Annotated in this window: 47 protein-coding genes, 1 other RNA gene and 11 pseudogenes (2 of these 59 only partly in view); 18 read left to right on the forward strand and 41 right to left on the reverse strand. The window is 37.5% G+C overall.

Annotated elements, in window-relative coordinates; genetic code table 11:
• From A3835_05500 to A3835_05515, 4 genes and pseudogenes are all read right to left on the reverse strand, one after another.
• On the reverse strand, positions 1–290 hold the start of the coding sequence (locus A3835_05500; GenBank protein ID ORI07932.1) for a Ni/Fe-hydrogenase, b-type cytochrome subunit. 391 nt of this gene lie to the left of the window's left edge; 290 of the gene's 681 nt are visible here — the first part of the coding sequence; the start codon lies at positions 288–290; the stop codon falls past the left edge of the window.
• 9 nt (positions 291–299) lie between these two features.
• Positions 300–2,017, reverse strand: a pseudogene (locus A3835_05505) (hydrogenase 2 large subunit).
• Between the two features lie 9 nt (positions 2,018–2,026).
• Positions 2,027–3,171: pseudogene (locus A3835_05510) on the reverse strand (Ni/Fe hydrogenase).
• 344 nt (positions 3,172–3,515) lie between these two features.
• Positions 3,516–4,222 (reverse strand): annotated as a pseudogene (locus A3835_05515) (flagellar basal body L-ring protein).
• A 68-nt stretch (positions 4,223–4,290) separates the two neighbouring features.
• Here A3835_05515 and A3835_05520 point away from each other — a divergent pair.
• Positions 4,291–5,658, forward strand: a complete 1,368-nt coding sequence (locus tag A3835_05520; GenBank protein ID ORI07933.1) for a phosphate acetyltransferase — start codon at positions 4,291–4,293, stop codon at positions 5,656–5,658.
• Position 5,659: 1 nt separating this feature from the next.
• Entirely contained in the window at positions 5,660–6,853 is a 1,194-nt protein-coding gene (locus A3835_05525; GenBank protein ORI07934.1) for an acetate kinase, read from the forward strand.
• Positions 6,854–6,926: 73 nt separating this feature from the next.
• Here the strand turns inward: A3835_05525 and A3835_05530 are convergent, their stop codons facing one another.
• The 12 genes and pseudogenes from A3835_05530 to A3835_05585 form a co-directional block, all read right to left on the reverse strand.
• Complete coding sequence (locus A3835_05530; GenBank protein ORI07935.1) at positions 6,927–7,880, reverse strand: UDP-3-O-(3-hydroxymyristoyl)glucosamine N-acyltransferase; 954 nt, start codon at positions 7,878–7,880, stop codon at positions 6,927–6,929.
• The gene (locus tag A3835_05535; protein ORI07936.1) at positions 7,880–8,350 is read right to left on the reverse strand and encodes an acetolactate synthase small subunit; all 471 of its coding nucleotides are present in this window, start codon (positions 8,348–8,350) and stop codon (positions 7,880–7,882) included. Before A3835_05535 ends, A3835_05530 begins: the two co-directional genes overlap by 1 nt.
• Entirely contained in the window at positions 8,347–10,044 is a 1,698-nt protein-coding gene (locus A3835_05540; protein ORI07937.1) for an acetolactate synthase catalytic subunit, read from the reverse strand. Before A3835_05540 ends, A3835_05535 begins: the two co-directional genes overlap by 4 nt.
• Positions 10,045–10,218: 174 nt before the next feature.
• Positions 10,219–11,220 carry a tRNA 2-selenouridine(34) synthase MnmH gene (locus A3835_05545; protein ID ORI07938.1) on the reverse strand — a complete coding sequence of 334 codons (1,002 nt, stop codon included), beginning with the start codon at positions 11,218–11,220 and terminating at the stop codon, positions 10,219–10,221.
• Entirely contained in the window at positions 11,207–11,689 is a 483-nt protein-coding gene (locus A3835_05550; protein ORI07939.1) for an HIT family hydrolase, read from the reverse strand. The genes A3835_05545 and A3835_05550 overlap by 14 nt, the downstream gene beginning before the upstream one ends.
• Positions 11,689–12,474: an indole-3-glycerol phosphate synthase gene (locus A3835_05555; protein ORI07940.1), complete on the reverse strand. Its 786-nt coding sequence runs from the start codon at positions 12,472–12,474 to the stop codon at positions 11,689–11,691. The genes A3835_05550 and A3835_05555 overlap by 1 nt, the downstream gene beginning before the upstream one ends.
• On the reverse strand, positions 12,471–13,736 hold the full coding sequence (locus A3835_05560; protein ID ORI07941.1) for a hypothetical protein: 1,266 nt from the start codon (positions 13,734–13,736) through the stop codon (positions 12,471–12,473). Before A3835_05560 ends, A3835_05555 begins: the two co-directional genes overlap by 4 nt.
• Entirely contained in the window at positions 13,715–14,080 is a 366-nt protein-coding gene (locus A3835_05565) for a hypothetical protein (protein ID ORI07942.1), read from the reverse strand. Before A3835_05565 ends, A3835_05560 begins: the two co-directional genes overlap by 22 nt.
• Positions 14,077–14,783 (reverse strand): annotated as a pseudogene (locus A3835_05570) (methyltransferase). The gene A3835_05565 and the pseudogene A3835_05570 overlap by 4 nt, the downstream one beginning before the upstream one ends.
• Positions 14,780–17,032: a vesicular transport factor Uso1p gene (locus A3835_05575; GenBank protein ID ORI07943.1), complete on the reverse strand. Its 2,253-nt coding sequence runs from the start codon at positions 17,030–17,032 to the stop codon at positions 14,780–14,782. The pseudogene A3835_05570 and the gene A3835_05575 overlap by 4 nt, the downstream one beginning before the upstream one ends.
• 2 nt (positions 17,033–17,034) lie before the next feature.
• Positions 17,035–17,990, reverse strand: a pseudogene (locus A3835_05580) (pyridine nucleotide-disulfide oxidoreductase).
• A gap of 24 nt (positions 17,991–18,014) precedes the next feature.
• A pseudogene (locus tag A3835_05585) lies at positions 18,015–19,354 on the reverse strand (phospho-2-dehydro-3-deoxyheptonate aldolase).
• 144 nt (positions 19,355–19,498) lie between these two features.
• Between A3835_05585 and A3835_05590 the strand changes: the two are divergent.
• From A3835_05590 to A3835_05610, 5 genes are all read left to right on the forward strand, one after another.
• Positions 19,499–20,386 (forward strand): permease, encoded by an 888-nt coding sequence (locus A3835_05590; protein ORI07944.1) that lies wholly within the window; start codon positions 19,499–19,501, stop codon positions 20,384–20,386.
• Positions 20,387–20,426: 40 nt separating this feature from the next.
• Positions 20,427–21,257, forward strand: coding sequence for a permease (locus A3835_05595; GenBank protein ID ORI07945.1), 831 nt, complete (start codon positions 20,427–20,429; stop codon positions 21,255–21,257).
• Positions 21,250–21,702 carry an aryl-sulfate sulfotransferase gene (locus A3835_05600; GenBank protein ORI07946.1) on the forward strand — a complete coding sequence of 151 codons (453 nt, stop codon included), beginning with the start codon at positions 21,250–21,252 and terminating at the stop codon, positions 21,700–21,702. Before A3835_05595 ends, A3835_05600 begins: the two co-directional genes overlap by 8 nt.
• Positions 21,703–21,766: 64 nt before the next feature.
• Positions 21,767–23,926: an ATP/GTP-binding protein gene (locus A3835_05605; protein ID ORI07947.1), complete on the forward strand. Its 2,160-nt coding sequence runs from the start codon at positions 21,767–21,769 to the stop codon at positions 23,924–23,926.
• Complete coding sequence (locus A3835_05610) at positions 23,923–25,116, forward strand: hypothetical protein (protein ID ORI07948.1); 1,194 nt, start codon at positions 23,923–23,925, stop codon at positions 25,114–25,116. The genes A3835_05605 and A3835_05610 overlap by 4 nt, the downstream gene beginning before the upstream one ends.
• An 80-nt stretch (positions 25,117–25,196) precedes the next feature.
• Here A3835_05610 and A3835_05615 read toward each other — a convergent pair whose 3' ends face one another.
• From A3835_05615 to A3835_05680, 14 genes and pseudogenes are all read right to left on the reverse strand, one after another.
• A complete protein-coding gene (locus A3835_05615; protein ORI07949.1) occupies positions 25,197–26,252 on the reverse strand; it encodes a glycosyl hydrolase in 1,056 nt (351 codons plus the stop codon).
• Positions 26,249–27,139: a glycerol-3-phosphate dehydrogenase gene (locus tag A3835_05620; GenBank protein ORI07950.1), complete on the reverse strand. Its 891-nt coding sequence runs from the start codon at positions 27,137–27,139 to the stop codon at positions 26,249–26,251. Before A3835_05620 ends, A3835_05615 begins: the two co-directional genes overlap by 4 nt.
• Positions 27,140–27,150: 11 nt before the next feature.
• A pseudogene (gatB, locus tag A3835_05625) lies at positions 27,151–28,571 on the reverse strand (aspartyl/glutamyl-tRNA amidotransferase subunit B).
• A 164-nt stretch (positions 28,572–28,735) separates the two neighbouring features.
• Entirely contained in the window at positions 28,736–29,419 is a 684-nt protein-coding gene (locus A3835_05630) for a F0F1 ATP synthase subunit A (GenBank protein ID ORI07951.1), read from the reverse strand.
• A 65-nt stretch (positions 29,420–29,484) separates the two neighbouring features.
• Positions 29,485–30,246 carry a hypothetical protein gene (locus A3835_05635; GenBank protein ID ORI07952.1) on the reverse strand — a complete coding sequence of 254 codons (762 nt, stop codon included), beginning with the start codon at positions 30,244–30,246 and terminating at the stop codon, positions 29,485–29,487.
• Between the two features lie 155 nt (positions 30,247–30,401).
• Positions 30,402–30,938 (reverse strand): superoxide dismutase, encoded by a 537-nt coding sequence (locus A3835_05640; protein ORI07953.1) that lies wholly within the window; start codon positions 30,936–30,938, stop codon positions 30,402–30,404.
• Between the two features lie 66 nt (positions 30,939–31,004).
• A complete protein-coding gene (locus tag A3835_05645; protein ID ORI07954.1) occupies positions 31,005–31,772 on the reverse strand; it encodes a TIGR02757 family protein in 768 nt (255 codons plus the stop codon).
• Positions 31,769–33,639, reverse strand: a pseudogene (locus tag A3835_05650) (flagellar biosynthesis protein FlgK). The gene A3835_05645 and the pseudogene A3835_05650 overlap by 4 nt, the downstream one beginning before the upstream one ends.
• A 3-nt stretch (positions 33,640–33,642) precedes the next feature.
• A complete protein-coding gene (locus A3835_05655) occupies positions 33,643–34,074 on the reverse strand; it encodes a flagellar biosynthesis protein FlgN (GenBank protein ID ORI07955.1) in 432 nt (143 codons plus the stop codon).
• 13 nt (positions 34,075–34,087) lie between these two features.
• On the reverse strand, positions 34,088–34,279 hold the full coding sequence (locus A3835_05660) for a hypothetical protein (GenBank protein ID ORI07996.1): 192 nt from the start codon (positions 34,277–34,279) through the stop codon (positions 34,088–34,090).
• Between the two features lie 70 nt (positions 34,280–34,349).
• Entirely contained in the window at positions 34,350–34,649 is a 300-nt protein-coding gene (locus A3835_05665) for a rod-binding protein (protein ID ORI07956.1), read from the reverse strand.
• The gene (locus A3835_05670) at positions 34,649–35,701 is read right to left on the reverse strand and encodes a flagellar biosynthesis protein FlgI (protein ORI07957.1); all 1,053 of its coding nucleotides are present in this window, start codon (positions 35,699–35,701) and stop codon (positions 34,649–34,651) included. Before A3835_05670 ends, A3835_05665 begins: the two co-directional genes overlap by 1 nt.
• Positions 35,702–35,770: 69 nt before the next feature.
• A complete protein-coding gene (locus A3835_05675; protein ID ORI07958.1) occupies positions 35,771–36,337 on the reverse strand; it encodes a 16S rRNA (guanine(966)-N(2))-methyltransferase RsmD in 567 nt (188 codons plus the stop codon).
• Positions 36,334–36,678, reverse strand: a complete 345-nt coding sequence (locus tag A3835_05680; protein ORI07959.1) for an ornithine carbamoyltransferase — start codon at positions 36,676–36,678, stop codon at positions 36,334–36,336. Before A3835_05680 ends, A3835_05675 begins: the two co-directional genes overlap by 4 nt.
• Before the next feature lie 118 nt (positions 36,679–36,796).
• On the opposite strand from A3835_05680, the gene A3835_05685 reads away from it, so the two are divergent.
• The 4 genes and pseudogenes from A3835_05685 to A3835_05700 all read left to right on the forward strand — a co-directional run bounded on the left by A3835_05685 (position 36,797) and on the right by A3835_05700 (position 39,555).
• A complete protein-coding gene (locus A3835_05685) occupies positions 36,797–37,192 on the forward strand; it encodes a flagellar biosynthesis protein FlaG (GenBank protein ORI07960.1) in 396 nt (131 codons plus the stop codon).
• Positions 37,193–37,194: 2 nt separating this feature from the next.
• Positions 37,195–38,955: a flagellar cap protein FliD gene (locus tag A3835_05690; GenBank protein ID ORI07961.1), complete on the forward strand. Its 1,761-nt coding sequence runs from the start codon at positions 37,195–37,197 to the stop codon at positions 38,953–38,955.
• Between the two features lie 9 nt (positions 38,956–38,964).
• A pseudogene (locus A3835_05695) lies at positions 38,965–39,335 on the forward strand (flagellar protein FliS).
• Positions 39,328–39,555 carry a hypothetical protein gene (locus A3835_05700; GenBank protein ORI07962.1) on the forward strand — a complete coding sequence of 76 codons (228 nt, stop codon included), beginning with the start codon at positions 39,328–39,330 and terminating at the stop codon, positions 39,553–39,555. Before A3835_05695 ends, A3835_05700 begins: the two are co-directional and overlap by 8 nt.
• A gap of 14 nt (positions 39,556–39,569) precedes the next feature.
• Here the strand turns inward: A3835_05700 and rnpB are convergent.
• The 4 genes from rnpB to A3835_05720 form a co-directional block, all read right to left on the reverse strand.
• An RNA gene (gene rnpB / locus A3835_05705) (RNase P RNA component class A) lies at positions 39,570–39,894 on the reverse strand.
• A gap of 180 nt (positions 39,895–40,074) precedes the next feature.
• On the reverse strand, positions 40,075–40,692 hold the full coding sequence (locus A3835_05710; protein ID ORI07963.1) for a hypothetical protein: 618 nt from the start codon (positions 40,690–40,692) through the stop codon (positions 40,075–40,077).
• 440 nt (positions 40,693–41,132) lie between these two features.
• On the reverse strand, positions 41,133–42,257 hold the full coding sequence (locus A3835_05715) for a tRNA pseudouridine(13) synthase TruD (protein ORI07964.1): 1,125 nt from the start codon (positions 42,255–42,257) through the stop codon (positions 41,133–41,135).
• Positions 42,235–43,056, reverse strand: a complete 822-nt coding sequence (locus A3835_05720; GenBank protein ID ORI07965.1) for a thiamine-phosphate kinase — start codon at positions 43,054–43,056, stop codon at positions 42,235–42,237. The genes A3835_05715 and A3835_05720 overlap by 23 nt, the downstream gene beginning before the upstream one ends.
• 61 nt (positions 43,057–43,117) lie before the next feature.
• Here A3835_05720 and A3835_05725 point away from each other — a divergent pair, with 61 nt between their 5' ends.
• Entirely contained in the window at positions 43,118–44,131 is a 1,014-nt protein-coding gene (locus tag A3835_05725) for a hypothetical protein (protein ORI07966.1), read from the forward strand.
• A 9-nt stretch (positions 44,132–44,140) separates the two neighbouring features.
• Here A3835_05725 and A3835_05730 read toward each other — a convergent pair whose 3' ends face one another.
• From A3835_05730 to A3835_05760, 7 genes and pseudogenes are all read right to left on the reverse strand, one after another.
• Entirely contained in the window at positions 44,141–44,581 is a 441-nt protein-coding gene (locus tag A3835_05730; protein ORI07967.1) for a hypothetical protein, read from the reverse strand.
• Positions 44,578–46,001: pseudogene (locus A3835_05735) on the reverse strand (UDP-N-acetylmuramoylalanyl-D-glutamyl-2, 6-diaminopimelate--D-alanyl-D-alanine ligase). The gene A3835_05730 and the pseudogene A3835_05735 overlap by 4 nt, the downstream one beginning before the upstream one ends.
• On the reverse strand, positions 45,998–46,783 hold the full coding sequence (locus tag A3835_05740; GenBank protein ID ORI07968.1) for a 2-hydroxy-6-oxohepta-2,4-dienoate hydrolase: 786 nt from the start codon (positions 46,781–46,783) through the stop codon (positions 45,998–46,000). The pseudogene A3835_05735 and the gene A3835_05740 overlap by 4 nt, the downstream one beginning before the upstream one ends.
• On the reverse strand, positions 46,773–47,003 hold the full coding sequence (locus tag A3835_05745; GenBank protein ORI07969.1) for a prevent-host-death protein: 231 nt from the start codon (positions 47,001–47,003) through the stop codon (positions 46,773–46,775). Before A3835_05745 ends, A3835_05740 begins: the two co-directional genes overlap by 11 nt.
• 64 nt (positions 47,004–47,067) lie before the next feature.
• A complete protein-coding gene (locus A3835_05750; GenBank protein ORI07970.1) occupies positions 47,068–48,108 on the reverse strand; it encodes a D-alanine--D-alanine ligase A in 1,041 nt (346 codons plus the stop codon).
• 11 nt (positions 48,109–48,119) lie between these two features.
• The gene (gene ruvA, locus A3835_05755; GenBank protein ID ORI07971.1) at positions 48,120–48,674 is read right to left on the reverse strand and encodes a Holliday junction ATP-dependent DNA helicase RuvA; all 555 of its coding nucleotides are present in this window, start codon (positions 48,672–48,674) and stop codon (positions 48,120–48,122) included.
• Between the two features lie 17 nt (positions 48,675–48,691).
• Positions 48,692–50,605 carry a hypothetical protein gene (locus A3835_05760; GenBank protein ORI07972.1) on the reverse strand — a complete coding sequence of 638 codons (1,914 nt, stop codon included), beginning with the start codon at positions 50,603–50,605 and terminating at the stop codon, positions 48,692–48,694.
• A 123-nt stretch (positions 50,606–50,728) separates the two neighbouring features.
• On the opposite strand from A3835_05760, the gene A3835_05765 reads away from it, so the two are divergent.
• The 6 genes and pseudogenes from A3835_05765 to A3835_05790 all read left to right on the forward strand — a co-directional run.
• Positions 50,729–52,129 (forward strand): lipid II flippase MurJ, encoded by a 1,401-nt coding sequence (locus A3835_05765; protein ID ORI07973.1) that lies wholly within the window; start codon positions 50,729–50,731, stop codon positions 52,127–52,129.
• Positions 52,116–53,510, forward strand: coding sequence for a cysteine--tRNA ligase (locus A3835_05770; protein ID ORI07974.1), 1,395 nt, complete (start codon positions 52,116–52,118; stop codon positions 53,508–53,510). The genes A3835_05765 and A3835_05770 overlap by 14 nt, the downstream gene beginning before the upstream one ends.
• Positions 53,503–55,226, forward strand: a pseudogene (locus A3835_05775) (ABC transporter permease). Before A3835_05770 ends, A3835_05775 begins: the two are co-directional and overlap by 8 nt.
• Before the next feature lie 53 nt (positions 55,227–55,279).
• A complete protein-coding gene (locus A3835_05780; GenBank protein ORI07997.1) occupies positions 55,280–56,353 on the forward strand; it encodes a dihydroorotate dehydrogenase in 1,074 nt (357 codons plus the stop codon).
• 11 nt (positions 56,354–56,364) lie between these two features.
• Positions 56,365–57,606 carry a protease gene (locus A3835_05785; protein ID ORI07975.1) on the forward strand — a complete coding sequence of 414 codons (1,242 nt, stop codon included), beginning with the start codon at positions 56,365–56,367 and terminating at the stop codon, positions 57,604–57,606.
• 26 nt (positions 57,607–57,632) lie between these two features.
• On the forward strand, positions 57,633–57,671 hold the beginning of the coding sequence (locus A3835_05790; GenBank protein ID ORI07998.1) for a 4-hydroxy-tetrahydrodipicolinate synthase. It continues 831 nt past the right edge of the window; only the first 39 of its 870 coding nucleotides appear in the window; it begins with the start codon at positions 57,633–57,635; its stop codon lies beyond the right edge, outside the window.

Consider the following 57,671-nt stretch of genomic DNA (forward strand, 5'->3'; position numbering starts at 1 on the left):
TCAACCACACTCATCCACTCTTTTTTACTATGTTTATCAAAGACAAATAGATAAAATTTAAAGATAAACGCCGCTATTAGCACAAAGCCAGCAATCTGGTGAGCCATACGCCACTTTGCTTGCATAAAATTTGTAGGTTCGCTCGTGATCTCTGGGCTCACAAAAACGTACGAGATATAGTAGCCACTCACAACTAAAAGTGTGATCGCTGCAAATCTAATCCAGTGTGTCAGCCTAACGCCGATGGAGAATTCGTATTCGCTGATCCTGTCAGCATTTTTATGTGACATATTCTCTCCTTACAAATTTGGATTTATCTTATAAGTACTCAAATCATTTCCCTTCGTATCCATAACATGCACGGCACACGCTATGCAAGGGTCGTAAGAGTGAATTTTTCGTATTATCTCGAGTGGTTTTGAAAGATCAGCGATCTTTAAACCAACTAAGCACGCCTCGTAGCTTCCCATTTGATTTTGTGCGTCTTTTGGAGAGGCGTTCCAAGTGCTTGGCACGACTGCTTGCCAGTTTGAGATGACGCCATCTTTTATGCGGCACCAGTGGCTAAGGGCACCTCTTGGAGCGTTGCCTTGAAAATTTCCTTTATATTCTTTTTTGTTATCTATTACATATTTTGTGCAGGTCTCTTGATCTGCCTTTAAATTTTCGATCAAGGCATTAAATGCGTCCATTGTGTGCTCTGCGACCACTTTTGCTTCAAGCATACGAGCAGCGGTTCTGCCTAGAGTTGAAAAGACTGCACTTAGTGGCAAGCCACTCTTTGCTAAAAACTCATCGACTATCTTTTTAACTCTCTCGTTGCCTTTAGCGTAGTTTATGACGATGCTTGCGATCGGTCCTACTTGCATAGCATGCCATCATATCTTGGTGCTTTGATCCAGCTATATTTGCCCTTTGTGTCAAAAAGCTTGCTGTGAGCTAACTTGCCCTCGCCGTCTATGCTCTCGCCATCAACAAGGCCAGTGTAGTTTGCCTCTGTCTCGCCGTCATATGGGTGAAGCGCTTTGTCATTTTTATACCAAGATCTTGTCGCCTCTTCTGTAATTTTGTTTTCGTCGATATCATAAACCTTGTTAATATCACCATTTAAGATAATGCCACCTTTAAATAGATGATCGTTTTTGCCAATCAAAAACTCATCGTAGCAGAATAAATTTGATACGCCAACGTCGTTTAAAACGCTTGGCTCGTTTGCATAAGCCTTAGCTGCCATCAAGATATCTGGGTAGTAAGCTCTATCAACAAATTCTTTTATCTCAGCAAATTTACTCATATATTCGCCCATTCTGGCTGGATCAAGCAGGTCCATCACGCAAGTCACGCCACCAACTGTTAGGCTTTGTGGGTGTGGGTTTTTCGCGCCAAAGATAGCCATCATCTGAGCTGCTGTTCTTTGAATTCTTAGGCACTCTAAGTAGTGAGAGAGGACGATTAAATTTTGCTCAGGAGTAAATTTATATGTGCTATGTCCCCAGTATGCGTTGGCAAATGGTCCAAGGTTGCCCTTTTTAACAAAGGCTTCAACCCTCTCTTTTACCTCTTTTAGCTTGTCAGCTCCCGTGGCAAACGGAAGATCAGTGTATTTAAAAGCCTCTTCGCTAGATTTATGTACGTCTGCACTTAATGCAGAGACCACGTCTGCCCAGTCCATGCCGTGAAGTTGATAGAAATGCACGATGTGATCGTGAAGATATAAAGCTGCGTTCATAAGCGTTCTAGTTAGCTCTGCATTTAATGGAGGCTTGATACCAAGAGCATTTTCAACTGCGATGATGCCTGCTCGGTAGTGTGAGTATGTACAAACACCACAAATTCTTTGCATGAAAAAGCCAGCATCTCTTGGATCTCTACCCTTTACAATCTGCTCTAAACCACGCCAAAGAGTTGAGCCAGAGTAAGCCTCTTTTACGACATTATTTTCATCTACGACAACTTCTATTCTTAAGTGTCCCTCGATACGTGTTATAGGGTCTATTACTATTCTTTTTTCACTCATTTTTTTGCCTTATTCTTTATCTTTACTCATAGAAGCTATAACAGCGTGAGCTGCTATACCAATGCCGGTAAGAGCTAAAATTCCAATGCCAACTTTATCGCTGACATTATCAGCTCCAAGACCCAAAACAGTATCAAAGAGTCTATCTGCCATAGGCTCTTCAAATGGTCCCATCGTATCCCAGAAGTCTGGCTCTGAGCAGCCTATACAGCCGTGACCTGCTTGAACTGGCCATGATGTGTGCTGGTTAAATCTCTCGCGTGAGCAGTTGTTAAATGTATATGGACCTTTGCAGCCTACTTTATATAAGCAGTAGCCATTTTTTGCGCCTTCATCGCCGAAGTTTTGGACAAACTCGCCAGCATCAAAGTGACCACGCCTTTCGCAAAGATCGTGAATTCTTAAACCATAAGCCCATTTTGGTCTATTGTAAACATCAAGCGCTGGAAGTGTGCCAAAAAGTAAGAAGTGAAGGACATTACCAACGATATTTTTCTCACTTGGCGGACAGCCGCAACATTAATAACAGGTTTATCAGTAACTTTTGAAAGTCCCACTGAATTTGATGGATTTGGCCTTGCAGCTTGAATGCCACCAAAGCTAGAACAGGTACCGATCGCAAAGATAGCAGCTGCGTCTTTTGAAGCATTTACAGCATGAGTTTTACCTGTTGTGCCATGAGGTCCAACTGTTAAGAAATTTTCAGTCGCACCAGTTGGGATACCTCCCTCAACTAGCAGGATGTATCTGCCTTTGTATTTTTCGATCGCGCTCTCTAAATTTTCTTCAGCCTGCCAGCCAGAAGCTGCCATGATAGTTTCGTGGTATTCAAGGCTTATGTAGTCAAATATAAGACTATCTATGCTTGGAGCATCGGTTCTTAGTAAGCTCTCGCTACAGCCTGTGCATTCTGCCATGTGAAGCCATATCACAGGAAGCCTATCGCTAAGCTCAGCAGCACGAGCAACCATCGGTGTCATCGCACTTGGTAGAGCCATAAAAGCTGTCATCGCACCAGCCCACTTCATAAAATCGCGCCTCGTAAAGCCCTTCTCTTTTAAAAGCTGCGCAATACTCGAGTCGCTTTTCATCTTAGGCAACGCACTAAGCTCACTTAAGCGTCTATCTATCTTTTGACGCAAGTCATTATTCATATAAGCTCCTTTGCTTGAAAATTTTACTTTTGTTAATAATATCTTTGTTTAAAGAAGTAAAAAATTATTTTATAAAATTAATATTTGTAATTAAATAAATTTTAACTAAAAAATTTAAAATCCATTTTTTTGCGATATATTTTCAAAATATAAAAATAATATTTTGAGAAATTTTATTTTATTTTGATGAATCTTCAATATTTTAAGCATATTATTCTGAAAGTAAATATCAACTATAATTTTTAATAATTTCTAAAAATTTAGCATATTTAAGACGAGAGAAATTTTTGAGATAAAAATTTTTAAAAGCCCAAATGGATGAAATTTAGGCTTTTAAAGTTGCATTAAAATGGCCAGATAGCTTCCATAAGCCTTGTGCCCCAAGGCTTTTTGGTAGATTTGTCTAGCTCGCCCTCGGTTTTGTATAAAATTTTGGCGTCAGCTATGTATTTTGAGTCGATTTCGTTGTTTTGTGAGATGTCGTAAGGCTAATGACTCCACTTACTTGCATAATCTGCTTTTCGCCATTTATCAGTAGCTCGCGGCTACCTTCTATGAAATAGTTGCCGTTATTTAGGATTTTTATAATCCTAGCTGAAATGGTTGCGGTAAATTTCTCGCTTCTGTTGCTAGTACCACTTCCTGTAAATTTATTGCCACCACCTGCTTTAAAGCCGATGTCGCCATATTTGTTTAAATTTTCAGCCACAGTTGAAAGCGGTGCAGCCCCAGCTGTGAAAACACCGCCACCAAGCGAGATGGTGCTATCTTTGTTGGTACTTTTGCTACCAGTTGAAGTTTGGCTTGCATTTTCTGAGATAACGATAGTCACGATATCATTTACATTCATCGCCTTTCTGTCTGAAAATAGCGGATTCTCGCCCTTGCCAAAGAGGCTGCCAGCGTTGCTTTGTCCGGTGCCACTATCTTTTGAAGGGAGTTGCTCGACATAAACTGGGGGTTTCATATTGATATGAGGATCAGCGCTTGGTGTGCAGCCAGTGCAAATAATGCCCGCAGATAAGACGAGCCAAATCGTTTTATGGTTCATAAAAAATGCCTTAAAATAAGTATCTTTGTGCTAAAATTAAGCAATTTAAGTTCCTAAAAAGGTCGCAAATGAAAAGTTGTTACGTTTTTACAGACAAAAATTTAGCACATCTGCAAGAAATTATAGCTACAAAATTCAAAAAAGTTGAGATTTTTAAGATAATCCCGGATGAAAACGATAAAAATAACTTAATAAAATCAAATGAAAAAGAATTTTTTCTAAAATTTATAGATAAATTTGAAGAGCTAAAAGCCAAAAGCGACTTTGTCATAGTTCTTGGCTGTGAGAGTTTTAGTGTCTTTGGTAAAAGTGAGCTAAATTTAAAGCTAGCAAGAAATTTAAACGCTCCAGTCTTTGACGAAAATGCAAGCGAGCTAAGGGCGTTAAATTTAAACTCAAAACTTCTAATCACCGATAAGATCGATGAAATTTTAAACTATAAAGCAGATATCATCACACCATTTAAATTTCAAAGCTTGCTTCTAAAAAGAGCTAAAGCGGCAAACAAGACCGTTATTTTGCCAGAAAGCGATGATGAGAGGATCTTAAAAGCAGCTCACATCGTATTAGAAAAAGAGGCGGTAAATATCATTTTACTAGGACTTGAGAGCGAAATTTCAAAAAAGGCAGCTACTTTGGGGATAAATTTAAACAAAGCCAACGTGATCAACCCAGCGCAAAACGAGCTGACAGATGAATTTGCAAAGAAAATTTATGAGCTAAGAAAGCACAAAGGTGTGGATGAAGTCAAGGCAAATGCGCTTGCAAAAGATAAAATCTACTTTGCCACGATGCTAATTCATGAAGGCTTGGCTGATGCCTTAGTAAGTGGCGCTACGATGAGCACAGCTGATACGATCCGTCCGGCTTTACAGATCATAAAAACAAAGCCAAATGTAAGTGTGGTAAGCGGGGCATTTTTCATGGCACTTGAAGAAGAAATTTTGCTCTTTGCAGACTGTGCTGTCACGCCAAATCCAAGCGCAGATGAGCTAGCTAGCATCACGCTAAGTAGCGCTCAAACAGCAAGTGCATTTGGCCTTAGTCCAAAGATCGCTATGCTGAGCTACTCTACAGCTGAGAGTGGGAGTGGGCCTGATGTGGAATTTATAAAAGAAGCTGCCAAAAAAGCACTTGAGCTTGACGCAAATTTAAAAATTGCAGCACCTATTCAGTTTGATGCAGCTATCGAACCAAGTGTTGCTAGCAAAAAGATGCCAAACTCTGATGTAGCTGGGCATGCAAATGTCTTTATCTTTCCAAATTTAAACTGCGGAAACATCTGCTATAAAGCAGTTCAGCGAAGCGCAAACGCTCTAGCCGTGGGTCCAATACTTCAAGGGCTAAAAAAGCCAGTTAATGACCTAAGTCGCGGTTGCCTTGTCGAAGACGTGGTAAATACTATCCTAATCAGCGCTATACAAGCAGGAGAATAATATGAAAATTTTGGTTTTAAACTCAGGTAGCAGCTCTATAAAATTTCAACTTTTTGCAATGGATACCAAAACTAGTCTAGCAAGCGGCCTAGTCGAGCAAATCGGTAGCAATAGCTCAAGGGCGGTACTAAAAGCAAATGGCGAAATATACGAGATAAACCGCTTTATAAAAGACCACCATGACGGACTTGAGGCGATGAATGAGCTCTTTGTTACCTCACACACTCTGCACGACCTAAGCGAGCTTGATGGCATCGGACACAGGATAGTACATGGCGGAGAGAGCTTTTTTAGCTCGATGATCGTTGATGAGAGCGTTATCAAAAAGATCGAGGAGATAAGCCCACTTGCCCCTCTTCATAACCCGGGGCACCTTGCTGGCATCAAAAATGCGATGAAGGAGAGCAAAAACGTGCCTCATGTTGTCGTTTTTGACACGGTTTTTCACCAAAGCATGCCAGAGTACGCCTACCGCTATGCCCTACCATACGATGTTTGTAAGACTCATCACATAAGAAAATACGGCTTTCACGGCACTTCACATAGATATGTTTGCAAGCAAGCGGCTAAAATGCTTGGCATAGAGTTTGATAAATTTAACGCCATCTCGCTTCATTTAGGTAACGGCGCCTCAGCCTGCGCGGTGCAAAACGGCAAAAGTATCGACACCTCGATGGGACTTAGTCCACTTGAAGGGCTCATAATGGGTACAAGAAGCGGCGATATGGACCCAGCAGTAGTCATCTACTTGCTAAATATCGGTGTTTTAAAATGGAACGAGATCGATAACTTTTTAAACAAAAAAAGCGGACTTTTTGGAATTTGTGGCTCAAGCGACATGAGAGATGTCGTAGCTAAAATGGAAAATGACGAGCGTGCAAGGCTTGCATTTGATATGTTTTGCTACCGAGTAAAAAAATATATTGGTTCGTATTATGCTGTTTTGGGACGCGTAGATGCGCTTATATTTACTGGCGGTATCGGCGAAAATGCACCAAATACAAGACAAAAAATTTGTGACGATCTAAAGCATCTTGGCATACATATAAATCACGATCTAAATTTCTCAAACGAGAGAGGCGAAAGGTGCATAGATGATAAAGATGCCAAAATAAAAACACTCATTATCCCAACAAACGAAGAGCTAGAAATAGCTATAGAAACAGCCAGGGTAATAAAAGAAAGGATACTTTAGATAAATTGCTTTGACGGCTTACTTGTATATTTTAAAAGAGCTTTTGCAGGTAAAATCCTACAAAAGCTTATGATTAATTTTTCTTAAAAAATCTCAAAATTTTTGCTTGCATTTTAAACTGCTCCGAAAGCTCCATTATCGGATAAGCTCCGGCGTATTTTTTACCACCTAGTAAATTTTTACTAACACCACCACGTGCTGCGATCTGCGCGAAGTCACCCACACTCACATGTCCAGTCGAGCCACTTTGCCCGCCCATGACGACGTTTCTGCCTAGTATCGTTGAGCCAGCAAGGCCTGTTTGTGAGACGATAAGGCAGCCGTTTCCAAGTTCGCAATTGTGCCCTATTTGAACAAGGTTGTCTATCTTTGTGTAGTTTGCGATCACAGTACTTTCAAAAACACCACGATCTATCGTCGTACAAGCTCCGATCTCGACAAAATCACCTAGGACAACATTGCCGTTGTGATAAATTTTCACATGCTCGCCAGTTTTTGTGTGTGCATATCCAAAGCCGTCGCTGCCGATGACGCAGTTTGCTAGCAGGTGACACTCATTGCCAACCACACAGTCATTGTAAATGACAACATTTGGATGGATGATACAGTTTTTGCCAATAGTCACATTATCGCCCAAAAATACCCCAGCCATGACTATCGTATTTTCACCAACACTCACGTTTGAGCCGATGTAGACATTTGGCATGATAGTAGCACTTGGAGCTATATTTGATGGCTTTGGCTCGCAAAATAACGGCTTCGCATAGTCCTTGCTAAGCAAGGCAAATGCAAGATGTGGATTGTCGCAGACAAGTGCGATCATGCCAGCTGGTACCTCATGCAAAAGTGCTTTTGTGACCAAGATAGCTCCAGCATTTGAGTTGCTTATAAATTTAGCATTTTTCTCGCCATCGCAGTATGTTAGCTCGGCCTTATTTGCATTTTTTAAAGAATTTAAGGCAAAAATTTCTATATCTTCTCCGCTAAAAGTAGCGTTTACTTTTAAAGCTATTTCACTTAGTTTCATCATATATCCATTATCACAGATCCGCCGCGTACAACGTCAACTGGGTTAAATTTCTTTATAGATTTTAAAAAGCTCTCTATCCTGCTCGCATCGTCAGCCACCATGACAACGATATAATTTTCGTTTGTGTTTGTCACGATGCCGTTGTATGCCTTTAGTATCGCTTCAAGGCCAGAAAAATTTTCACCAAGAGGAATTTTAACAAGCGCCATCTCTTTTTCGACAAATTCGCCACTTTCTATGACTTTATATGTTGGTATGAGCTTATGAAGCTGCTTTACGATCTGCTCTAAGACCCTCTCGTCGCCACTAGTTACGATGCTCAGCCTTGAGAAGTTGCTCTCAGGTATTGGAGCAACTGTAAGCGTGTCGATGTTATAACCCCTACCAGCAAAAAGTCCAGAAATTCTAGCCAAAACGCCATGTTCATTTAAAACTATAACCGATATCGTTCTTCTTATACTGCTCATTTTTCTTCCTTGCTCTTTAATATCATATTATAAATCGCAGCCCCTGCTGGAACCATAGGAAGCACGTCCTCAAAGCGGTCGATCCTAACGTCGATCATCGCTGATTTTTTGCTATCGATCGCTTCTTTTAAAGCCTTTCTAAACTCGTCCTTACTCTTACAAACAAAGCCAACACCACCAAAACCCTCAACGATCTTTGTAAAATCAGGCTGAAGGCTAAGATCGGTCGATGAATAGCGTTTTTCATAGAAAAATGTCTGCCACTGACGAACCATTCCCAAGAAGTTATTGTTTAGGATTATATTGATAACCGGAGCCTTTGTTTCACAGGCAGTCATCAGCTCTTGGATATTCATAAGTATCGAGCCGTCGCCTGTAAAATTTATAACTAGATTATCTGGCATAGCACACTTTGCACCAATCGCTGCAGGGAGGCCATATCCCATTGTACCAAGGCCGCCACTTGTTACAAGCTGCCTTGCTCGGTTAAATGGATAAAACTGCGCTACCCACATTTGGTGCTGACCAACGTCTGTTGAGATGATAGCCTCTGAACCCGCTATTTTTGCAGTCTCTTCAATAACCCATTGTGGTTTAAGTACTGTGTCGCTATCTGTGTAGCTTAGAGGATTTAGCTTTGAGTATCTATCTAAAATTTCTCTCCAAGGTGCGTAGTTTTCAGGCTTCGCATTGACTTCATCATAAAGCTCGGTTAGCACATTTGTAAGATCTCCAACTATTGGAAAATGGGCATTTATGATCTTTGAAATAGAGCTTGGATCAATGTCAACGTGGATGATCTTTGCGTGTTTTGCAAATTCATCCGTTCTACCAGTAATCCTATCGCAAAATCTAGCTCCAAGCGAGATGAGAAGGTCGCACTCGCTTAAAGCCATGTTTGAAGCGTAGCTGCCATGCATGCCAGCCATGCCTAAATTTAGCTTATCTTTTGCGTCAAGCACGCCAAGAGCCATCAGCGTCTCGACTGCTGGAATGCCTGTTTTTTGCATAAATTTACGGATGATATCGCTAGCTCCAGATGCTATCGCGCCACCACCGATGTATAGAAGTGGTCTTTTAGCTTCATTTATCGCAACTGCTGCCTTTTTTATCTGTTTTGAGTTGCCTTTATAGGTCGGCTTGTAACTTGGAATAGAAATTTCTTTTGGATATACAAAATCACCAAGCTTTGATGTGATATTTTTTGGAATGTCGATATGAACTGGTCCTGGGCGGCCTGATCTTGCGATATAAAAGGCTTCTTTTATGATGCGAGGCAACTCCTCAACGCTATTTACTAAAAAATTGTGCTTGACGCATGGGCGTGAAATTCCAACCGCGTCTATCTCTTGAAATGCATCTGTGCCTATCATAAATGTCGGTACCTGACCGCTTATAAGTACGATTGGAATACTATCGCTATAAGCTGTAGCAAGGCCTGTGACTGCATTTGTAAAACCAGGGCCACTCGTCACAAAAGCAACACCCACTTTACCGCTAACCCTTGCGTATCCGTCTGCTGCGTGCACAGCTGCTTGCTCGTGGCGAACTAGGACGTGTTTATAGTAAGTTTGCTTATATGTTTCGTCATAGATATTTAAAGCCGCACCACCAGGATAGCCAAAGACTATATCGACACCCTCTTCGTGCAAGGCTTCACTTATCATCTGTGAACCAGAAATTTGTTTTATCATCACTTTAGCCTTTTGATAAATTTATCGCAAATTATATCCCAAAGCATTTTAAATCCATTTTAACTTTTTAGCGAATTTTAGGTATTGCTTTGATTTTCTTGAAAAATTTTTAACTATTTTAGAAAAATAATACAAAATATTTTACATAAAATTTAGTGTACTATTTTTAGTATTTTAAGCTTTGTCTCTTATCTCGTTTAAGATTTTTATAGCCTTGTCAAAGTCGTCAGAATTTATAAAAACATTAATATTTTCGTTTTTCTTGTAGACTTTGTCGTAGTATTTTGTGAGTAAAATTTCAGCTACTTTGGCAATGTCATTTTCATTAAATTTAGCCACAGCTTCATCTCTAGCTTTTTTATCGATAAATGGTGAAATTTTCTTCATACATTCGTCAAAAAAGGCTTTATCCACACTTTTATAATCGCTTGTGATGCATGAAATTCTATTTTCTAAACTTGCGCTCACTTCAACATTAATGCCACTACGCATCGCCTCATAAAGGCTCTTTGGAAGAGTAAGTGAGCCAATCCTTCTACTCTCGCCCTCGATAAAGCAAATTTCATCTTTTAGCGCGATGAGCTTTTCAAATAACGCATCTTCAAAGCTTTTTTGGCTCGGCTGCGCGCCATTTATCGCCCCAAAGACAGAGCCTAAATGATTTGCCATAGCTTCAAGGTCTATTGACGGGCTTAGAGTCCTTATTAGCTTACTTTTATAGCAGCCAGTATTTCCAAAAAGAGTGATAAATTTTATGCTCAAAGGTCGATTTAGAAATTCTAAAACGTGATTTCTATAAGCTTTATAGCCACCACTAAGCCTAAAAACTCTATATCCTATCATGCTTAGAACATAGCCAATAGAATTTGATCTAAGCCCACCTTTAGCGCAGTAGATACCAATAGCTGAACCAACCTTGACTCTTTTATAAACCTCATCAATGATATTTTGTAAATTTTTACAGATATATTTTGCGCCAAGGCTCTTTGCTAGGGATCTATCGCTTTTATAGAGCGTGCCTACCTCTTTATGTTCTGCATCATTTAAAGCATATAAATTTATGGCATCTTTTATGTGAGAATATAAAAATTCATGTGGCGATCTTGCGTCTATTAAAATTTCAAAAGAGCTTCTTTTCTCTAGCCACTGCTCTACATCAAGCTCAAATAACGGCACTAAACGCCTTTTTTAGTTTCTCAAAAAGTGGATAAAATGGTGTGCCATTGACTCTCACATCAGAGATAGTGGTTATAAAATTTGTATCTCCGCTCCACCTTGGCACAAGGTGATAATGCACATGCTCAGCTATGCCAGCTCCCGCTGCCTTGCCTAAATTCATACCTATATTTACACCATTAGCATAAAGCTCTTTTTTTAAAATTTCAACTCCAAGCCTTACAAATTTACTCATCTCAAACCAAGTCTGATCATCAAGCTCTTCGATCTTGTCGGTATGCTGATTTGGTATTATCATAAAATGCCCTGGAGAATACGGATATAAATTCATAATCCCAAAACAATGTTTAGCTCGAAAAAGCACACCATTTTTATCATCATCATCTGAGTTTATAACATCACAAAAAACACAGCTATCTTTTTTGGCGCTAAAGTATTCGCTTCTCCAAGGGGCACAAAGGTGCTGCATTACTCGCCCTCCTTTATCTTTTTGACGGCATTTTTTATATCATCTTGTCTCATAAAATGCTCTCCTATCAAGAAAGCATCTACGCCTATTTTGCTTAGCTGCCTAAGCTGTTCATGCTGGTAAAGACCGCTTTCAGCGACTATTATCTTGCCATTTGGCAAAAGTGGTATGAGCTTCTCACAAAGGCTCATATCCATCGTAAAATCATCTAAATTTCGGTGATTTATGCCTATTATATTTGCTCCTGCAAAGATAGCCTTTTTCACATCACTCGCGTCGTGAGTTTCAACCAAAACTTCAAGACCTAAATGATGAGCGTAGTCTAAAAGCTCTTTTAGCTCGTTTTGAGTTAATGCTTTTGCGATGAGCAAGATAAAGTCTGCCCCATAAACAAGAGCTTCAAGAATTTGATACTTATCAACGATAAAATCTTTTCTAAGGATCGGCCTTGATGCGTAGCGGCGAACCTGCGTGATATACTCGATGTTGCCTTTAAACCAATGTGGCTCAGTCAAGATACTAAAAGCATTTGCGTATGGCTCGTATTCCTGAGCGATTTTTATAGGTTCAAAGTCTTCTCTTATCACGCCCTTACTTGGGCTTGCTTTTTTGATTTCGGCTATTATTTTTATCGGCCCATTTTGGCTTGCTCTAAGAGCATTTAAAACATCTCTTGGCACATATGGATTGTACGCGAGCGAGCGGCCAAGCCACTCCTCAGGGAAGTCTGCTTTTCTTTTTTCAAGATCATCTTTAGTTTTTTTAATTATCTCATCAAGTATCATTTTTTAAGCCTTTTATTTAGATTTATTATACAGCGCTCTATTAGGTGCAAATGCTCTTTTGCCTCTTTTGAAGTCCTAAAATCAACATCTTTCATCGCATGCTGCATAATGCTTTTTGCTTTTTTGCACTCGCCAAGCTTAAAATATCCCCACGCTAGCGAATCCTCATAATAAGGCGACTCAGGTGAGATAGCAAGCGCCTTTTGCACAAGCTCTATACCCTTTCTAGGGTCAATATCATGATCTATCAGCAAGTAGCCATAATAGTTAAAAAACATATCATTTTCTAGTTTTGGTACACTAGCTTCAAATTTATCTAAAATTTCAGCCATTTTTTGTTCGTTCAAGTTATCTTTATTCATCTCGTATTCGTAAATCGCGGCTTTTGCTAAAAAATTTAAATCCCTGCTATCGTTATAAATTTTAACAGCAAGTATGTATGCGTCACCAAAATTACTAGTCGCCGCATAAAGATCCATAAGAGCCATATCGTTGTAGCTATATTTTTTTAAAATTTCAATTGCTGCTTTGTAGTTTTTATCATAGATAAAAAACTGCACGATCTTATCAATATACGAAGTGTCATGATTTAGCTCATAAAGTTCTTCAAAGAGTTCAATCACTTTTGGGAAATTTCTTTGCTGGGAGTAAATTTCAGCCAAAAGCTCGCAAGTCTTTAGCGTGCAACCTTGTTCATCTTTAAATTTCTCAAGATATTTTGTAGCGTCTTTTATCTTATCCATGCGATTTATCAAAATATCAACAATACGGAGCAAGTTTTCTTCTTCTTGCTTTAGCGAGTATGCCTCTTCAAAGTATTTTAGTGCAGTCGTTGTTTCATTTTGCATCATACAAATAGTGCCAAGCATGAGTAAATTTTGAGCATTTGGCTCTTTTGTAGCAAGCTCTTGCATTAAGCTTTTAGCCTCATTTAGCTTTGAAAGATTTACTAAATTTGCCACCTTTATACGGATAAAATCGCTATCGTCTTTTAAGCTTTTTTCGCCTTCATTTATCAAAGCATCTAAATTTTCATTTTTTGTAGCAAAGGCGAGTTTGATCGCCTCTTTTAAATAAGCTTTTTGATTTGTATCTTTAAAAATATTTGAGTAAGCTTGAATGCTAGCATTCACATCTCCGCTATCTTGAAACAATAAAGCCTGCATTAGACGTAAATTTATACTTTTATTATCGTCAGCCAAAAGTAGCTGCGAGTTAAAAAATACGCTCATAAAAAATACTAAAATTTTACGCCAATACATTCTGCTTTTAGCTCCTTGAAATTTTTTTTAAAATAATTCCAAAATGGAAAAGTCCTACACTGCTGTGGCCTTAGCTCATAAACTGAGCAGTTTTTATTTTTTTCATCAAAAAATACACAAGCAAAGCCATCTTCATAAGGCTTCTCTTTTATGCTACACCTTAGCCCAACTCTTATTAAAAACTGCTTTTCAAACTCATCTTTACTCATATGAAATGCGGTACAAAATTTTGAAATTTCTTCTTCGTTTATCCAAATGTAGCCACTCTCTCCCGTGCAACACTTGCCGCCACAGCTCTCGCAAAAGCTCGCATCAAACTCATAGTTAAAGCCTTGGACTCTCACGCTAGCTCCTGATAATCAACGCTCTTTGTATCAGCTTTTTTAAAAATTTCAATCGCCTCTTTTGTATGCGAGCCATTTTCACTCATCACTAAAGGTGGCAAAATTTTTAGCTTTGAGTTTGAATTATTTCTTACCTCAAATAAGGCTAAATTTGCTGGCTTATCAGCCTTTGTATGAATAAATTTTAGGCTTACTAAATTTAGCTTAAACTCTTTTAGGGATGCTATGATCTGGCTAAGATCATCAGGTGCATAGCAAAAAAACGCCCTTTTGTGAGGCTTTAAATTTATGCTTATACCTCTTATAAAGTCTTTTATACCCAAAGAGCTTGTGTATCTACTAGCCTTTATATGCTCATCTTCGCTTTGTTTCGTACCTTCGTGATAAAATGGCGGATTTGATACGATGAGGTCAAATTTCTCACTATCTTTAAAATCTGCAAAATCAGCATTTATATTTTCTGCCTCCAAGCCGTTCTTACTGGCATTAAATTTAGAAATTTCACCATTTATTTGTAAGATATCAAGCAAGCTTAGACTGGATTTTTTAAAGTCGCGTTTAAGCAAAAGCCCAAGTATCCCACATCCTGCGCCAACGTCTAAAATCCTGCCTGAAAAATTTTCAAACTTGAGCTTATAAAATCATAAAGTACCAGTGTATCGCTGTTGTAGCGATAACCACTTTTTAGCTGAGCCAAGATCATCTATAAACCTTGATGATAAAGCCACGCGTGACATCTTTTACGATCACTTCTGAGCTAAAGCTGATCCTTGCAAAATCGCCAAATTCTTCTTTTATAAGCTCGGCTGCTGCCTTTGCACGCTCTTTACCAACGCCATAATTTACATAGTTATTTAGCCTGCCAAGATCGTCTTTTTTGATGCTTTGAGCCACATTTGATGGGATGACAAAATTTTTCTTATCTACGATCGGAATTATCTCATAAAGGTAGTTTGAGTTAAATCTTTGCAAAAATTCGCTCACTCTATTCTTACACATCACGCTAATCTTATCTTTTGCGTCCATGTCATCACACTCAAGGCTAGAGATCAAAACTAGCTTTGTTGGCGTCTCTGGTTTAGTTGTCGCCTGCAAGATATTTTTTAAATTCACATTTTCGTTTTCAAGTTCATCTTGCCTATTTAAATTTTGCTCGATATCTTTTTGAAGTTCGATGATCTTGGCATTTACTGGACTTCCTTTTACGCTAGATGAGCTAAGTTCATTTATTTTAGAATTTAACCTCTCAATCGTCTTATTACTCTCGTTTAACTTATGTTTTGCGCTTTCAAGCTCATTTTGCAAGCTTAGCAAATTTTTGCCACCACTGTTGTTGCTATCTGCTAAAAGTGTCGAAGTGTCAACTATCTTTTTTTGCAAAATATTTATTTGCTGACGCAAAATTTCATAGTTTTGCATATCGATCTTTAGTGTTCTTTTTTGAGCTTCTAGCTCACTTTGCTTTGCTGCTAGCATTTGGCTTGTTTGAGTGAGATTATTTTCTAGCTCTTTTATCTTTTCATCTTTTAAATTTATCTTTGTACTTAAATTTTTTAACTCGCTGTCATTTAAACCAAGCTTTTGAGTTTGCAAAGAGATAGTTTGATTTTGCTCAAATAAAGTTTTTAAAAATTTATTTGTCTTTGTATCAAGCGTCTTTAGCTCATCTCGTGCATTTTTAAGACTTTCTTCACTTAAATTTAGTTTTTTATTTAGCTCATTTAGACTTGTATTTGCATCTAAATTTTGCTTCTCTAGCTTTTTATTTATCAAATTTAACCGGTCAAGATCTTTTTTAAGCGAGCTTATATTTTCATTTGCGAGTTTATTTTCCTGCTCGCTTTTAAGATTTTTTTCTTTTAGATCATTAAAGCTTTTATGAAGTGCCGCAAGAGAGGCATTTAGCTCTAAATTTTTACCATTGTAGTTTTCAACTGCCAAATCTTTTGAGTTTAAATTTTTCTTTATCTCATCAAGCTCATAAATTCTATCTTTTAAGGCAGTTTGGTTCGACTCAAGTGCTTCCTCAAGATCAATTATCTTATTTGCCTTTTTTGAAAGCTCATCTTCCATAACACTTTTTTGCGTTTCAAAGCCATCAGTTAGTGCATTTATCTCTTTTTCGTAGCTAAATTTTTGTGTCTTAGCGTCACTCTTTGCTCGCTCGATCTCCTCTTTTAAAAGCAAAATTTCTTTTTTTTCGTTTTTATCTTTTTCATTTTGAGTATTTTCATACTCTTTTATTAGAGCGTCTTTTTGAGCCAGTGTCGTATTTAGCTCTATATTTTGCTCTTTTAAAGCTGTGTAATTTGCCTCAGCTGCCTCTTTAAATTTAACAAAATTTGCTTCGATGTCTTTTACCTTACTTTCATCGCCATTTTTTGCCTCATTTATCGCATTTTCAAGGTCTATTATCTTTTTTTCATAGGCTTTTGAGCTCTCAATCATATCAGCTTGAGCTTCATTTAGCCGTTTTGTGAGAGTTTGTATATTTTCAAAGTGTTGTGTTTCAAGCTCGCCAAGCGTCTTTTGATTTTTTTCAACTATCTCATTTTTTTCATTTTCGATATTTTTTTTCATCTCTGAAATTTTGCTTATAAAGTCTAAATTTTTCTCGCTGATATCGACATTATCAGTAGCTAAAATTTTATTTTTTTTACTTAGCTCACGAACTTGTTCTTGAAGTTCATTTACATCATTTGATAAATTTTGATCGCTCGTTTCAGTAAAATTTTGGATATAGCTTTTTGGAGTTATATATCCGCCATATTCATAAAGATCGTCTTTGCTGATGTATTTTTGTCTCTCTTCTTCTGGCAAATTATCAAAATTTATAGAATAGATCGTTTGATTAGTATCTTTTGGTGTCTCATCTTCTTTTGGAGATTTAAAAAACGATAGGCAAAAGCCAACTATCAAACAAAAAATAGCTAGTAAAATTTTATTTATCAAGCTTATGCCTTGCCCTTTAAAATGTCTTTTATGACGTGATGAGCGTGATTTAGAGCAACGACTATTGAGCCGCCATTTTTTAGCACGATGTCACCACCCACATAAAGTCCTGACACGCTACTTTGGTAGTTACTATCAACTATTGGAGTGCCCTTTTCATCGATTTTTATCTGACATTTTTGTAAAAAATCAACCGGACTTGAGCCACCTATTGCATAGACAACTCTGTCATAAACGCGAATTTTGCCATTTTCGTAATGCACTCTAACCTTGCCTGATTCGTTATCTATCTCTTTTATATCGTGATTTAGCCTAACTTTTATCTTGCCGTGCTTTTCTAGCTCCCAAAGTGCACTTAAATTTGTCTCATTTACGCGGCTAAAATTATCTTTTCTATAAGCGATTGTGGTTTTATTGTATTGGCAAAGCTCGATCGCATACTCAACTGCTGAGTTTCCGCCACCTACGACAAGCACCTTTTCGCCGTTGTACAGCTATCGAGGTTAAAATTTACAACCGCGTTTAGTGAAGGCGGGATTTTATAATCAGGCTTATTTGGTCGTCCCATTTTGCCAATTGATATCATTACATTTTTAGCTTCATATACGGCTTTTGATGTAGTTACTTTAAAAATTTCTCCATCTTTTTTCACGCTCTCTACTTCAGAATTAAAAAAAGCTTCAATCTTTTCAGTATCAAGCAGCTTGTCAAAATAATCAAGCGTGCTCTCTTTCGTGCCATCCTCAAATGAAACTACGCCATGTATCGTACTATCTTGCCCTTTATACTCTTTATCTACGCGTTTATTATCTTTATAAAATTTTCTTATCGTTTGGCTGTGATTATCACCTTTTTCAAGAAGCAAAACGTTGTTTAAGCCATTTCTTTTTGCCTCAACTACGCTAGCAATTCCACAAGGTCCGCCACCAACAACAATTAGATCATAAACATTTACCATCTTTTTCTCCAAATTTTATAAATTCTAAGCTTTTTTAACTAGATCAGCCATCAAGAATGCAAGCTCAAGTGCCTGATCAGCATTTAGCCTTGGGTCACATTGTGTTTCATATCTTTGCTCAAGCGAACTTTCAGTGATGTTTAATGCCCCACCCGTGCACTCAGTCACGTCTTGGCCTGTCATCTCAAGATGTACGCCGCCAGCCCTTGTGCCCTCAGCTTTGTGAATTTCAAAAAAGCTTCTAACTTCGCTTATTATCTTGTCAAATTCTCTGGTTTTGTAGTTATTTGAGGTTTTTACGGTGTTGCCATGCATCGGATCGATACTATAAACGATATTTAGCCCTTCTCGCTTTAGCTCTCTTAAAATTTTTGGTAAATTTTCGCCTATCTTATCAGCACCCATTCTGATTATCACGTTTAGTCTGCCAGCTTCATTTTCTGGATTTAGTTTATTTGCAAGAGCGACGACATCTTCAGCCTTTGCACTTGGTCCGATCTTTACACCGATAGGATTTTTCACACCACTTAAAAAATGTACGTGAGCGTCGTTTATACACGTGTTCTTTCGCCTATCCAAAGCATATGAGCCGAGCAGTCGTACCACTCACCGCTAAGACTATCAACTCTAGTTAAAGCCTCCTCATAAGGTAGCAAAAGCGCCTCGTGAGATGTATAAACCGCAGTTTGATTTATGACTGGCGTATTTGCTGAAGTGATGCCACAAGCTGCCATAAATGAAAGCGTCTTTGTTAGCTCATCAGCTAGTTTTGCGTATTTCTCGCCGATCTCTGGCTTTTTAACAAAGCCTAAATTCCACTTATGCACTTGATGAAGGTCGGCCAAACCGCCTCTTGAAAAGGCTCTAAGCAAGTTCATCGTAGATGCACTTTGATAATACGCCTCTATCATGCGTTTTGGATCAGGCACTCTTGCCTTTTCGTCAAATTCAAAGCCATTTATAATATCGCCTCTATAGCTTGGAAGCTTAATGCCATTTGCCTCTTCAAAATCACTACTCCTAGGCTTTGCAAACTGCCCTGCCACGCGGCCCACTTTGACCACTGGATAGCCACCAGCAAAGGTTAAAACTATCGCCATTTGAAGTAAAACCTTAAACATATCTCTGATGTTGTTTGCATTAAAATTTGTAAAGCTCTCAGCGCAGTCGCCACCTTGAAGCAAAAATGCCTCACCATTACAAACTTTTGCAAGTTCTTCTTTTAAGCTTCTAGCCTCGCCAGCAAAGACCAAAGGAGGAAGCGATTTTAATTTTTCTTCGACCTCTTTAAGCTCTTTTAAATCTGGGTAATTTGGTTGTTGCAAGATATTAAATTCTCTCCAGCTATCGCGGTTCCAAGTCATTTATTTTCCTATCTTTTTTGCCTTAAATTAGACGCTGATTATATCACGGCAAACTTAAAAAATAAAAGCCATTAATGGGCTATTAAAGATATTTTGCCTACAATCGCTACTTTAAATTTACCCAAAAAGGAGCAGAATTTTTTCATGATAAAAGGCATATTTTATTCGCTTTTGGCATCTGTTTTGTTTAACTGCATCTACTACATGTCAGTGCTCATGAACCCCATCAGCACGCAAGCTCTTGTTGGATACCGCATGATCTTTGCCATGCCTTTTGTCATCGCAGCCATTTTTTTGTTAAAACAGCAGCGAAATTTCAAATTTTTACTTCTAAAAATAAAGCTAAAACCTAAAATTTTACTAGTTTTACTAGCTACCTCGCTCATTGTCTCATTTCAGATGTGGCTCTATCTCTGGGCTCCAAGCAACGGATCAGCGCTAAAAGTCTCTATCGGCTACCTCATCATGCCAATAGTCATGGTCCTTTTTGGACGGATATTTTTTAAAGAGCACCTCTCTAAAACAAAGCTAGCCTCGATATTTTTTGCAGCCCTTGGCGTCTTTAGCACAGCTATACTAAGCGGCGGCATCTCGTGGGAGAGCGCTGTAGTTTTTTGCCTTTATCCAGTCTATTTTGCCATTAGAAAGTACTACAACCTTGCAAATTTCTCAAGCTTTGTTATAGAGATAATTTTTATGTTTTTATTCTCATTTTATTTTGCGCTCACAGCCGATATGAACTACGTGATGAGCCAAAATCCAAACATCTACTATCTGCTCATCTTGCTTGGTGCTATCAGCGGCATAGCCCTCATCGCCCAGATCCTCTCAAGCACGCTCGTGCCGATAAATGTACTAGGTTTGCTTACATATTTTGAGCCTATAATGATGCTTTTTGTCTCATTTGCTATCGGCGAGAGACTGGAGAAAAGCTCATACTTTTTAATGATCTGCCTAGCCATCTCGGTCACACTTTTGATGATAGATAGTATAAATTCTATAAAAGGCGACAAAAATACCAAGACTAAATGAGAGCCAAAAAGGCGTTATTCTCGCGCTTAGCGCCTTTTTTATGTGGGGGTTTTTGGCGGTTTATTTCAACCTCTTTAGCAAAGATGTCGATGCTTATGAAATTTTAGCTCATAGGGTCATTTGGTCGTTTTTCTTGATGGCTGGCGTGCTTTATTTTAGTGGCAAAATGGGTGAAATTTTTACTTTACTTAAAGATATTCGTTCGCTAAAAATCCTATTTTTGAGTGGCATATTTATCACCACAAACTGGGGCGTTTATGTCTATGCGGTTAGCAATGGAAAAATTTTAGATACAAGCCTGGGCTATTTTATAAATCCCCTAATAAGCATGCTCCTTGGTGTTATCATCTTTAAAGAAAGGCTAAATAAAAGCGGAATTTTAGCCATTTGCATAGTCGTTTTAGCCATTAGCGTACAAATTTATGCCCAAGGCGGATTGCCATTAGTTTCTATCATCTTGCCGCTTTCATTTGGATTTTATGCAGCAGTTAGAAAGATGGCAAAGATTAGCGCATTTAACGGGCTTTTTATAGAGACATTTTTTATGTTCCCATTTGCACTTGCCTACGTTTTTTACATAGCATTTTTAGGCAAAAGCCACTTTGGACTAAACGAGGACTCACTTTTAATGATCGCTTCAAGCATCGTAACTATCGTGCCGCTTGTCGCTTTTAACGCAGCGGCAACAAGGATAAATTTAACAACGATTGGCTACTTGCAATACATCTCGCCGACCATCGCGATCCTTTGTGCGGTCTTCATTTACGGCGAAAATTTAGACGGCTACAAGGTCATCTCGTTTTGTATGATCTGGCTGGCACTTGCGATAATTAGCATAGATAAATTTAGAAAAAGGAGTAAAAATGAATAGCGTTACGATTTATTTGCTGCTTGCGTTTTTTGCAGCGCTTATTTTATATTTTCAGATACAAAAACTAACCAGAAAGCTAGACGAAGAGGGAGCTGTGCCAGCCTACCAAAAAGCTACGCAAGAGGTTTTGGAAAATTTAAGCAATGCTGAAAAATACCCTAAATTTTGCAACGCAATATTTAAAAAAATAAACGCCTTAAGGCAGGATATTTTATTTGAAGATGCGTTAAATAGTGAGTCTGAAAAAGATAAAGCATTAGATGCCTTAGAGCAAATAAGAGAAAAATTAGAAACTTTATCAAAGAAAGAAGATTTAAGCTGGGAGAGCGAACTCTTTGTGATCTTAGACGAGCTTGATGGCTTTGTAAGGGCAAATTTTAAAGACGGCGAAAACAAGGCCGAGAGCTTAAGAGACGAACTAAAAAGAGAATTTGATGAGTTGTAAAAAGATACTTAAAAAGTGTAAGCTATAGAATAATGGGAGTAATCAAAAACTACAGGAGAGAAATATGATAAACGATGATTTAAAAAATAAAATTTTAGATGGGTTTAAGTATTTTACAAATAGATACGCTCAAGATATAACTTATCGCAAAAACGACGAAACAACACGCCGCAAATTAAGTAATTTTTGTGAAAATTTAAAAATTTTTTCTAATAATATATTTAATGGCTTTGAAACCGTAGATCATGGGAAGTGGCAAAATAGCGGAAATATTTCAAAATATATATGGAATAGATATAAGCCCTTTAAAAACGAATCTCATTTAGTTATTTATTTTGCCGTTTTAGCAAAACCAAGTAATTTTTATATATCCATAGGACTAATTGATACAAAACTAAGCGATACAGAAGAAAAACTGAAAGATGAAATATATAACTTTCTAGAGTCAGAATGCAAAAAGATACATGTTGATGGTTTTAAGCTTGATAAATTTGAATTTGAATTTGAAAAAAATATATTTTTTGCTATAGAGAGTGTAGATGCTTTTACAACTCTTGACTACACAAGCTTACTTAATGCGCTAACAAATGTATATCATCTAACGTATGAGAAATTTTATAAAAACACAGAAAATAATCAACAAAACAATAGTGATAGTGAAGGATATAAAATGACCGATGATGACAAAAAGTCAACTAGTCCCCTTAATCAAATTTTATATGGTCCTCCAGGAACTGGAAAGACATACAGTACAGTGACAAAAGCTATCGAGATAATAGAAGAAAGAAAAGTTGATATAAGCGAAAACAGAAATGATCTAAAAAAGAAATTTGATGGATATATACGAAGTGGACAAATAAAATTCGTAACATTTCATCAAAGCTATGGATATGAAGAATTTGTTGAGGGCATAAAGCCTATTTTAGGCAATAGTGAAACCGACAATAACAAGGAAATAAAATACGATATTGAAGATGGTATTTTTAAAACACTTTGCAAAATGGCGCAAAATATTGAAGGTAAAACAAGCAACAAATTTGACTTTAATGATAATATAAATTTTTGGAAGATGTCTTTAGGGGACTCTCAAAAACCAGAAGAAGATTTTGTGTTTGAATATTGCATCAAAAACAATGTTGTCTTACTTGGCTTTGGTGATTGGATTAATTTTAGCGGTTGTGAAAACGCCAAGCAAATTTCAAAACGCATGGAAAAAGAAATGGTAGATTTTTCAGCCACAGCCATCAATAGACTAAAAAACGAGATAAAAAACGGTGATATAATCTTAATTTCACTAGGAAACAAAAAACTAAGAGCGGTAGCTAGAGTGACTGGTGAGTATAAATATTTAGATCGAGATGATCTTGAAAGTTTTGTTCAAGCTAGAAGCGTTGAGTGGATTTTTATACCAGATGAGCCGATTTATTATGAAAAAATTTTATACAAACAATTCTCGCAAATGAGTATTTATAATATAAAAGATAATTTAAAAATAGATGAGTTTAAACAAATTTTTACAAAAGATAGTCAAAAAATTGAAAAAAATTATATCTTAATCATCGACGAGATCAATCGCGGAAATATCTCTAAAATTTTTGGTGAGCTCATAACTCTTATAGAGCCGTCAAAGAGGCTCGGAGCAGATAATGAGATAATGGTGGAGCTGCCATACTCAAAAGAAAAATTTGGAGTGCCGTCAAATTTATACATAATAGGTACGATGAATACAGCAGATCGCAGCATAGCACTTATGGATACGGCTCTTAGAAGAAGGTTTGAATTTGTGGAGATGATGCCACAACCGGAACTTCTAAAAGATATTAAGATCATTAAAAACGGAGATGACACCGACATAAAGCTCAATGAAATGCTTAAAACGATAAACGATCGTATAGAATATCTTTACGACAGAGATCAAACGATAGGACATGCCTATTTTATGTCACTAAAAGATGGCGCTGATATAGAAGAGCTAGCCTCAATCTTTAAAAATAAAATTTTACCGCTACTTCAAGAGTATTTTTATGACGATTGGGAAAAGATAAGGCTGGTACTAGGAGATAATGGGCTTCTAAAAGAAAAAGAGAAAGATAGAAAATTGCTTGTGTTGGATGGCAAAGAATACGAAACTGATAAAATTTTATATGAGATAAAATTTGAAGCCTTTAAAGAACCAGAAAACTATATAAAAATTTACGAACAAAACAAAATGCAAGAGCAATGACCAAATACTTAATAGAGTTTGAAAAATTTCGCCCGGAAGACGACCAAGACCTATTTAAAGCCGTAGATGCCTTTACTAGAGAAAATTTTGCCGCAGTAGAGTTTTTAAAGCCCGGTAGAGACAAAAAGGGCGATTTTTTACAAGCTCAAAACTACGTCGGTATCATCCAGACAAAAAGCGGCGATAGCCTTGAGATACTTCCTAAGATTCATGACAACGATAATAGTAGTAACGAGGAGGCGATAGAAAATTCTAAAAAGATTTTACTAACGATGCTAAAGACTTTAAAAAATCATCCATTTAAAAATATAAACATTACGAATTTAAAAAGTTTGAATCTACCACTTCTTGAAATTTTTATATTGATGTTCCTAGATGAAGTATCAAAACTCATAAAAATAGGCATAAAAAGCGACTACGTAGAGCTAGAAGATAACCTAAAATTTTTAAAAGGAAAGCTTAAAATATCGGAGCAAATACGTAAAAATATCGTCCATAAAGAGAGGTTTTACATTTGCTATCAAGAGTTTTCCATAGATATGGCCGAAAATCGTCTCATAAAAAGCGCACTCGAGTTTTTATACAAGCGCTCAAAATCAAGCAAAAACCAACGGCTTATTAGGGAATATTTATTTATCTTTGACGAAATTTCATCTAGCTCCGATATAAACGCGGACTTTAGCCGCTTAAAACTAAATCGCCAAACAAAACACTATGAACAAGCGCTTTTATGGAGCAAGATATTTTTACAAAACAAGTCGTTTGGTCCGTATAGAGGTAACGATCTAGCGATTGCCTTGCTATTTGATATGAATGTGCTCTTTGAAAGCTATGTCGGAAATTTTGTAAAGAAAAAGTTTCCAGGCACTGCATTACAGCACTCAGAAAAGCACCTCATAGAAAATCCAAGAAGTTTTAGACTAAGGCCTGACATATTCTTAGAAGGCAAATTTATAGCCGATACAAAATGGAAGATCGTAAAGTCAAGAGATGATATCTCACAAGCCGACCTATATCAACTCTACGCTTACGGTAAGAAATACGAGTACGGCAGGCTTTATCTCGTATACCCAAGAATAAGTGGCGTTGACCAAAAAGCTATGAAATTTAAATATGAAAACAATATGTGGCTTAATGTTTTATACTTTGATTTAGAAAAAGACGAGATTGCTAGAAAATTACTAGTCTAAAATACTTTTAAAAGCTTATTAAAATTCCACTCTAAATTTCTATTTCTTTATAAATGGTTTGTAACTCATCAAAGTAGCCATTAAAGCTTCGCTTTTAGAGCCATTATCCTCTTATATGAAGCGTCGATTCGCTCTTTGCTGATCTTTTTCTCATTTACAGCATCGATTATGATCTGAGTGATAAGATCGGCTATTCTTTGGTTGTTTATCTTAAACTCGCTAAAGAGCAAGATATCGCCTCCAGCGTTTATAAATTTAACCACTTTTTGCGATAAAGACTCGTCGCCAACGCCTTTCATCAGCATATCATCGCTTATGACTACGCCATTAAATTTAAGCTCATTTCGCAAAAGATCGGTTATTATTTTTTTAGAAAGTGTGGCTGGATTGTTCTCGTCGATGCCCTTTACAAAAAGGTGTCCGACCATGATGATCTGCGCTCTACCAGTGCTTATGGCGTCTTTATATGGCAAAAGCGCATCTTTACTTAGCGTGACTTCGCTCTTATTTTTATGTGAGTCCTCTTTTGAGCTACCATGCCCTGGGAAGTGCTTAAGTGTCGTTAGGATACCCTGCTCTTTAAATGCGTCCATAAAAGCATCAGCGTAGATCACAACCTTGCTTGCATACTCGCTAAACGCCCTTTGCTTAGCAGCAATGATCGGCGAGTTTTCATCGTGCAGATCGACCACTGGAGCGAAATTTAAATTTATGCCGCACTCTTTTAAATTTATAGCCATTTTTGAGTAGAGATCATATGCACTTTTGATATCAAGCGTGCTTGCAACCTCATAAGCGCTAGGATATGGGCCGTCAAAGCTCTTATCCTTCATACGGCTTACATTGCCGCCCTCTTCGTCAATGGCGATGAAAATTTTAGGACTTTTCTCTTTGATCGCTTTTATACTAGCTTTTAGCTGAGCTTTACTGGTGACATTTCTGCCAAGTAGCATCACACCGCCAAATCTCTCATATCCAGCGTCGCTTAACATCGCGCGAAACGTAGCGTCTTTTGTGCTAGCTCCGTTAAAGCCAACCATTATCATCTGCGAAACCTTAGCTCTTAGGCTAACTTCTGCACCGTTTAGTCCCAGAGCAAAAATAGTCACAAAAAGTATAAATTTAAAAGCTTTCATCTTCTTCCTAAAAGTGATTTAACGCTCTCAAAAACATCTTTGCCATTTAGCATATTTTCGACCTCGCTTGCGATTGGCACGTAAATACCTCTCTCTTTTGCGATCTTACTAATGGCTCTTGCGGTATCTACGCCCTCGGCCACTTCGCCAAGCTCATTTAAAATTTTCTCTAGCCTCTCGTGTCTTGCGATGCCAAGACCCACGCGGTAGTTGCGAGAAAGTATCGATGAAGCGGTCAAAAAAAGGTCGCCCGCACCGCTAAGCCCCATAAAAGTCTCATCTTTTGCGCCAAAAAATTTGCCAAACCTAGCCATTTCGACAAGCCCACGTGAAATGAGGCTCGCCCTTGCGTTGTTGCCAAGACCAAGGCCATCACAGATACCGCCAGCTATAGCGATAACGTTTTTATACGCTCCACATACTTCAGCTCCGATCACATCATCAGAGGTATAGGCTTTCATATAGCTTGGAAAAAATGAAGCAAATTTTAAAGCTAAATTTTCATTTTTAGAATTTACTACCAGGGCGCAAGGCAACTTTTGCATGATCTCTTTTGCAAAGGTCGGCCCTGAAAGAAAAGCCAAATTTTCTCTATCCACAAAATCCTCGTAAATTTCATTTAGAAATTTAAGATTTGCTGTGTCTATGCCCTTGCTGGCGACTAAGATCTTTTGACCTTTGTTTTTGTAGTTTTGCTTTAGCCATAAATTTGTAGCTTGCGTTGGGATCGTGCAAACTAGATATTCGCACTCCAAAGCCTCTTCTAAGCTTACAAAATTTGACATCTCTCTTGGCGTTCTTGAGCTGATGACACACTCGTTATTCTCACTAAAAGCGTGAAATAGCGCACTGCCCCACTTGCCAGCTCCGATGACTGCTATGCTCATTTTAGCCCTTTTTAGCCTATTTTAGCCTTTAAAAGCTCATTGACCTTGCCTGGGTTAAAGGCACCCTTGCCCTCTTTCATTACTTGACCAACAAAGAAACCAAACATCTTATCTTTACCATTTTTATACTCTTCTACTTTGTCAGTATTTGCAGCTAAAATTTGATCTATGATCGCGATAATCGCTGAGTCGTCGCTCACTTGTTTTAAACCAAGCTTTTCGATGACGCTATCAATGTCCGAGTCGTTTTCCATAAGGTAGTCTAGCACCTCTTTTGCAGCCTTGCCACTTATCGTTCCATCTTCTATGCGTTTTAGTAAATTTATCATCTTGGCGCTACCAACTGGCTTGTCTCGATCGTTACGCCGTTATTTAAGCGACCAAGAAGCTCGACTATAAGCCACGTAGTAGCGAGCTTTGGAGAAATTCCAGCAGCAATTAGCTCTTCAAAATATCTAGCCATCTCAACGCTTTGGGTTAAATTTAAAGCATCACTCTCTTTAACACCAAGCTCGCTTACATATCTTGCCACTTTTTGCTCGGCAAGCTCTGGGATCTTTATCGCTTCATTGTACATCTCTTCAGGGATCTCGACTGGTAATAAATCAGGATCAGGAAAATATCTATACTCCGCACTATCCTCTTTACCGCGCATAGATCTTGTTACTAAATTTGTAGTGTCAAACAGTCTTGTTTCCTGATAGACCTCTTCATTATATTTACCATCTTCCCAAGCTGCACTTTGGCGCTCTACTTCGTAGTCGATAGCTTTTTGGATAAATTTAAATGAGTTTAGGTTTTTTATCTCAACTCTCGTGTAAAGCTTCGTATCACCTTTTGGGCGGATAGAGACGTTTGCATCACAGCGGAAGCTACCTTCCTGCATATTTGCGTCGCTGATATTTAAAAAGCGAAGGATCGAGTGTAGTTTTTTAAGATAAGCAACCGCCTCATCACTACTTCTAAGATCTGGCTCGCTAACTATCTCAAGAAGCGGCGTTCCGGCTCTATTTAAATCAACCAAGCTCTCAGTTTCTTCGTGGATGTTCTTTCCAGCGTCCTCTTCGAGGTGGGCTCTGGTTACACCGATGCGTTTTTTAGTGCCATTAACATCTATAATAAGCTCTCCACCTTCCACGATAGGAATTTCAAACTGTGAAATTTGATATGCTTTTGGAAGGTCTGGGTAGAAGTAGTTTTTTCTATTAAATACTGATTTTTTATTGATTTTAGCGTTTATCGCCGTACCAAAACTGATCGCCTTTTTAACAGCTTCTTTGTTTAAAACAGGCAGTGCTCCAGGAAGTGCTAGACAAGTCGGACAAACGTGAGTATTTGCTTCATCTCCAAAGCTAGTAGAACAAGAGCAGAAAATTTTAGTTTTTGTATTAAGTTGAGTATGAACTTCAAGACCGATAACGACTTCAAACATATTTTTACCTTTAAAATTATGCAAATTTTTAAGGCGTATTTTAGCGATACTTTCTTTTAAAATATCTAAAAATGAGCGTTTTGACTGGAAAAATAAAGAATGTGATTTAAAAATTTAAATAGTTTTAAAAAGGAAAAAGCCATATAAAAATATGGCTTTAAATTTTAATGCTCGTGCTCACTAATAGCAACGGCACCAGCTAGATAAACGTAAGTTAGCATCATGAAAATAAATGTTTGCAAAACAGCCATAAGCGTTAGAAGCGCAAAAGCTGGAAGCGGAGCAAACCAAGGTGCAAGTGTAAGCATCGCTAGCAAGAATAGATCATCACCCTTAATATTACCAAAAAGACGAAATGATAGCGAAACTACACGTGAAAGATGCGAGATGACTTCAACTGGAAACATAATCGGAGCTAGAAATTTATTCGGCCCCATAAAGTGTCCAAAGTATTTAAAAAATCCATTTTCTCTAATGCCCTCAAAGTTGTAATAAACAAATACAACTAAAGCCAAAACTAGAGTTAAATTTAGACTTGATGTTGGTGACTCAAATCCAGGAATAATACCTACAACATTTGAAAAAAATACGATAAAACCGATAGTTGCAACAAGTGGAAGATATTTCCTCGCTAGTTTTTCACTGCCTAAAGTATCTCTTCCCATAGATATAACGCCCTCTAAATAAGCTTCAACTATATTTTGAAGACCCCTTGGCACAAGCTGCATCTTACTCCTTGCTATATAAGCAACTATGATAACAATCAAAGCTACAAGCAAAAAGTGAAACGCATAGATAAAGGCGTGAGAGCTATTTAGGAAATTTGAAAATAGAAACAAATCTTTCATTAATTTACCTTGGATTTAGAATTTTGCGTGATTGTAACAAAATTATTGTTAAAACATTTTTAATTTTAAACTCTGAAATAATCGAAAATCAATTTACAAATAGTCACTGCAACTACCATTAGAAACATTGTTCTAATAAATTTGACCTCTTTTTTAATGACAAGATTTGATCCAAAATATGCGCCTAAAATTTGACCAACTGCCATCAAAAATCCAACAGCCCAAAGCATCTGTCCGCCGGCTATAAAAATACCAAGAGCAACGATATTGCTAGTAAAATTTAAGAGTTTCGTATGAGCGACAGCCTTTTTTAAATTTAGCCCAATCAATGCCACTATCGCAAATGTCCAAAAAGAGCCTGTTCCTGGACCAAAAAAACCATCATAAAAGCCAAGTATCAGCCCAAAAACTACATAAAATAGCTTTTCATTCATCTTTGCAGCTCTATCATTTTCGCCGACTTTTGGCATAAAAAGCGTATAGATAAAAATAGAAATCAGTAAAAATGGGATAATTATCTTTAAAAAATTTGTATTTAAAAATAGAATAACCACTGCTCCGATGATAGCTCCAATAAAAGTAAAAACGATACCTGCAAAGCACTCTTTATAATTAATTAATCCCCGTTTTGTGAAATTTAAAGTCGCTGTAAAGCTACCAAAAACTCCTTGAAGCTTATTTGTGCCAAGTGCAAGATGTGGTGGTACGCCCATCGCCATAATAGCTGGAAGCGTTATAAGTCCGCCTCCGCCAGCAATAGAATCGATAAAACCGCCTAAAAACGCAGCTACAAAAAAAACGACATAGCTAAGTAGATCAAATTCCATTTTTTTGCTCTTTTGATAATTGAAATAAAAGCAGATTGTATTTTATTTGTACTTATCTTTTTGTAAAATTTTTATATTTGAAATGAGAGATTTTTAAAATTTATAAATCTTAACGAGCCTTTGGATTTAGCTCAAAGACTCGTTTATTAAAGTGACTACTTAATAACGCCACAAAGCATTCTAGCACCGCCACCGCCAAGTGCTTTTGGGTTGTCGCTGTGATTATCACCACCAACATGAACCATTAGTGAGTGACCTTTTAGCTCGTCAAGACTTTTTATCTTTGGGGCTAGCACTGGATAGTTTGCATTGCCCTCAGCATCTACGTAAAGCGCTGGCAAATCGCCTTTGTGGCCTTTGTCATCCCATGCAAAAGAGTGCATTTTTGTGCCAGCTGGATCCCAGTGACCGCCTGCTTTCATGCCAAGGCCTTTTTCAGTCGCACCACAGTCAGCATTTTCATGGATGTGAAAGCCGTGTAGTCCTGCAGTAATTCCCTTTAAATTTGGAAAAAATGCAACGCCGTAATTTGTCTTAACAGCTACTACTTCACCGACACTCTTGTCGCCCTTCTCGCTTAGCTCGTTAACAGGTATGACTAGATGCTCTCCGGCTTTTGCATCAAAGTGATGACTCTCATGAGCAAAAAGCAAAGTTCCTAAAACTGCACTTAGCAAAACGATTTTTTTCATACAAGCTCCTTATGGATAAAATTGTATGGCAAGTCTATCCTAAATTTAAAAATTTAGCAATAATTTTTATTGATTAAGATTTTTTATGATAGTTTCTAGCTCTTTGCTCTGCCCTATTCTATAAAGAGCAAAGTCGTATTTTATCGGATCAAACTCGTCAAATTCTCTAAGTTTTTTTGTAAGATCCATGACTGCTTTGAAATCGTAGCTCTTTCTGTTTATAAGCCCTAAATTTAAAGAAACTCTATGTGTATGCACATCAAGTGGCATCAAAAGCTTATCTTTTGGCAAATTTTTAAATAGCCCAAGGTCGATGTCGTTATCTCTAACCATCCAGCGAAGATACATATTATAGCGTTTATATGGGCTTTGTGGCTCTTTGTTAAAACTCTTACCAAAGAAAAACTCATATCCGTCCGAGCGGTAAGAATTTAGCTTGTATATAAATTTGATAAGCTCATTTACGCCATCTATCATCTCGCCATTTTTTGCAAGACCTTGGCGTAAAATTTCTTCTATATCACCCTCTTTTTTAAGACGTGAGAGAGTGATAAAAATTTCTCTTACGTCGTTTTCATTTTGAAAGCGATATTTGAAATTTGACAGATTTTTCTTGATATTTTGCTCACTCTCATCAAGCAAACCAAAATCAAGCGAATTTAGAAATTTCACTATCATTTTTGCGTTACCATAAGCAAATAACGCACAAATGAGCGCTATGTTTGGCTCTTTAAATTTAGTAGCTACTTGAAGTGGATCTGGGGCTTCAAACAGCCCCAGATTTGTATTTTTGCTAAGTACGTGCGAGTCTAAAAGGCTCTTTAGCTCGCTCATTGTTTTAGTGAAAGAAGCGTGTCAAGCATTTGATCAACTGTCGTGATGATCTTTGCCGCTGCGCCGTAACTTGCTTGAAAGCGGATCAAATTTGTAAGCTCTTCATTGGTATCTACGCCACTTGTTGATTGAAATTCCTCTTCAGCTGTCTTTTGCAAAGATGTATTTGTGTCGTGGATAGTATTATTTGCCTCTGTATCACTCGCCATATCAGTCGTAAGATAGCGGTAATATCCCTCGATCGTCTCATCTCTATCAAGCGCTATGCCACTTGAGTAAAAGGTTTGCTTTTGATACTGAAGCTGGATCATTTTATTTGCAACTTCATTATTTCCGATAACTGGTTTTGAGTAGGCACGAAGCTTTGTGTGGTCTTGGGTAAAATTTTGATTTATGCCGATACTATTTGAGTCAGTACCTGAAAAAAATCTATTTATACCAACAGCACCTGGGAAATTTGTGCCGTGATCGACTATTGATATGCTATAAAGCCCTTGAGCTTGTTTTGGAATGAGAGAAAATGTACCTTTTTTTGTATTTTTATCATAAAAATATGACGCCTCAAAAAAGTCATCAACGTCATTTAGCATATTATTGTCTTTATTATCATCTGAGTTTGAGTTAAAGTCTTTGACGATAGAGTTGCCATATCTTGTATCATTCATCGTCGTCGTGCCATTTACATTTATGGTTTTTCTGGCAACGACATTACCTTTGTTATCATAAACAATAGCTTCAAACTTCCGTTTCTTATACTATTATCATGATTCATCAACGTCTTATCGCCTTCTAAATAACTTATCGGATCTGAGTTAGAAATTTCAACTGCGGATTCGGCATAGATATTATTTGTACTTGTTATCAATGTTTTACTAAATGTATTTAGATTATCAATGTATTTTTGGATCGTTCCATCACTAAATTTATCATTATCTGGCTCGTAGTTTCGGCCCCTAAGATCAAGTGCAGCTCCGATTTTACCACCTGTGATCTTTTCTTCCATTGGGATTCTTCTGCCATCTTCTCTTTCATAATAAATTTTTGTATATCGTCCACTTTCAGTTGAACTCATAGAAATTTCATGAAAATTTACACCATCAACGATACTTACACCGCCAATGTTTAGATTGTAGTATTTTCCTTGATCTGTTATTCCTGTATCTACCCTAGAATTGCTCTTTAGATCGCTTTTATAAACTGCTGTATTTACCAGCTTTGACATCGCAAGCTCAAGCTCATCACGTTTATCACGAAGATCGTTTGCATTTATTTTTATACCAGCGTCCGCGCCTGATTCTATTCTTTGGATTTGCTTATTAATATTTGCTATTTGCCTGCCTAGCGAATTTATCTCATTTATATTTATTTTTATTGTTTCATCAATCTTTTCATGCATATCATAAAGCATCTTTGATGAGCGGTTGATACTTGCAGTCAATACACTTGCTTTATTTATCAAATTTACTTTCTGAGCACCTGCATTAGGGTTCGAAGCAAAGTTATTCCACGCGGAAAAATACTCCTGAATATCCTTCACCATTCCATTATCTTTTAGATCAGGAAAATATTTTGTAGCTTCTTGCAAAATTCTTTGTTTATAGGCTGTATTTTCTAAATTTGACGATGAGTATTTTAGTCTTGAGTAGGCAAACTCATCATGAAGCCTTGTTATAGTATCTACTTGTGTGCCTGTGCCAACTCCGCCAGGAACTGTATTCATCGCTGGAGATGCGGATTGGACAACACGTTGTCTTGTATAGTAGTTGCTATCGGCGTTTGCGATATTATTTCCGGTTGTACTTATTTGAAGCTGGGCTGCATTTAGTCCTGAAACACCCGTGCCTAATGACATAAAAATATTAGCCATTTTTTAAACCCTTGATTTATAAAAATTATTATCTATGCTATTCCCATCTTGGCCGTATTCACTTGCTTTAGTACCAAAAATTTTTTCATTAAGTGAATCAAAAAATTCTTTAACAGCAACAACATGTCTTGCATATTCTTTATTGACTTTATGTAAATTTTCAAGTTTTGAACGCATAAGCACAAGCTTTGACTTCACTTCATCGTCTAAAACACTAGCAAGTGTAGTCGTACCGCTCTCTTTTGATACCTTTAAAAGCTCTTTATCTAGTGCTCTTTTTGTATCTTCAAATGCACGAACTAAGGCATTTTTTTTCTTTACACTCTCATCAACGCTTGAGTGCTTAGCCTCTTTTATATTTGCGATATCTTGTATGGTTAAATTTATAAGCTCATCAAGCTCGCCTATAGCCTCGTCCAAAAGCTTTTTTATCATTTAAATTCCTTAATTACAGCAACGCATCAGCCACAGCCCTAGCCGTTTTTGAGATATCAACCTGATAAGTGCCATTTGCTATGGCATCAGCTATCTCTTTTAGCTTTGCGTTTTCGTTTGTTCTTACTTCTTTACTCTGAGTTCCGACCTTGGCATCGCTATTTTTATTTAGCGTATTTGCCTGGAAATTTGGTCTTTGGTTCAAAGGCCTTATCATATTCATACCTCTTAAAATAAAATGTTTATATCACTACATCGGCAGAATATAAATTTACTTAAGAGCTTCTCTTTAAAAAATCGTACAAAAGTTCTGAAAAACCAAGATTTCCGCTCAATGCTTTACTCATTGCATCGTTATACATTGACCTATAAATGTCACTACCAGCAGCCTTTGGATATAGCGAGTTGTGCTCATCTTCTTTTAAAGCAATATCAAGCACAGCCTTTACCATATATGCCTCAAACGCATCGGTTTGTTCTTTTAAAAGTGCATCTTGTTTAGCATTTGCATTTTTTATCTTATTTGCCGAAATTTCATTGTATGAATTTAGCGCTAAGGTGTTATCTATTTGCATTATATTATCTCCAGATCGACTTGTATCGCACCAACTCGCTTTAAATTTTCGAGTATCGATATGATATCACTTGGTGTTGCCCCAAGCTTGTTTAGCGCTCTTGTTACATTTGCAACGGTTGTTTTTTCACCTGAAATTTTAAGTAAATTTTGACTAGGTGCGACCGACGTATCGCTTCCTATATTTACATCGTTTTGCGCTGCTTCGTCATAGCTATTTGGCTCTATTTTTATTGTGATTGCACCATGCGTTAAGACAACTGGGCTAACCACAGCATTTATGCCACTTACTATCGTGCCAGTTCTCTCATCAACTACTATCTTTTCATCTGGCTTATACTCTACATCAAGATCAAGCACAGCGCTTGCAAGCTCAATAATGCTAACATCATCTGGCTTTTTAACGATAACCGTTCTTGGATCGATCGCCTTTGCGGCATCATCAGAGATATTTGCATTTATAGCATTTTGGATATCAAGAGCGGTTTTAAAATTTGTATCTTTTAGGCTTAGTCTTATGCTATCTTGATTGTAAATATCATAAGTCACTTCTCGTTCAACCAAAGCTCCATTTAGAATAGAGCCAACAGTTGGGTGGTTGCCACCTGTTCTACCCACGCTTTTACCACCGATACTTAAAGCGCCCTGAGCCAAAGCGTAAATATCACCATCAACGCCTTTTAGTGGCGTCATGAGAAGCGTACCACCTTGCAAACTTTTTGCATCGCCGATAGATGAGATCACGACATCAAGCTTATCGCCATGCCTTGCAAATGCAGGAAGCTTAGCTGTTACCATAACAGCAGCTGCGTTTTTTGACTTGATATCATCTGGGTTTATCTTTACGTTTACACCTTGAAGCATGTTTGATAAAGACTGGATCGTAAATTTTGACGTTGAGCCATCACCTGTGCCGTTTAGTCCGACAACTAGGCCGTAGCCTATTAGCTGGTTATCTCTTACACCAACGATATTTGCAAGCTCTTTTATCTGCGTAGCAAAGGCTGAAGTAGCTATCACTGAAGCTGCTACAAAAGATAAAAATTTTTTCATATTTTTTCCTAAAATTTAGCTATTTTAGGTTTTTAAAGCAAAATATGTTCCAAATTTTACTATAAATTTTTATTGAAAATAAGAGAGCGAAGTAACTCCAAATTTTTTAAATTTTACAAGTTTATATGTAGAAATTTCATTGCTAAATTTAAAGTCGCTATTGTGCTCAAAAACTATCATATAAATTTTCTCTTTTTTTAGCTGTGAGATTAAATTTACAAGCTTTTCGTAGATATCATCAAAGCCAACTCTTATGTCAAATGGCGGATCCAGATATAACAAGACCTTACCATTTTGCGAATTTACAAGATCAGGCAAAATGGCGAAAGTGTCCCCATTTATTGCTTTTAAATTTGCGACTTCAAGGCTAGCAAGATTAATCTGTGTGATCTTAAAAGCAGCCCTATCTTTTTCGATAGCGATAGCCTCGCGTGCTCCGTTGCTAACGGCCTCGCTTGCCATCACGCCACTTCCACCAAAACCCTCTATAAATGTAAGTGAGTAAATTTCATCTCTAATGATGTTAAAAAAGGACTCTTTTACGATACTTTTTGTACTTCTAGTCGTGCTTAGACTTGGCAGTTCAAGCCTTTTGCCTTTAAATTTACCACTTGAGATTTTAGTGTAAAGCTTCACTGATTTGCCCTTAAAATTTCAAGCAGATCGGCTTTAAATTTATCTATCAAAAGTGAAATTTTCTCTTCTAGACCTTTTTCATTTTTAGCTTCATTTGGCTCATTTGCTTTTGAAATTTGCATAGCTGAGTAAAATTCTTCAAGCGTATCAAGAAGTGTTGTCTTGGTAAAAGGATGAGAAAGATGAGCATTTTTTCCTATTATAAATAGCGGTTTTTTTGTCGCGATCTCGCGGTCACTCACTACGAAATCACAATCCTTATGATGAGCAGCCAAATTTCCACAAAAAAGCAGCAGTGTCTTTTGAAGTAAAATACACTCGCACTCAAATGAAATTTTCATATCTCTTCCTATAAATTTTTGCTCGATTTTAGCCTAAATAATCAAAATTTATATAAACACTAAAGGATTTTAAAATTTTACCGATGTAGAAGCTAACGTAAGTTTAAGGAGTAAAACTATGGAAATCTTTAAGGCAGCAGCAAATCAGGTACTAGATACGAGCATGAGCACATCTGCTCAGCGTCAAATAGATAGCAGACCTATCGAGCATTCTGATGTTAAATTAAGTGCTGATAAAAACAATGAAACAAAAGACATTAACGAGCTAGACGGACTTAGCAATGAAGAGCTTGCCAAAAGAACAAGAGAGGTCACTGACAAGCTAAACTATCAAATGCAGCAGCTCGATACTAATGTAAGATTTGCTTACAACGAGAAGCTAAATTTAATGGTTGTGCAAGTAAAAGATGCTAAAACTGGCGAAGAGATAACACAACTTCCAAGCAAAGAAGCTATAAGAATAAGCGAGTATTTCAAAGAAAGTATCGGAATACTTTTTGACAAGGAGAGTTAAAAATGGCAGTAGGTAACGTAACAAATTTAGGCTTAGGTACAAAAAATAGCGGACTAAATGATGATCTTATCAAAAAGCTAAAAGAAGCAGATGAGGCAGGACAGATCAAGCCTTTAACAAAAAGGCTAGAGAGAAACGACCTAAAACAAAAAGACCTTGCAGCGCTAAAAACTCTAGTTAGCAACGTAAACGTAAGTGGCAAAACACTTGGCGGAGAGGCACTTTATCTAAAAAGAACTACAAATAACGCTGGCAAAAGCGTAACAGCCTCAGCGGCAAATGGCGTTAGCGTGCAAAATTTTAGTATCGATGTACAAAAACTTGCTCAAAAAGATACATTTCAAAGCTCAAATTTCAAAAACGCTTCAAGCTTAGTAGGTGCAACAAATAACGGCTCTTTTGATGTTGAGATCGATGGACAAAAATTTTCTATTAGCGTAACTAGATCAACCACATATCAAGATATTGTAGACAAGATAAATGATATCAGTGGTGGTAAATTACAAGCTAGAATTTTAAATGTTGGCGGAGATAAGCCAAATCAAATCATGCTTCAATCAGGCAACACTGGCGCAACACAGACTATTAAATTTTCAAATGATACGGCTGGTGTTTTAGATAAACTTGGCTGGGATAGTACGCAGTTTCAAGATAAAGATGCAAATGGCACTCTGCTAACAAATCCTGATGGCACACCAAAGATGACATCAAATTTTGAAAAAAATAGAATTTTAAAGGCACAAGATGCGGAATTTACATATAACGGAGTAAATGTAAAAAGAAGCAAAAATACCTTCAACGACTTAAGACCGGGAATTTCTATTACATTAAATGAAACTGGCAAAACAAACGTGAGCGTCTCTCAAGATACAAAAGAGGTAATAAAAGCGGTTGAAGAATTTATCAAAGACTACAACCTAATGACCATGAACCTTGGCATAGCTACAAAATATGACGAGGAAAAAGGAGCTGGCACCTTCCAAGGCGTTAGCGAAATTTCAAGCTTAAGATCAAACATTGGTCGTCTTGTAAATGGACAAGATAGCGAAGGCAAAGCATTAAGCAAATATGGCATAGTGCCTGATAAAGACGGACAGCTTCAGCTTGATCTAAATAAACTAAATGCGGCTCTTAGCAAAGATCCTGAAGAGATTCAGAAATTTTTCATGGGATCAAGTAAGATCGAGCCAATAAGCTATATGGGAGCATCAACTGTTAGTGCTGGAGCATTAGACATAAAAGCTGGTGATCTTACGATAAACGGCAAGTCGGTTACGTTCTCAACTACAGCCACAGCCACAGCCGAAGAAAATGCACTAAAACTTCAACAAGCCATAAATGACGCTGGCATAACTGGAGTTACAGCCAGTCTTGATAAAAGCGGTAAAAGAATCGTCTTAAAAAGAAGCGATGGCGAAAATATCGAGGTAAAAGGTAAAAATTCAGCCTTAACAGCTCTAGGTATGAATGAAGCTACCATAAATCCAGTAACCAAAAAGACAGATGGGCTATTTACAAAGCTAGCTAAAATGCTTGATGGTGTCGTTGGCAAAAGTGGCACGATGGTTGCTATGCAAAATCAGTTAAAAGATGAAAATGAGTCGATCACAAAAAACAAAGAGAGCACACAAAAGCTTTTAGATGAGAAATATACAACAATGCAAGAGCGTTTTATCAAGTATAATGCCATCATCGCGAGTTTAGAAAATCAGTTCTCGACACTAAAATCAATGATCGATGCAGAGATAAATAGCAGAAAATAAGAGAAAAAGATGAATCAAAGTGCATATAGTGCATACGCACAGTCTAGTTTTGGGGGCATTGAGTCCCCAACTAAATTAATAGAAATGCTTTATGACGGAATTTTAAAATTTATATTTCGTACCAAAAAGGCGATAGAAGCTGGAGATATAGAGAAAAAAGTTTATTATATAAATAGGACAAACGCTATTTTTGTTGAGCTTTTAAATTCGCTTGATTATTCTCAAGGCGACGTAGCCACTATCTTAGCGGCCTTTATACAAGACAGATGCAGCTTCTTGCTATGGCAAATATACAAAACGATGTCGCAGCCTTAAATGAAGTAACCAATGTCGTAAAGCAACTATCAGAAGCATGGAGAGAGGTAACTTCAGGTGAATAGTTGGATCAATGAATTTAAATTAGCATTGATAAACGAAGACACGAGCAAGATAGCTGCTTTATCACAAAATTTTAGTGAGGATATGTTTACGACCCTAGCTTTGGCACAAGAAGCACAAGCACTAATTGGCGGCGCAATAGAGCTTTTAAAAAGCAAGTCTTCGCACATCCAAAATGAGCTTATAAAGCTACAAAAAGCTCAAAAATACGTAGCAAACTAATCAATTTTTATAAATTTAAAGGCACGGCGTTAAGCGAGTTCTGTCTTGAGCGATCATTATCTACGCTTGCTTTTACAAACAAGCTCTAGCGAAGGGTTTTAATATAAGACCAAAACCATCCCTTCTTGCTGCAGGTTGGGTTTATATGGCCACGCAAGTTACCAAGCGTGCCGGTGGGCTCTTACTCCGCCGTTTCACCTTTACCGCCGAAGCGGAAGTCTACTTTCTGTTACACTATCCCTTAGGTTTCCCTAGCCATCCGTTAGATGGAACCTTGTCTTATCGCAGCTCGGACTTTCCTCTTTTGTATGATACAAAAGCGACCGCTTACCGTGCCAGAGCGAAATTATAGCGGTTTTGGCTTAAATTTATAGCTTTAACTTTTATCACAACTACACTTACTTCTTCTAAGCCATATGATTTTACATACAAAAAGCGACTTTATAGACAACCATTTGAGCAAAAGTCTAGCTTACGTTTTATATAAATTTTTACTAGTCAAATAGCTGTATTTTTATATTAAAGTGCGATAAATTCTGCATTATTTATAGGACGCAAATCACAAGAATTGCCAAATTTTTTCATTGTCTCGCGTGTAGCTTCTATAAAAGGTTCGCAACCAAAGTGTGGCACTATGAAAAAATCCACCAAATTTAAGCCTGTAAAATCACTCACGTTTACGCTATTTTCATCCATAGGCGTAGCATATCTCGTATCTGGTGCCGCTACGACCGCACCTGCTGACTCGCCAATATAAATTTTCCCTGCTTGAACTGCATCTTTGATGGCTTGTGCAGCATGCGACTTTCGTAACTCACTAAGAAGATAAAATGTATTTCCGCCGCTTATATAAATGATATCGCACTCATTAATCGTGTTCAAAATATCATCTGCAACAAAAAACTCGTCGCATTCAGAAATTTGTGCAGCCAAATCTTGAGTGCAAGAAAGATCAATACGAGTCAGTTTTGCACCAAAATTTTCTAAAATTTCTACCGCTTCACCTACATAAAAATTTACTTCTTCAAATTTTGCTGCCGTGTCGATAAAAGCAACGTGCTTACCTTGAAAATCTACCACTTCATTAATCTTGCTCGCAACCTCAGCAAAATAAGAGCAAAGAAAAACATTCGCCATTTTTAATCCTTTTAAAATATAAATTTGCAAACCCATTATATCTAAACGATCAGAGAAACGTTCGTGTTTCGTGTCGCTCGCGCGTTAAAATTTAGCGATTTTAAGATATGGGTCTTAGTGCATAAAATTGCGATAAATTTAGCCTCAAATTTGAGCTTAAAACGACAAGGCAAATTTTTGCCCCGTTTTGCTCACATCTTTTAAAAAGCGTTAGGCGAGGCGGATTTTGATTTACAAAATTTAAGAAAGTTAAGGCAAAGTCTTACGAGATGGTTTTAAGTGTTTTCTGTGTCACTATGCTCGTAGCTAAACAAAAGAAGTAAATTTCGTCCAAAAATAAGGCATACAGCCTATCGCAGAGCGAATTTTATACTCCGCTTGCAGTTTACCAGCATAGACGCAAAAATCATTTAAAAGCACTCGCAAAACGAGCCGCTGCTCTACTCAAAGATATTTTTGTGCAAGATTTCTTCTAGCACAACAGTCGCGTAGCTGCCTTTTTGTAGCGTAAAATTTATTGTAAAGTGCGCTTTTTCCTCGTTGTATTTATAGCTTGCATCCTCCAAATAGCACCACGCAAAGCGCCTAGATCCCGTCATTTTAGCTTTGTATTCATTTGCCTGCGCGAAAATTTGATCCTCGACCATTCTCGCCGCACCCTGCGACTCATACGCCTTCGCACCCGTGATCAGCCCGCAGCTAGTGATATCTCTAGCGTCAAAGCGCGCGCCCTCCTCATCCAAATCCTCGCACAAAAAGCACTTGCCGTACGGGTAGTGACCCAAAACTTCGCCCTCTATCAGTTTAAAAAATCTCTTTTGCGATTTTAAATTTTTCAAAATCGCGTTATCAAGATACGGGTAAATTTGAGCTAGCTCGCCTAGGCTAAAATCCTGCGCAAATCTAGAAATCTCAACACGTTTGCTAAGCCAGCGGTTAAAAAGATCACTTTGATATGCCGAGATCAAAAAGTCGTTTAGCTTTACATTTTTGCTCTTTTTGCCGTTTATTGTCTCGTTTTTAAGTAGCTCCAGGCCAGTTTCGGCATTGTCGCCAAATTTACCAAAACGCTGGTAGCCAAAGTAGTTTGCATAGCCGATTTTATCGATATTGACAAAAGCTTGCTCCAGCTTTTTGGCATTACTTGGCAGTACTTTTTTTAAGCGAATGAAAAAGCTATTTCCCTTTAGATGTCCGATGCGAAGCTTATTTTTATGCACATTTAGGCTTAAAATTTTCATCTTTTCGTGGCTAAAGTTTGCTAGATTGCTCTCAAATTTACGTGGCATAGAGATAAACTGCGTCGTCATGCCCTGCTTGTCCTTTAGTCCAGCATAGCCAAAGTCGCGCATCTTAGCTCCTGTAACCTCGCTTAAGACATGTAAGGCCTCTTGTGTCGTCATATCTTTTTTAGAAATTTCAATGATTAAGTGCTCGCCATCCCCACTAAACTCGTAAAGTGGTATCTCGCGCACGACAAAATCATCCGAATTTTTACTAAAATACGCGTTAATGGGCGCGTGAGTGAGCGCGTAAAGGGGCTTAAAAATGGTGGTTTCTTGCATTGCTTTTAAATTTTCCTTTCGTTATTTTGGCAAAAATCGTGATTTTCGTGCGGGCTTTGCGGGCTAGGCTTAAAATTTTGGCGCGGTTTTTCGGACTAAACGTAAATAAAATCTCGTATTCCTCGCCGCTATTTAGCTTGCGCTTGCTTAGCCGTTTGCTAAATTTTGCCCCGCACCGACTCTGCGCGCAAAGCTTGGCCAGATCCGCGCCAAGCCCGTCTGAAACGTCCATGGCGGCATTTATCTTATCCGCTGCGGCGTAGAAAAATTTATCCTTTAAAACAGGCTTTTTAAAGCGCGAATTTGACGCGACACGCCCGCCGTTTAAAAGCGTCCTAAGCCCTTTTAAACTGCCTCCAAGCTCGCCAGTAAAAGCTACCAGATCGCCGTATTTTGCATTTTTCCTAAGCACGGCTTTGCCATTTAGCTCGCCAATTACACTAACGCTTATATTTAAAATTTTGCTACTTATCGTGTCGCCACCGATTATCTTTACGCCAAACTCCTCGCAAGCTCTATTTATGCCGCCACTTAGCTCTTTGATTTGCTGCGGCGAAAAATTCTTTGGCAGGCTAAGCCCAAGAAGCGCAAATTTTGGCCTAGCATTCATCACGATCGTATCTGAAAAATTTACGATCATCGCCTTGTAGCCGATCTCTTCAAGGCTTAGCCAGCCATGCTTAAAATGCGAATTTTCAGCAAAGATATCCTTGCTAAAGACCTGCTTGCCAAGCACAGCCGCATCATCGCCAATATAAGCGTTACCAAAGCATTCAATCGTAAAATTTTCTTTATCCATCGGGCCATTATAATGAAACTCCTTTTAATTTTAGGATAAAATAAGCCAAAAAAGGAGCCAAATGCAAAAAATAGAAATTTTTAGATTTAATGCAAAAAAGGATATTTTGTCGTATTTTAAACCATATTTTTTAGAAATTTTAGATTACGCAAACCTCGACGAGCTATTTTTGCATATTAAAAAGATTGATCCGTATTTTCAGCCAACAACTGGCTTTGTGAAAGTAAATGATGTCGCAGTGAACACTACTGAACCATTAGTAAATTTATATGAAAAATTTGCAGGCGAGCTTGTGATTTCGCCACTTGATGAAAAACGAGCGGTTTTAGATCTTGAGATAAATGATGACGACTTTTGGGAGAAATTTAAGCCATTTGATAAATTTTGCAATCAAGCAGACAAAGAATTTTATGCAAGCTTAAAGCCATATTTTTATGCTGATTTTGTGAGAGAATACGAGCCAAATTTTATAGGTGCAGCAGCCATCATACTAGCTCATCATCTTTATAAAAAAGAAAAAAATGATGAGATCATGAGGCTTATCAACAATGAAAATGGTATTTTGATAGCTTGCAAGATTGATGATTTTATCTTTGGCGGAAGCGAAATTTATACCGAAGCGATTAGGTTTTTTAAAGAAATTTTAGGGATAAAAGAGGACGAAACCGCAAAAAACGAGCTTAAAAATATAAAAAGTTTGGATAAATTTAAAGAGTTCAAAATAGCCATAAGCGATAAAATCCCTGAAAATTTAGATAAATTTAGAGCAAATTTTATAAATCTAAACAATAAATTTCCTTGTGGATTTGAGCTTTTAAAAGTAAACGAAAAGCTTGCATTTGCATTTGCAAGCAAGACCATCTTTAATGCGTTTGATAGCGGGGCTGATTTTTTACTAGCTAGCAATGATGCTGAGTTTTATATGTTTGACACGCTTTCAAAAAAGCTTGAAAAATTTGCAAACAGAAGTTTGCAGGATTTTTATATTTTAAGAGCTAGCGAACTGATCGAGCTTGAAAATGGCAAAATTCCAGCAAGCCTAAAAGAGCATACGCTAAAAGTAAATCTAGTCTAACCTAAAAATTTATTTTTGCAAAGTTGCATTTTGCTCACTTAAGGCTTCTTCTTTTTCGTCTTCTTGCCTTATCTCATCGTACCTTGCTTTGGCGTTTTCATAAACACCAGCCGGCAGGCTTATGTTTAAATCGTCCCTTAAGCTCATCACATCATCACAAGCATTTTGGTAGCCAAGGTCGCAACTTTTCATATAATAACTCACGCTAAGCTCGATATTTGAGTGTTTTTTTAGATCACTATCCATTTGCTCATTTATCTCTTCATTTACAAACATATCGCCCAAAGCCTCGCACGAAAGCACATCTTTTTGCTCACAGCCATCATAGAAAATTTCATACGCAGCTACGTAATCTCCGGTATTTAGCGCCTCAATACCTCTGTCATAATCATCAATATCAAAGCTAAATGCTAAATTTAAAGCTAGGATTAAAAAAACTATTTTTTTCATATAAAGCTCGGTGCATCGTTTGAAAATAGTATAAGATCGCCAGCACGCGTATCTTGAGCTAGAATTTCTTGCATTTTATTTTTATCCTTTAAGATGATGATCTTTGGCTTTACGATGTGCTTTAGTAAAACTTCAGCATTTAGCGAGCTTGTGATGATGACAAGATCAAAAATTTCATTTATCACCTTGGCTAAATTTGCATTTTGTTCCGCATCGCTCTCGACGATGCCTGGTGTTAGCAGCACTTTTCTACCAGCGTAAGTGCTTACAAGCTCGTAGCTTGCGCTCATGCCTGAGAAATTTCCATTAAAACTATCGTCAATTATCAACTTACCGCCAGCCTCGATCTTGCTTAGGCGGTGCTCTACGTTTTTCATCTTAGATAGCGCTCTATCTACCGCTTCATCGCTCATTTTTAGGTATCTTGCCACCTTGATGCAAACGGCTAAATTTGTAGCGTTAAATTTGCCAAGAAGAGGCGAGGCGTAGCTCTTGCCATCAAGTGTAAATGAAATTCCATCTAAATTTGCGTTTATATCTTTTAGGCTCTCATTGTAAATTTCTAAATTTTGGCTTGGCTCTTTCTTTGTCGAGCTATGTAAAAAAGCCCTTTGCAAGCGAGCGCTTTGAAGTGCCTCTAGCTTTGTCGCGCGGATATTATCAAGCGTTTTAAAGTACTCAATGTGTTGCGCGCCGATCTCGCCAACGATGACGATTTGCGGATTTAGAAATTTAGTGATCTCTAGGATGTCGCCCTTTAGCCTAGCGCCTGCCTCTACGATGTAAATTTGCGTTTGCTCGCTTAAATTTTCATTGATATCTTTAATGATACCAGCCATTGTATTTACGCTGCGAGGTGTTTTGTAGCAGACAAAGCTGTCTTTTAAAATTTCAAATAAGAAATTTTTGATGCTCGTTTTACCGTAGCTTGCGGTGATTAAAATGATCTTTAGCTCTTTATTTGCACCCAGTTTTTTAAGTGCCTTGTTTTTAAATCCTTGAAATTTTATCTTTTCTAAAATTTCACTAAAAATAGGCTCACAACCAAGACAAAAAGTGGCATAGGAGCCAAAAATGCCTTGTGGATGATGAAATTTAAAGCGTAGTTTAAGATGATAGCGCAAGCAAGGATCACAAAAAAGTGCTTGATCCTGGCGGTAAAGACTAGCTTTTTATCAAGTTTTTTATGCCAAAGATAAAGAGCTGGTAAAAGCGCAAAGTAAAAATAGATAAAAAACCACTTGCCAGTCGTGTAAAAAAGCACCAACGGCACAATAAAGAAAAAGACGTGCCAAGCGGGCTTTGTGAAGTGAAAGAGCACGCGCTCAGGCCTATATGAAAACCACTGAAAGCAAGTAATCACATAAAAAGCGAGTGCAAAGATAAATAAAACTGTGCTTATGCTTAAAAATATACTCATCTTATCTCCTCGATCCCGCTCTCATCATCATCTAGCACGACATTTTTAGCTTCATCTAGCTCAAATTTTAGCCCTTTTTCTATCTCTTCACTTATAAATTTAGCGTGAAGTAAAAAGAAAAAATGATCACCGCTAAGCGGAAAAAATGAACTATTTTTAATGAGCTTATGTATGCTCTCTCCGCTTGTTATAGGCGTTGCTTTGTCATTTTCTCCCCAAAATATAAAAGCCTTGCCACTAAAGCTGGCAAAATGCTTCGTAAAATCCTCATCAACTACGTTTTTTAGGGTCTCATACATCACTCTGCTCATACCGCTCACATCTTTTGTGGCAAAGAGTTTATAAAATTTTCCAAATCCAAAAAACTTAAAAATTTTAAAAATAGCGATCTTTGCGCGCACGATAAATGGCTTTTTAACAACTATGCCAGCTGAGCTTAAAAGCACAAGATATGGCGGCTTTAGAAGCGTTGCGACCTTGCCACCAAAGCTATGACCTACGATGATATCTGGCTTTATGCTAAGCTCACCACAGAAATTTTCAACAATTTTTGCATAATCGCTTGTTTTTAAAGGATCAGTAATTGAGCTTTTACCAAAGCCTGGCATGTCGATATAGACATGGCAAAACTCGTTTAGATAGTGCCCAAAAGCCTTTTTCATTATCTCTTTGTTTGCGCCCCAGCCGTGCAAGAAAAGCACTATTTTTTTGCATTTTGGATTTACTACTTCGTAGCTGATCTCATACTCGTCTGAGCCGTACTTTACCGCCCTACTCGCCATCGTTCTCTCTTTTTTTTGCAGTATAAATGCTCTCAAGCACGCTCACTGCTTCGCAAAGGCGCTCATACTCTTCCATATTTAAAAGCACTGCTTCAAATTTATTATTTTTTACAATAACCGCTCTTTTTAATTCATTAGCTCCCACACGAGAGAGCACTGAACTAAAATTTCTAACCACTTCAGTTGCTGTATAAATTTCATCTTTTGTAAAAGTTACCATTGTCACTCTTTGTGTAAAATTTTACGTAAAATATCACAAAGTACTTTATAATCTACTAAATGGCCTAAATTTTTCCGCGACCTTTTACTGAAGTGATCGAGTTTATAAAGCTATAATCGATCTTTATATTACGCTCTCTTGGAAGTGAGTTTGCAAGAGCATTTAAAGTGCTCTCAAAATCCTCAAATAGATAGTTTGCAAGGCTTCCTGGATTTGGATTTATCTCATTTAGATAGACCTCATCATCTATCACGAAAAAGTCGCATCTAATGATCGCTCCGTCAAATCCACAATCATAAATTTTTGAAAAGTTAAATTTAAGCTTTTGCTTTAGCTCTTCAGAAATTTCAGCCTCTTTTACCTTGTTCTCATTTGAAAAGCTAAGATACTTTTGCTCGTAGTCAAGAAATTCTTTCTTTTTTGGCTCTTCGATGATAGAAAATTTTATCTTTCCATCTATCTTACAGCCTGCAAGGTTGTACTCTTTTACTCCCTTTATAAAAGGCTCGACAAGCACATCCTTATCAAACTCAAATGCCACGTCTTTTGCATAAGCTAGCTCGCTGGCGTCATGCACTATATTTACGCCGATGCTACTTCCAAGTCTTGCTGGCTTTAAGATAATAGGATAGTGAAATTTTGGCTCACTTTGACGAGTTAGCATCTCATAGTCAAGCGCCTTTACATCAGCTTTTTGCGCTAGAAATTTAGTAAGCTCTTTATTGTAGCTAAGCGCACTTACTTCAAGCCTTGGACCTATATATTTTATGCCGTAAAAGTCAAAAAGCGCTGCTATCTTGCCATCTTCGCCGTCCATGCCATGGATCAAATTTATAATGACGTCGCACTCTACTTTTTTATCGCCAAAGAGAGAGTGTATGAAAAATCCACCTTTAGACAAAATGAGCTTTTTTGAATTTTTGTATTTGCCTGAGCTAAAGAAATTTGCTCTCATATCTTTTTGCTCAATAAGATAAAAATCTCTATTTGCATCACAAAATATAAATTTTAGCTCTTGTTTTAGGACATTTTTTAAAACTATCGCACTAACTATGCTTATCTCATGTTCATAGCTCTTTGCTCCAAATATTACACCTAAATTCATCTTTTTAATCCTTATCCTAATTTCTTTAATGCTTCTTTTATAAGATCACTCGTATTTTCACTCTTGCACTCAGGCAAAATTTTTACTATCTTCTCACGTTTAAAGCCAAGCGCCTCAAGTGCCAAAAGCGCTTCGTTTTGGTAGCTTGGCACGCTCTCATCACTTATAAGTTTTGCATCACTTAGCTCAGCTATGATGCGTCTAGCAGTCTTTGGTCCGATACCTGGCACACTTTTAAAGGTATCTGCATCGCCACTTATTATGGCGTTTGTAAATGCCTGTGAGCTAAGGCTTGAGCAAACTGCCATTGCCGTACTTGCTCCTATTCCATTCAGCTTTATTAGCATTTCAAACATTTTTTGCTCGTTTGAGTCTAAAAAGCCGTAGAGTAGATTTGCGTCCTCTCTTATGATCTGCGTTATAGCAAGTTCAACTTTTTCACCTTTACTAAGTTTGGCCGAGCAAAAAAGCGATATGAAAATTCCATAACTTACGCCGCTATTTGTCTTAAGTATCACAAATGCAGGGTCTTTTTTGCTGACGATACCTTCGATTGCTTTTATCATCATTTAACCTTTTATTCTTAGAAATTTGTATCTGTGTAGTCTTCTAATTTATTTGACTTTTTGATCTTATACTCAGCCTCATCGCCATCGCCGATCTTCTCCAAAGTAATAGCATGTGCGGTTTCATTTTGCTTTGAGATATAAGTGACATTTTGTGGAGGATCAACGATAACAAATCTAATCTCATTTAGTTCAACCCAGTTGCCTCTGTTTATCACTTTTGCAGAAAATATTCCATTTTGCATGATCTCAAGCTCATCTTTTAAAGTAGCTAGCAACTCTTTTTTATCCTTAAAAATTTTTAGCAAAGTGTTGTATTCATTGACTAGACCTTGATACTCTTTTAGCTTTTTCATAAAGGTAACTGGTGGTATCACTTTAGCTTTTGAGAGCTCTTCTACCTTTGCTTTTATGGTATAAATCGAGTCTTTATTTTCATTTATGACATTTTTCTTTGTTTCAATATTTTTTAGAAGTGAGGCAAGCTCTGCTTTTGTATTTTCGATCTTATTTAATTGCTCTTGCGTAGCCTCAGCACTTTCAGGCATTTTGCTAGTATCGATTATAAATTTATTATCAGTGCCTCTTAGATATCTTACGTCTATTAAATGTGAAGCTGTGATAGTGCAGTTTGAGCCAAGCGTGTTTATTTGGATATTTTGAGCAGTTATAGAGCCACCAACGACGCTATTTATCTTAACTCTTTTTGCTACGACATTTCCGCCTTCTAGCCTATCTATCTCAACATTTTCAGCTTCAACCTTACCGATATGGATAGAAATTTTTGCATTCTTTGCATAAATTTTAGCCTTTTGGTGTGTTTGACCGCCGATTATTACTTCATTTGCTTTAACCATCGCATTTGCACCGACGTTTCCTTTAACCTCGATCTCGTCAGCCTCCACGATGATACCAGTGCCGATGGCGTCTTTTATAGTATCAGTTTCCCTAACCACCAAAGTCACATTTGTGTCAGTACCTGCTTGAATAGAGCCAGTTATTTTAAAATTTGCTTCATTTATCTCTATACGCTCTTCAATATCAAATGAGCCATTTTTCTCAACTACATATCCTGATTTTTTAGCGATATATATTATGCTATCGTCATTTTCTACTCTCTCTATATTTTCGCTTATACTTATCTCTTTGCCAGTATCTTCTTTTGGCTTTTCTACTGCTAATAATTTACCTCTCGCATCACGGCCATTTTGCCCTTCGTGAGACTTTTTTTCTTCCATTATCACTTCATCTTGTGCCACGCCAAAAACAAAACCTCTATCAGCGTAATCAACCTTATCTTCCTCTTTTATCGCATCAAGTTTATCTTTGTAGTAGTAAAGTATCTTTGCATCGGTAGCTTTTTTTGGATTTATACCTTGTGTTATGTTTAGTATGTAGTCTTTATCAAGTTCACCCTTTACATGCACAACTGAGGCGATTTGTTTTAACTCATCTTTTAGTTTGCCAATCCTTATACCTATTAAAATTTGAGCTTTCATAAGCTGTTTGGCGATATATTCAAAAAGCTTATCTTCGTAATGCTGTTCGTATTCACAATCTTTTGTGGCTTTTACCTTTGCGACTACTTTTGTAACCGTTGAATTTACACCGATTTCTATCTTTGGAAGCTTTGGTACAGCATTTAGCCTAACATCAAAAAATTCCACGTCATAGACCTGCTCGATCTCTAGTGTCTCGTCAAGGTAAAAAGTATTATCATCAAAAAAGTCTAAATTTTCTTCAGGGACAAAAACTGGCTCTTCATTATCTTTATTTTTATAATAAGTCAAAATGTCTAAAATTTTAAAATCTATAAATTCTACCGGTACGCTGTGTTGCTTGCTTAATTCTTTAAGCGATATATAAGGTGTTGAAGTTTGAATTTGCGTTGGCGGTAAAAATCTCTCGTTTTCTTGCACGTTCTCGCTCAAAATTGATCCATTTCACATAAAATTTAGCTCTTATTATCGCTAAAATTTTATTAAATTTGGGTTATGTAAGCTTTAAAGCATCTTTTGTTACTATTGCGTTTTCAAATTTAATTTAGGCGAGCGATGTTTATAAAAGGTTTTTTCTCAAACTCAGTTGGCATCATGACTTCAAGGATTTTAGGGCTTATACGAGATCTTTTAACGGCTTCTATCCTTGGTGCTGGCATATTTAGCGACCTCTTTTTTATAGCATTTAAGATACCAAATTTATTTCGCCGCATCTTTGGCGAGGGTGCCTTTACGCAGGCATTTTTGCCAAATTTTACAAATAGCAAGAAAAAAGCGATCTTTCAGGCTGAAATTTTCATCAAATTTCTGCTTTTTATAGGCGTTTTGACGCTTCTTGTAAATTTATTTACGCCCTACTTTATAAAGATCATCGCAAGCGGCTTAAGCGAGCAAAATATCACAGACGCAGTGCCGCTTGTGCGTATAAATTTCTACTATCTAGCCCTTGTTTATATCGTCACTTTCATGGGTGCGCTTCTTCAGTATAAAGGGCATTTTGCCACGACTGCGTTTTCTACTGCACTGCTAAATTTAGCCATGATCGCATCGCTACTTTTAGCTCGTGGCAAGAGCGAGAGCGTAGTTGCGCTTTATCTTAGCTTTGGCGTTGTTTCAGGCGGCATTTTACAGGTTTTAATACATCTAATCGCCATGAAATTTAACGCCTTAAGTAAAATTTTTTGGGGTGGTCTAAGCGGATATTTTAAAGGCAAAAGAGCGCAGAGCAAAGGCTTTTTTATAAATTTCTACCATGGCTTACTTGGCTCAAGTGCTATGCAAATAAGCGCATTTATGGATACTTGGCTGGCTAGCTTCTTGGTAAGTGGCTCGATAAGTTACCTCTTTTATGCAAATAGAATTTTTCAGCTCCCACTCGCCATCTTTGCGATCGCGCTCTCTCAGGCACTCTTTCCAAAGATAACCAGACTTTTAAAGCAAAAAGACGAGGCTAACGCCCTAGTTTGGACGAAAAAGAGCTTTTACCTGCTTCTTTGCGCCCTGCTAGCAGCCACGATCACAGGCGTCGTGCTAAGTGAGTTTATCATCTGGCTCTTGTTTGAGAGAGGAAATTTCGTAAGAGCAAACACCATTGAATGCGCTAAGGTGCTAAGTGCCTATTTGGTGGGGCTTACGCCATTTGGACTGGCTAAAATTTTCTCACTTTGGCTTTACGCAAATATGAAGCAAAAAGAGGCTGCCAAAATTTCTATCATCTGCCTTGTGATAAATTTGATCCTAGCTGTCATTTTGATGCAAAAATTTGGAGCAGCTGGCCTTGCATTTGCAAGCTCGCTTGGGGGATTTTTGCAGCTTATTTTATATATAAGAGCCTTTGGAGCTAAGCGATTTTTAGCTATAATCGAGCCTAAATTTATAGCCGCTATTGCACTTTTGGCGGTTTTGCTCTATTTTGGTTTAACATTTTTAAAGGATATATTTAATGCGAATTTTTGATACTTCTAAAAGAGAAAAGGTTGAGTTTAGCCCTATTAAAGATGGTGAAGTTAGCATCTATCTGTGCGGTCCAACGGTCTATGATGACGCGCATTTGGGACATGCAAAGTCAGCCGTTAGCTTTGATCTTTTAAGAAGGGTCTTAAAAGCGCTTGGCTACAAGGTCAAATTTGTAAGAAACTACACCGACATCGACGATAAAATTTTAAATAAAATGGCGCAAACTGGCCAAAGCCTAGAGGAGATCACAAACAAATATATAGCGCACTATGAGAGCGACATGGGTGCTTTAAACGTGCTTGATCCAGACTTTAAACCAAAGGCTACGCAGTGCTTGGAGGCGATCATCAGCTACATCAAGGTGCTTATGGATAGAGGTGTGGCGTATAAGACGAGCGATGGAATTTACTTTGACACAAGCAAGGATAGTGGCTATTTTAGCATTAGCGGTAAGGATAACAACACCGATCTAATCGCGCGTGTGGCAAGTTTTGGCGAGAAAAGAGACGAGAAAGACTTTGTGCTTTGGAAATTTGACGAAAAATGGTACGAGAGCCCATTTGGCAAGGGTCGCCCTGGCTGGCACACCGAGTGTGTAGCGATGATAAGGGAGTTTTTAAGCGATAAAGAAAATGATAAATTTGAGATCGACATCCACGCTGGTGGCATCGACCTACTCTTTCCGCACCACGAAAACGAAGCAAGCCAGTGCAGATGTGCCTATCATAAAAATTTAAGCAAATACTGGATGCACAATGGCTTTATAAAAGTAAATAACGAAAAGATGAGCAAAAGCCTAAATAACAGCTTTTTCGTAAAGGATGCCCTAAAAAATGTTCATGGTGAAGTGCTTAGATTTTATCTGCTTACAAGCCATTACAGGGCTCATTTTAATTATTCAGATGAAGACTTGGTGGCTTCAAAAAAGAGACTTGATAAAATTTACCGCCTTAAAAAAAGGGTTGATGGCGTGCAAGCAGGTGTAATAAATGAGAGCTTTAAAAATGAGCTACTTGAAGCACTAAGTGATGATCTAAACGCTTCAAAAGCACTTGCAAGTGTTGATGAGTTTGTAAAAACAGCAAACGAAAGGCTTGATAATAGCCCAAAGGATAAAGCTTTCAAGGCTGAAGTAGTGGCAAATTTAGAGCTTATAAGTGAAATTTTAGGCATTGCTAGCACAAATTATGTTGAGTATTTTCAGTTTGGCGTAAGTGATGAGCAAAAAGAGCAGATAAAAAGGCTTCTTGATGAGCGCGCGGCAGCCAAAAAAGAGAGAAATTTTGCAAGGGCTGACGAGATAAGAGACGAGCTAGAAAAGATGAATATCTCTATCATGGATACACCAAATGGCGCAGTTTGGGAGAGAAATAATGAATAATTTTGGCTTAAAAGATGTGCTAAAGCGCTTTGGTCCATATTTTAAAGACTACATTCCACACTTTATCCTAGCCTTCATCGGCATGGGGCTTGCAAGTGGTGGAACAGCGGTCAGCGCGTACCTGGTGGAGCCAGTACTTAATAAAATTTTCGTTGAAAAAAACGAAACATTGCTTTATTTGTTACCATGTGCGATCATTGCTATTTATCTGTTAAAAAATGTTGGAACTTTTATACAGGCCTATTTTACCGCGTATATTGGTCAAGATACGATTAGAAGATTTCGTGAAAAGATGGTCGAAAATTTACTAAATTTGGACATGAAATTTTTTAATGATTTTAGAACAGGCGAGCTAATAAGCAGAACCACGAACGACATAGAGCGCATAAGATCTATAGTTTCAAGCATCATACCTGAGCTTATTAGAGAGCTTGTAACTATCATAGGTCTGCTTTGTGTAGTTATATATCAAAGCCCTAAATTAGCATTTTTTGCACTTGTTGTTATGCCATTAGCGATTTATCCGATCTCGCGCCTTGCTAAAAAGATGAAAAAAATCTCAAAAAAATCACAAGAAAAGACATCTGATATCACCTCAGCCTTGAGCGAAATTTTTACAAATATCGAGATCATCAAGGCAAATAATGCCCAAAAATACGAGCATTCACGTTTCGTTGAAGAAAATAACAAATTTTTCAAGTTAAACCTTAAAACCGTAAAAATCGAGCAACTAGTAAGCCCGCTAATGGAAACAATTGGCTCAATTGGCGTAGCTGCAGTCATCATAATAGGCGGCAAAGACGTCATTGATGGAAATATAAACATGGGTGCTTTCTTTTCATTTTTAACTGCGCTTTTCATGCTCTACACCCCTCTAAAACGTATCGTAAATATATACAATAAAATGCAAGATGCGATCGCGCAAGTGAAAGAACCTTTTTCTTGATGGATAAAGTAAGCCAGATAAAAGATGGTAAAAAAGAGCTAAGTGAAGAGATAAAACTTATCAAATTTAACAACGTATGTCTAAACTACGGTGAAAAAGAAGTTTTAAGAGGGATAAATTTAGAGGCTCGCGAGTCAGAATTTATAGCCCTTGTTGGCTCAAGTGGCGGCGGAAAAACCTCACTCATGAATTTGCTAATGAGATTTTACGACGTAAATAGCGGCGAAATTTTAATAAATGATACAAATTTAAAAGATATCAAGATCCACTCACTTCGCCAAAACATAGGCCTTGTAACACAGCGTGTCTATATCTTTAATGATACGATTGCTAAAAACGTAGCTTACGGTAGGGAATTTAACGAAGAAGCCGTAGTGAATGCTCTAAAAATGGCAAATGCTTACGAGTTTGTGAGTAAGCTTGATGATGGCATCCATACCATTTTAAATGAATTTGGCACCAACCTATCAGGCGGTCAAAGACAGCGCATCGCTATCGCTAGAGCGCTTTATCAAAACCCACAAATTCTTATCTTTGACGAGGCTACCTCAGCACTTGATAATGAGAGTGAAAAAGAGATCACAAAAGCTATAAACAACCTCAGAACCAAAAAGATTATCTTTGTCATCGCTCACCGTCTAAGTACGGTTGAAAGTGCTGATAAGATCGCGGTTTTAAGCAATGGAAGGATAGTTGACACTGGAAGCGATGAAGAACTTAGCAAGAGAAATGAAATTTATGCAAAACTTAAAGGCAAAGCCTTAGTTTAAGGCGATTTTTGCTAAGATTTGCACAAATTTTTAGGCATTTTAAAGAGGTTAAAATGAGCTTAAACTACGATACTTTAAAATCTATATTTTTTAAATTTGATCCTGAAACTATCCACAAGATCGCTGAAGTCGCGATGGTTGGGGTAAATAAAATCTTCCCTGGCTCGCTAAGCTTTTTAGCGCACAAATGCGTGGTCGATGACAATGCGCTAAAACAAAATTTATTTTCAAGCACTTATCACAACCCAGTTGGCATAGCTGGTGGCTTTGATAAAAACGCCACGATGTTTGAGACACTAACAGCCCTTGGTTTTGGGCATTTAGAATTTGGCACATTTACTCCAAAGCCTCAACCTGGCAACGACAAACCAAGACTTTTTAGACTCATAGACGAAGAGAGCATCCAAAACGCGATGGGCTTTAACAACGATGGTTGCGAGGCTATTAAAAATAGAGTCAAAAAACTTTATCCTTATACTTTGCCGATCTGGGCAAATATCGGCAAAAACAAGATTACACCAAACGAAGACGCAATAAAAGACTATGAAATTTTAGTAAGAGAATTTAGCGAAATTTGCGACGCTTTTGTTATAAACGTCTCATCGCCAAACACGCCAAATTTAAGAGCACTTCAAGATGAGAGCTTCATAAAAGAGCTTTTTAGTGTCATTTTACCACTTACCAAAAGACCAATCATCTTTAAAATCGCTCCAGATATGAGCCACGAAGATGCAATCAGGCTTTGCACCTGCGCGGTAGAAAATGGCGCTAGCGGCATACTTGTCTCAAATACAAGCGTTGATTACTCACTCTCTCGCTCATCAAATTTAAAAGACTTTGGTGGATTAAGCGGTAAAGTGATCGCTCAAAAGTCAAAAGAGATTTTTAAAGCCGTTGCAGACGAGCTTTATGGCAAGACGACGCTTATAGCATGCGGTGGCATAGATAGCGGAGCGGACGCCTATGAGCGTATAAAAATGGGAGCAAATTTAATACAAATTTTTACAAGTTTTATCTTCAAAGGTCCGATGATCACAAGAGATATAAATTTAGAAATTTTAGAGCTTTTAAAGAGAGATGGCTTTGCTTCTATCAGCGAGGCAGTCGGTATAGATGTTAAAAAATAAAAGGCAAAAGATTGATAAAATTTAATAAAACAAAATTAGAAAATGGACTTGAAATTTATTACGTGCCAGTAAATCCTGGCTTAAAAGTGATAAGCGTCGATGTTTTTTACAAAGTTGGCTCTAGAAACGAAGTGATGGGCAAAAGCGGCATAGCTCACATGCTAGAGCATCTAAATTTCAAATCAACCAAAAATTTACGCGCTGGGGAGTTTGATGAGATCGTAAAGGGCTTTGGCGGCGTAAATAACGCAAGTACAGGCTTTGACTACACCCACTACTTTATAAAAGCTTCAAATGAAAATTTAGATAAAACGCTTAGCCTTTTTGCTGAGCTTATGAAAAATTTAAGTCTAAAAGATAAAGAATTTCAGCCAGAGCGAGATGTGGTACATGAAGAGCGTAGGTGGCGAACAGATAACAACCCTATGGGATACCTCTACTTTAGACTCTACAATCACGCATTTATCTACCATCCATACCACTGGACTCCGATAGGTTTTATAAAAGATATAGAAAACTGGAATATCTCCGACATAAAAGAATTTCACGCTACTTTTTATCAACCAAAAAATGCCATTTTGATGATAAGTGGCGACATCGGCAAGGATGAGGCATTTAAGCTAGCTAAGAAAAACTTTAGCGGCGTAAAAAACAAAAGAGCTATCCCAAAACTACACTGCAAAGAGCCTGAGCAAGACGGCGCAAGAAGGGCTATCATCTACAAAGATAGCCAAACACAAATGCTAGCGATCGCTTACAAAATCCCAAATTTTAAACACGCCGATCAAGTAGGTCTAAATGCGATCAGTGAATATCTAGCTACTGGCAAAAGCTCGGTTTTACAGCAAAAATTAGTCGATGAGCTCATGCTTGTAAATCAAATTTACGCTTACAATATGAGCTGTGTTGATGAAAATTTATTTATATTTTTAGCAGTTTGCAACCCAGATGTCGAGGCAACTGCGGTTGAGGCTGAAATTTTAAAGATTATAGAGGATATTAAAAGCAACCCTATCGACAAAAACGATGTTTTGCGAGTTAAAAATTTAATCAAAAGCGACTTTATCTATTCGTTTGAAAGTGCAAGCAAAGTAGCAAATTTATACGGCTCGTACCTTGCCAGAGGCGATATAAAGCCACTTTATGAACTTGAAAAAAATATCGATAAAATTGATGCAAAACTTTTAAAAGAGATAGCAAATAGATATTTTAATGAAAAAACCAGCACAACAATAATTTTAAAAAAGGAATAAACGTGGAAAATTCGCTTCAAGGTGCGATGACCGCACTCATTACGCCATTTAAAAATCAAAAAGTA

The sequence above is a fragment of the Campylobacter concisus genome (assembly GCA_002092835.1).
GTDB lineage: Bacteria > Campylobacterota > Campylobacteria > Campylobacterales > Campylobacteraceae > Campylobacter_A > Campylobacter_A concisus_K.

Bases quoted from the DNA above. Each gene is read 5' to 3' on its own strand.
- A3835_05540 (ORI07937.1), bottom strand. From the start codon at position 10,044: ATGATAAAACAAATTTCTGGTTCACAGATGATAAGTGAAGCCTTGCAC.
- A3835_05665 (ORI07956.1), bottom strand. From the start codon at position 34,649: ATGCAAATAGATAACACCTTAGCGCTAAATTCATACAATGAAATTTCG.
- A3835_05595 (ORI07945.1), top strand. From the start codon at position 20,427: ATGTGGGGGTTTTTGGCGGTTTATTTCAACCTCTTTAGCAAAGATGTC.
- A3835_05590 (ORI07944.1), top strand. From the start codon at position 19,499: ATGATAAAAGGCATATTTTATTCGCTTTTGGCATCTGTTTTGTTTAAC.
- A3835_05560 (ORI07941.1), bottom strand. From the start codon at position 13,736: ATGTATTGGCGTAAAATTTTAGTATTTTTTATGAGCGTATTTTTTAAC.
- A3835_05720 (ORI07965.1), bottom strand. From the start codon at position 43,056: ATGGATAAAGAAAATTTTACGATTGAATGCTTTGGTAACGCTTATATT.
- A3835_05525 (ORI07934.1), top strand. From the start codon at position 5,660: ATGAAAATTTTGGTTTTAAACTCAGGTAGCAGCTCTATAAAATTTCAA.
- A3835_05535 (ORI07936.1), bottom strand. From the start codon at position 8,350: ATGAGCAGTATAAGAAGAACGATATCGGTTATAGTTTTAAATGAACAT.
- A3835_05780 (ORI07997.1), top strand. From the start codon at position 55,280: ATGAGCTTAAACTACGATACTTTAAAATCTATATTTTTTAAATTTGAT.
- A3835_05715 (ORI07964.1), bottom strand. From the start codon at position 42,257: ATGCAAGAAACCACCATTTTTAAGCCCCTTTACGCGCTCACTCACGCG.
- A3835_05620 (ORI07950.1), bottom strand. From the start codon at position 27,139: ATGAGCATAGCAGTCATCGGAGCTGGCAAGTGGGGCAGTGCGCTATTT.
- A3835_05725 (ORI07966.1), top strand. From the start codon at position 43,118: ATGCAAAAAATAGAAATTTTTAGATTTAATGCAAAAAAGGATATTTTG.
- A3835_05555 (ORI07940.1), bottom strand. From the start codon at position 12,474: ATGATACTTGATGAGATAATTAAAAAAACTAAAGATGATCTTGAAAAA.
- A3835_05685 (ORI07960.1), top strand. From the start codon at position 36,797: ATGGAAATCTTTAAGGCAGCAGCAAATCAGGTACTAGATACGAGCATG.
- A3835_05765 (ORI07973.1), top strand. From the start codon at position 50,729: ATGTTTATAAAAGGTTTTTTCTCAAACTCAGTTGGCATCATGACTTCA.
- A3835_05745 (ORI07969.1), bottom strand. From the start codon at position 47,003: ATGGTAACTTTTACAAAAGATGAAATTTATACAGCAACTGAAGTGGTT.
- A3835_05740 (ORI07968.1), bottom strand. From the start codon at position 46,783: ATGGCGAGTAGGGCGGTAAAGTACGGCTCAGACGAGTATGAGATCAGC.
- A3835_05520 (ORI07933.1), top strand. From the start codon at position 4,291: ATGAAAAGTTGTTACGTTTTTACAGACAAAAATTTAGCACATCTGCAA.
- A3835_05550 (ORI07939.1), bottom strand. From the start codon at position 11,689: ATGCAGCACCTTTGTGCCCCTTGGAGAAGCGAATACTTTAGCGCCAAA.
- A3835_05635 (ORI07952.1), bottom strand. From the start codon at position 30,246: ATGGAATTTGATCTACTTAGCTATGTCGTTTTTTTTGTAGCTGCGTTT.
- A3835_05630 (ORI07951.1), bottom strand. From the start codon at position 29,419: ATGAAAGATTTGTTTCTATTTTCAAATTTCCTAAATAGCTCTCACGCC.
- A3835_05600 (ORI07946.1), top strand. From the start codon at position 21,250: ATGAATAGCGTTACGATTTATTTGCTGCTTGCGTTTTTTGCAGCGCTT.
- A3835_05640 (ORI07953.1), bottom strand. From the start codon at position 30,938: ATGAAAAAAATCGTTTTGCTAAGTGCAGTTTTAGGAACTTTGCTTTTT.
- A3835_05690 (ORI07961.1), top strand. From the start codon at position 37,195: ATGGCAGTAGGTAACGTAACAAATTTAGGCTTAGGTACAAAAAATAGC.
- A3835_05730 (ORI07967.1), bottom strand. From the start codon at position 44,581: ATGAAAAAAATAGTTTTTTTAATCCTAGCTTTAAATTTAGCATTTAGC.
- A3835_05610 (ORI07948.1), top strand. From the start codon at position 23,923: ATGACCAAATACTTAATAGAGTTTGAAAAATTTCGCCCGGAAGACGAC.
- A3835_05530 (ORI07935.1), bottom strand. From the start codon at position 7,880: ATGAAACTAAGTGAAATAGCTTTAAAAGTAAACGCTACTTTTAGCGGA.
- A3835_05680 (ORI07959.1), bottom strand. From the start codon at position 36,678: ATGAAAATTTCATTTGAGTGCGAGTGTATTTTACTTCAAAAGACACTG.
- A3835_05605 (ORI07947.1), top strand. From the start codon at position 21,767: ATGATAAACGATGATTTAAAAAATAAAATTTTAGATGGGTTTAAGTAT.
- A3835_05750 (ORI07970.1), bottom strand. From the start codon at position 48,108: ATGAATTTAGGTGTAATATTTGGAGCAAAGAGCTATGAACATGAGATA.
- A3835_05615 (ORI07949.1), bottom strand. From the start codon at position 26,252: ATGAAAGCTTTTAAATTTATACTTTTTGTGACTATTTTTGCTCTGGGA.
- A3835_05645 (ORI07954.1), bottom strand. From the start codon at position 31,772: ATGAGCGAGCTAAAGAGCCTTTTAGACTCGCACGTACTTAGCAAAAAT.
- A3835_05655 (ORI07955.1), bottom strand. From the start codon at position 34,074: ATGATAAAAAAGCTTTTGGACGAGGCTATAGGCGAGCTTGATGAGCTT.
- ruvA (ORI07971.1), bottom strand. From the start codon at position 48,674: ATGATAAAAGCAATCGAAGGTATCGTCAGCAAAAAAGACCCTGCATTT.
- A3835_05770 (ORI07974.1), top strand. From the start codon at position 52,116: ATGCGAATTTTTGATACTTCTAAAAGAGAAAAGGTTGAGTTTAGCCCT.
- A3835_05710 (ORI07963.1), bottom strand. From the start codon at position 40,692: ATGGCGAATGTTTTTCTTTGCTCTTATTTTGCTGAGGTTGCGAGCAAG.
- A3835_05670 (ORI07957.1), bottom strand. From the start codon at position 35,701: ATGAAAAAATTTTTATCTTTTGTAGCAGCTTCAGTGATAGCTACTTCA.